Annotated in this window: 48 protein-coding genes, 1 tRNA gene and 1 other RNA gene (2 of these 50 running past the window's edge); 19 read left to right on the top strand and 31 right to left on the bottom strand. The window is 71.6% G+C overall.

Features of this window, described 5'->3' with window-relative positions:
• A protein-coding gene (locus AC3EUV_RS07890) for an FkbM family methyltransferase (RefSeq protein WP_432140330.1) crosses the window boundary here: on the bottom strand, positions 1 to 605 show its 5' portion. 343 nt of this gene lie to the left of the window's left edge; 605 of the gene's 948 nt are visible here — the first part of the coding sequence; its start codon is at positions 603 to 605; the stop codon falls past the left edge of the window.
• A gap of 247 nt (positions 606 to 852) precedes the next feature.
• On the opposite strand from AC3EUV_RS07890, the gene AC3EUV_RS07885 reads away from it, so the two are divergent.
• Positions 853 to 1,383 (top strand): hypothetical protein, encoded by a 531-nt coding sequence (locus AC3EUV_RS07885; protein ID WP_432140331.1) that lies wholly within the window; start codon positions 853 to 855, stop codon positions 1,381 to 1,383.
• Positions 1,384 to 1,492: 109 nt separating this feature from the next.
• Here AC3EUV_RS07885 and AC3EUV_RS07880 read toward each other — a convergent pair whose 3' ends face one another.
• The gene (locus AC3EUV_RS07880; RefSeq protein WP_432140464.1) at positions 1,493 to 2,710 is read right to left on the bottom strand and encodes an amidohydrolase family protein; all 1,218 of its coding nucleotides are present in this window, start codon (positions 2,708 to 2,710) and stop codon (positions 1,493 to 1,495) included.
• Between the two features lie 188 nt (positions 2,711 to 2,898).
• Between AC3EUV_RS07880 and AC3EUV_RS07875 the strand changes: the two genes are divergently transcribed.
• On the top strand, positions 2,899 to 3,348 hold the full coding sequence (locus AC3EUV_RS07875) for a DoxX family membrane protein (RefSeq protein WP_435602508.1): 450 nt from the start codon (positions 2,899 to 2,901) through the stop codon (positions 3,346 to 3,348).
• 97 nt (positions 3,349 to 3,445) lie between these two features.
• Positions 3,446 to 4,012 carry a hypothetical protein gene (locus AC3EUV_RS07870; RefSeq protein ID WP_432140333.1) on the top strand — a complete coding sequence of 189 codons (567 nt, stop codon included), beginning with the start codon at positions 3,446 to 3,448 and terminating at the stop codon, positions 4,010 to 4,012.
• An 89-nt stretch (positions 4,013 to 4,101) separates the two neighbouring features.
• Here the strand turns inward: AC3EUV_RS07870 and AC3EUV_RS07865 are convergent, their stop codons facing one another.
• Together AC3EUV_RS07865 and AC3EUV_RS07860 are read right to left on the bottom strand one after the other, a co-directional pair.
• Complete coding sequence (locus tag AC3EUV_RS07865) at positions 4,102 to 5,391, bottom strand: LCP family protein (RefSeq protein WP_432140334.1); 1,290 nt, start codon at positions 5,389 to 5,391, stop codon at positions 4,102 to 4,104.
• A gap of 225 nt (positions 5,392 to 5,616) precedes the next feature.
• Entirely contained in the window at positions 5,617 to 7,728 is a 2,112-nt protein-coding gene (locus tag AC3EUV_RS07860) for a bifunctional polysaccharide deacetylase/glycosyltransferase family 2 protein (protein ID WP_435602507.1), read from the bottom strand.
• 594 nt (positions 7,729 to 8,322) lie between these two features.
• Between AC3EUV_RS07860 and AC3EUV_RS07855 the strand changes: the two genes are divergently transcribed.
• Together AC3EUV_RS07855 and AC3EUV_RS07850 are read left to right on the top strand one after the other, a co-directional pair.
• Positions 8,323 to 9,084 (top strand): TetR family transcriptional regulator, encoded by a 762-nt coding sequence (locus tag AC3EUV_RS07855; protein WP_435602506.1) that lies wholly within the window; start codon positions 8,323 to 8,325, stop codon positions 9,082 to 9,084.
• 285 nt (positions 9,085 to 9,369) lie between these two features.
• Complete coding sequence (locus tag AC3EUV_RS07850; protein WP_435602505.1) at positions 9,370 to 10,662, top strand: cytochrome P450 family protein; 1,293 nt, start codon at positions 9,370 to 9,372, stop codon at positions 10,660 to 10,662.
• A gap of 174 nt (positions 10,663 to 10,836) precedes the next feature.
• Here the strand turns inward: AC3EUV_RS07850 and AC3EUV_RS07845 are convergent, their stop codons facing one another.
• Both AC3EUV_RS07845 and AC3EUV_RS07840 read right to left on the bottom strand, forming a co-directional pair.
• Positions 10,837 to 11,937: a hypothetical protein gene (locus tag AC3EUV_RS07845; protein WP_435602504.1), complete on the bottom strand. Its 1,101-nt coding sequence runs from the start codon at positions 11,935 to 11,937 to the stop codon at positions 10,837 to 10,839.
• Positions 11,938 to 12,122: 185 nt separating this feature from the next.
• Positions 12,123 to 12,956 (bottom strand): class I SAM-dependent methyltransferase, encoded by an 834-nt coding sequence (locus AC3EUV_RS07840; protein WP_435602503.1) that lies wholly within the window; start codon positions 12,954 to 12,956, stop codon positions 12,123 to 12,125.
• Positions 12,957 to 13,202: 246 nt separating this feature from the next.
• Here AC3EUV_RS07840 and AC3EUV_RS07835 point away from each other — a divergent pair, with 246 nt between their 5' ends.
• Entirely contained in the window at positions 13,203 to 15,062 is a 1,860-nt protein-coding gene (locus AC3EUV_RS07835) for a S9 family peptidase (protein WP_435602588.1), read from the top strand.
• Positions 15,063 to 15,249: 187 nt separating this feature from the next.
• Here AC3EUV_RS07835 and AC3EUV_RS07830 read toward each other — a convergent pair whose 3' ends face one another.
• The 11 genes from AC3EUV_RS07830 to ffs all read right to left on the bottom strand — a co-directional run bounded on the left by AC3EUV_RS07830 (position 15,250) and on the right by ffs (position 27,744).
• Positions 15,250 to 16,377: a cation diffusion facilitator family transporter gene (locus AC3EUV_RS07830; RefSeq protein ID WP_435602502.1), complete on the bottom strand. Its 1,128-nt coding sequence runs from the start codon at positions 16,375 to 16,377 to the stop codon at positions 15,250 to 15,252.
• A gap of 286 nt (positions 16,378 to 16,663) precedes the next feature.
• Positions 16,664 to 17,548 (bottom strand): SURF1 family protein, encoded by an 885-nt coding sequence (locus tag AC3EUV_RS07825; protein WP_435602501.1) that lies wholly within the window; start codon positions 17,546 to 17,548, stop codon positions 16,664 to 16,666.
• A gap of 87 nt (positions 17,549 to 17,635) precedes the next feature.
• On the bottom strand, positions 17,636 to 19,231 hold the full coding sequence (locus AC3EUV_RS07820) for a hypothetical protein (protein ID WP_435602500.1): 1,596 nt from the start codon (positions 19,229 to 19,231) through the stop codon (positions 17,636 to 17,638).
• A complete protein-coding gene (locus AC3EUV_RS07815; RefSeq protein WP_386442509.1) occupies positions 19,228 to 19,890 on the bottom strand; it encodes a SigE family RNA polymerase sigma factor in 663 nt (220 codons plus the stop codon). The genes AC3EUV_RS07820 and AC3EUV_RS07815 overlap by 4 nt, the downstream gene beginning before the upstream one ends.
• Positions 19,891 to 20,379: 489 nt before the next feature.
• Positions 20,380 to 21,495, bottom strand: coding sequence for an aspartate-semialdehyde dehydrogenase (locus tag AC3EUV_RS07810; RefSeq protein WP_432140343.1), 1,116 nt, complete (start codon positions 21,493 to 21,495; stop codon positions 20,380 to 20,382).
• Positions 21,492 to 22,763 carry an aspartate kinase gene (locus tag AC3EUV_RS07805; protein ID WP_085927809.1) on the bottom strand — a complete coding sequence of 424 codons (1,272 nt, stop codon included), beginning with the start codon at positions 22,761 to 22,763 and terminating at the stop codon, positions 21,492 to 21,494. Before AC3EUV_RS07805 ends, AC3EUV_RS07810 begins: the two co-directional genes overlap by 4 nt.
• 343 nt (positions 22,764 to 23,106) lie before the next feature.
• Positions 23,107 to 23,769: a DUF5063 domain-containing protein gene (locus tag AC3EUV_RS07800; protein ID WP_042150613.1), complete on the bottom strand. Its 663-nt coding sequence runs from the start codon at positions 23,767 to 23,769 to the stop codon at positions 23,107 to 23,109.
• On the bottom strand, positions 23,762 to 24,361 hold the full coding sequence (gene recR / locus AC3EUV_RS07795; RefSeq protein ID WP_018089931.1) for a recombination mediator RecR: 600 nt from the start codon (positions 24,359 to 24,361) through the stop codon (positions 23,762 to 23,764). The genes AC3EUV_RS07800 and recR overlap by 8 nt, the downstream gene beginning before the upstream one ends.
• A gap of 51 nt (positions 24,362 to 24,412) precedes the next feature.
• Positions 24,413 to 24,763 (bottom strand): YbaB/EbfC family nucleoid-associated protein, encoded by a 351-nt coding sequence (locus AC3EUV_RS07790; RefSeq protein ID WP_078889642.1) that lies wholly within the window; start codon positions 24,761 to 24,763, stop codon positions 24,413 to 24,415.
• Between the two features lie 166 nt (positions 24,764 to 24,929).
• A complete protein-coding gene (locus AC3EUV_RS07785; RefSeq protein WP_432140344.1) occupies positions 24,930 to 27,599 on the bottom strand; it encodes a DNA polymerase III subunit gamma and tau in 2,670 nt (889 codons plus the stop codon).
• A gap of 46 nt (positions 27,600 to 27,645) precedes the next feature.
• An RNA gene (gene ffs, locus AC3EUV_RS07780) (signal recognition particle sRNA small type) lies at positions 27,646 to 27,744 on the bottom strand.
• A 130-nt stretch (positions 27,745 to 27,874) separates the two neighbouring features.
• Between ffs and AC3EUV_RS07775 the strand changes: the two genes are divergently transcribed.
• Positions 27,875 to 27,962, top strand: a tRNA-Ser gene (locus AC3EUV_RS07775).
• Positions 27,963 to 28,266: 304 nt separating this feature from the next.
• On the opposite strand, the gene AC3EUV_RS07770 is transcribed toward AC3EUV_RS07775, so the two are convergent.
• Positions 28,267 to 29,463, bottom strand: coding sequence for a serine hydrolase domain-containing protein (locus tag AC3EUV_RS07770; protein ID WP_432140371.1), 1,197 nt, complete (start codon positions 29,461 to 29,463; stop codon positions 28,267 to 28,269).
• Between the two features lie 63 nt (positions 29,464 to 29,526).
• Positions 29,527 to 30,726: a serine hydrolase domain-containing protein gene (locus AC3EUV_RS07765; protein ID WP_432140372.1), complete on the bottom strand. Its 1,200-nt coding sequence runs from the start codon at positions 30,724 to 30,726 to the stop codon at positions 29,527 to 29,529.
• Between the two features lie 140 nt (positions 30,727 to 30,866).
• On the opposite strand from AC3EUV_RS07765, the gene AC3EUV_RS07760 reads away from it, so the two are divergent.
• Positions 30,867 to 32,102, top strand: coding sequence for a sensor histidine kinase (locus tag AC3EUV_RS07760; protein WP_435602499.1), 1,236 nt, complete (start codon positions 30,867 to 30,869; stop codon positions 32,100 to 32,102).
• 82 nt (positions 32,103 to 32,184) lie between these two features.
• Positions 32,185 to 32,865 (top strand): response regulator transcription factor, encoded by a 681-nt coding sequence (locus AC3EUV_RS07755; protein ID WP_432140374.1) that lies wholly within the window; start codon positions 32,185 to 32,187, stop codon positions 32,863 to 32,865.
• A gap of 198 nt (positions 32,866 to 33,063) precedes the next feature.
• Here the strand turns inward: AC3EUV_RS07755 and AC3EUV_RS07750 are convergent, their stop codons facing one another.
• Together AC3EUV_RS07750 and AC3EUV_RS07745 are read right to left on the bottom strand one after the other, a co-directional pair.
• Positions 33,064 to 34,374 carry a VanZ family protein gene (locus AC3EUV_RS07750; protein WP_435602498.1) on the bottom strand — a complete coding sequence of 437 codons (1,311 nt, stop codon included), beginning with the start codon at positions 34,372 to 34,374 and terminating at the stop codon, positions 33,064 to 33,066.
• Positions 34,375 to 34,408: 34 nt separating this feature from the next.
• Positions 34,409 to 34,816 carry a hypothetical protein gene (locus tag AC3EUV_RS07745; RefSeq protein ID WP_432140376.1) on the bottom strand — a complete coding sequence of 136 codons (408 nt, stop codon included), beginning with the start codon at positions 34,814 to 34,816 and terminating at the stop codon, positions 34,409 to 34,411.
• Between the two features lie 739 nt (positions 34,817 to 35,555).
• Here AC3EUV_RS07745 and AC3EUV_RS07740 point away from each other — a divergent pair.
• The 3 genes from AC3EUV_RS07740 to AC3EUV_RS07730 all read left to right on the top strand — a co-directional run bounded on the left by AC3EUV_RS07740 (position 35,556) and on the right by AC3EUV_RS07730 (position 37,152).
• Positions 35,556 to 35,879 carry a hypothetical protein gene (locus AC3EUV_RS07740; RefSeq protein ID WP_432140467.1) on the top strand — a complete coding sequence of 108 codons (324 nt, stop codon included), beginning with the start codon at positions 35,556 to 35,558 and terminating at the stop codon, positions 35,877 to 35,879.
• A gap of 112 nt (positions 35,880 to 35,991) precedes the next feature.
• On the top strand, positions 35,992 to 36,414 hold the full coding sequence (locus AC3EUV_RS07735; RefSeq protein WP_435602587.1) for a DUF6153 family protein: 423 nt from the start codon (positions 35,992 to 35,994) through the stop codon (positions 36,412 to 36,414).
• Between the two features lie 93 nt (positions 36,415 to 36,507).
• A complete protein-coding gene (locus AC3EUV_RS07730; protein ID WP_432140377.1) occupies positions 36,508 to 37,152 on the top strand; it encodes a DUF305 domain-containing protein in 645 nt (214 codons plus the stop codon).
• 260 nt (positions 37,153 to 37,412) lie between these two features.
• Here AC3EUV_RS07730 and AC3EUV_RS07725 read toward each other — a convergent pair whose 3' ends face one another.
• The gene (locus AC3EUV_RS07725) at positions 37,413 to 37,739 is read right to left on the bottom strand and encodes an SHOCT domain-containing protein (RefSeq protein WP_435602497.1); all 327 of its coding nucleotides are present in this window, start codon (positions 37,737 to 37,739) and stop codon (positions 37,413 to 37,415) included.
• Between the two features lie 313 nt (positions 37,740 to 38,052).
• On the opposite strand from AC3EUV_RS07725, the gene AC3EUV_RS07720 reads away from it, so the two are divergent.
• On the top strand, positions 38,053 to 40,092 hold the full coding sequence (locus AC3EUV_RS07720; RefSeq protein ID WP_435602496.1) for a TerD family protein: 2,040 nt from the start codon (positions 38,053 to 38,055) through the stop codon (positions 40,090 to 40,092).
• A 34-nt stretch (positions 40,093 to 40,126) separates the two neighbouring features.
• Here the strand turns inward: AC3EUV_RS07720 and AC3EUV_RS07715 are convergent, their stop codons facing one another.
• From AC3EUV_RS07715 to AC3EUV_RS07690, 6 genes are all read right to left on the bottom strand, one after another.
• Positions 40,127 to 41,782 carry an APC family permease gene (locus AC3EUV_RS07715; RefSeq protein ID WP_435602495.1) on the bottom strand — a complete coding sequence of 552 codons (1,656 nt, stop codon included), beginning with the start codon at positions 41,780 to 41,782 and terminating at the stop codon, positions 40,127 to 40,129.
• A gap of 287 nt (positions 41,783 to 42,069) precedes the next feature.
• A complete protein-coding gene (locus AC3EUV_RS07710; RefSeq protein WP_435602494.1) occupies positions 42,070 to 44,001 on the bottom strand; it encodes an ABC transporter ATP-binding protein in 1,932 nt (643 codons plus the stop codon).
• Between the two features lie 600 nt (positions 44,002 to 44,601).
• A complete protein-coding gene (locus AC3EUV_RS07705; RefSeq protein WP_432140382.1) occupies positions 44,602 to 45,798 on the bottom strand; it encodes an ABC transporter permease in 1,197 nt (398 codons plus the stop codon).
• The gene (locus AC3EUV_RS07700) at positions 45,795 to 46,523 is read right to left on the bottom strand and encodes an ABC transporter ATP-binding protein (protein ID WP_432140383.1); all 729 of its coding nucleotides are present in this window, start codon (positions 46,521 to 46,523) and stop codon (positions 45,795 to 45,797) included. The genes AC3EUV_RS07705 and AC3EUV_RS07700 overlap by 4 nt, the downstream gene beginning before the upstream one ends.
• Positions 46,520 to 47,623, bottom strand: coding sequence for a peptidoglycan-binding protein (locus tag AC3EUV_RS07695; protein ID WP_432140384.1), 1,104 nt, complete (start codon positions 47,621 to 47,623; stop codon positions 46,520 to 46,522). Before AC3EUV_RS07695 ends, AC3EUV_RS07700 begins: the two co-directional genes overlap by 4 nt.
• Entirely contained in the window at positions 47,620 to 48,249 is a 630-nt protein-coding gene (locus tag AC3EUV_RS07690; protein ID WP_435602493.1) for a hypothetical protein, read from the bottom strand. Before AC3EUV_RS07690 ends, AC3EUV_RS07695 begins: the two co-directional genes overlap by 4 nt.
• Before the next feature lie 133 nt (positions 48,250 to 48,382).
• Between AC3EUV_RS07690 and AC3EUV_RS07685 the strand changes: the two genes are divergently transcribed.
• From AC3EUV_RS07685 to AC3EUV_RS07675, 3 genes are read left to right on the top strand one after another with little or no spacing between them, the layout of a single operon-like run.
• Positions 48,383 to 49,069 (top strand): winged helix-turn-helix domain-containing protein, encoded by a 687-nt coding sequence (locus tag AC3EUV_RS07685; protein WP_435602492.1) that lies wholly within the window; start codon positions 48,383 to 48,385, stop codon positions 49,067 to 49,069.
• 5 nt (positions 49,070 to 49,074) lie between these two features.
• Positions 49,075 to 50,592, top strand: a complete 1,518-nt coding sequence (locus AC3EUV_RS07680) for an ATP-binding protein (RefSeq protein WP_432140387.1) — start codon at positions 49,075 to 49,077, stop codon at positions 50,590 to 50,592.
• Positions 50,589 to 51,080, top strand: a complete 492-nt coding sequence (locus tag AC3EUV_RS07675; RefSeq protein ID WP_435602491.1) for a GerMN domain-containing protein — start codon at positions 50,589 to 50,591, stop codon at positions 51,078 to 51,080. The genes AC3EUV_RS07680 and AC3EUV_RS07675 overlap by 4 nt, the downstream gene beginning before the upstream one ends.
• Before the next feature lie 50 nt (positions 51,081 to 51,130).
• Here the strand turns inward: AC3EUV_RS07675 and AC3EUV_RS07670 are convergent, their stop codons facing one another.
• Positions 51,131 to 52,264, bottom strand: a complete 1,134-nt coding sequence (locus AC3EUV_RS07670; RefSeq protein ID WP_432140389.1) for a questin oxidase family protein — start codon at positions 52,262 to 52,264, stop codon at positions 51,131 to 51,133.
• Positions 52,265 to 52,326: 62 nt separating this feature from the next.
• Here AC3EUV_RS07670 and AC3EUV_RS07665 point away from each other — a divergent pair, with 62 nt between their 5' ends.
• Positions 52,327 to 52,824, top strand: coding sequence for a MarR family winged helix-turn-helix transcriptional regulator (locus AC3EUV_RS07665; RefSeq protein WP_432140390.1), 498 nt, complete (start codon positions 52,327 to 52,329; stop codon positions 52,822 to 52,824).
• A gap of 83 nt (positions 52,825 to 52,907) precedes the next feature.
• Here the strand turns inward: AC3EUV_RS07665 and AC3EUV_RS07660 are convergent, their stop codons facing one another.
• Positions 52,908 to 53,072, bottom strand: a complete 165-nt coding sequence (locus AC3EUV_RS07660) for a hypothetical protein (protein ID WP_387245404.1) — start codon at positions 53,070 to 53,072, stop codon at positions 52,908 to 52,910.
• 187 nt (positions 53,073 to 53,259) lie between these two features.
• Between AC3EUV_RS07660 and AC3EUV_RS07655 the strand changes: the two genes are divergently transcribed.
• Both AC3EUV_RS07655 and AC3EUV_RS07650 read left to right on the top strand, forming a co-directional pair.
• A complete protein-coding gene (locus AC3EUV_RS07655; RefSeq protein WP_432140391.1) occupies positions 53,260 to 54,441 on the top strand; it encodes a sensor histidine kinase in 1,182 nt (393 codons plus the stop codon).
• Entirely contained in the window at positions 54,429 to 55,073 is a 645-nt protein-coding gene (locus tag AC3EUV_RS07650; protein WP_432140392.1) for a response regulator, read from the top strand. The genes AC3EUV_RS07655 and AC3EUV_RS07650 overlap by 13 nt, the downstream gene beginning before the upstream one ends.
• A gap of 62 nt (positions 55,074 to 55,135) precedes the next feature.
• Here the strand turns inward: AC3EUV_RS07650 and AC3EUV_RS07645 are convergent, their stop codons facing one another.
• Positions 55,136 to 56,322, bottom strand: the end of a protein-coding gene (locus AC3EUV_RS07645) for an ABC transporter permease (protein ID WP_432140393.1). Its footprint extends 1,348 nt past the window's final position; the window shows 1,187 of its 2,535 coding nt (coding positions 1,349-2,535); its start codon lies beyond the right edge, outside the window; it ends in the stop codon at positions 55,136 to 55,138.

Raw genomic sequence — 56,322 nt, 5'->3', positions numbered from 1 at the left:
TCCGGGGCGAGAAGCTCGGGGAGCGGGCGTGCCTCGATCTCGCGGATGTCCTCCGCGGGGCCCCCGTACGGGACGATGCTGGCCGCGCCCATGTTGTGGGAGCTCGCGAGGATGAGGGTCACCGTCTTCCGCTCGTCGGCGACGGCGGTGTTGACGGCGCGGATGTGGTGGCAGTCGTTGAGCTCGGCATGCTGGAGGATCCTGGCGTGAAAGGTCGGCGAGGCTTCGATCGCCACCACCCGGCCCTGCTCCCCGACGAGTTGTGCGGCGAGCAGACTGAAGTAGCCGACGTTGGCGCCGACGTCGACATAGGTGTCCCCGGGGCGGAGCCGGCGCTTCAGCCAGTGCGTCATATGCGGCTCCCAGAGGCCGAACATATACACAAAGCGCTGGATCAGATCCTGGGTGTCCACGGCCATCGCGGCGCCGAAGCGGGTGTGGACGACCCGCCGGCGCGGGTGGTGCCGTAACCACGGATTGAGCCAGTGCGTGGCGAGTGCCGCTTTGCCCAGCGAGCCGGGGGCGTCCCGCAGATATCCGCGCCCGAGAGTGATCAGGGTCTCCCTCAGGGTGGTGCTCAGGGTGTCCCTCGGGGTGGTGCTCATTCATGCGCCTTCCGCCGGCCTGCCGCGGCGCCGTGGCGCGCCGCTGCCTCCATACGGCCCTTATCTCCGCGACAGCGGCGCCTACTCCGCGAACGGGGGAATCGGACACCGCTCTGGCCTGTTGCGGCCCGGCGTGCCACCCTGCGCGACACCCGCGGCGTGGCCCCTGGCACACGCCGTGCCCGGGCCCGGCAAGGGATCCCCGGTCAACGGCAGCACTGTCGCTCTGACAGACAAGGAGACGGCGATGAGCGAGTCCCATGGAGACGCGTCGCAACAGGGCGCCTTGCAGGACCGAGCCTCCGTGAGCCACGGAACAGCGGTGCTGAGCACCGAAGAAGCGCTCAGGAAGCGGCACACCGCGCGTGCGCGCAGCGCCGCCGACCGCACCAGGGCCGCCTGCCGCGCGGCCGGCGTGGAGGCGGACCCGGCGGCCGTGATCGCCGTACCCACGGAGGCGGCAGCGAAGGCCGCCAACGCCCTTCGCCTGTCCGCCGACGCGCTCGCCGCGTTGGCCAAGGGAGCTCCGGACCCCGCGGCCGACGCCCGTCAGGCCCGGAACGCCGCCGCTGCCTCCGTACTCGCCGCCCAGATCGCGCAGTCCCACGGCGCCGGCGCACCCTCCGATGCCGCGTACCACGCCGCCCTCAGGGCCTCGCAGGCCGCCGGTTTGGCCGCGGGGCGGGACGGCATGGGCCGGAGCGAGGCGCTGAACGCCGAGGCGGAGGCGGCCGAGGCCGCCGCCGTCACCGCTGCCGAGGCCGCGGGCTGGCGGTAGCGCGGACTACGCACCAGGCACCACACACCACGCATCACGCGGCCTGTCCGGCACCGCCGGCCACGACAGGGACGGTGCCGGGCAGGGCCAGGGCGCAAGCCGCAGCCGCTCAGCCCCGGTCGAAGGGAAGATCCAGCATCCGGATGGCGTTGCCGCGCAGCAGCTTGTACGTCACCTCGTCGGAGAGGCCCGCCACATGCTCGGCCGCCACCTGCTTGGTGTGCGGCCAGGTCGAGTCGACATGCGGGTAGTCGGTCTCGAAGGTGGCGTTGTCCACGCCCACGGTCTCGATCGAGTCGACGCCGTGCTTGTCGCGGAAGAAGCAGCAGAAGATCTGCCGGTAGTAGTACGTGGACGGCGGCTCGGGGATCAGGTCCTTCACCCCGCCCCAGGCCCGGTGCTCCTCCCAGACGTCGTCGGCGCGCTCCAGGGCGTACGGGATCCACCCCATCTGGCCCTCGCTGTAGGCGAGTTTGAGCCGCGGGAACTTCACGAGCACGCCGCTGAACAGGAAGTCCATCATCGACGCCATCGCGTTGTTGAAGCTCAGGGACGCCTGCACGGCGGGCGGTGCGTCCGGTGACGCCGCGGGCATCTGTGACGACGAGCCGATGTGCATGTTCACGACCGTGCCCGTCTCCTCGCACGCGGCGAAGAACGGGTCCCAGTAGCCGGAGTGGATGGACGGCAGCCCCAGATACGTCGGGATCTCGCTGAAGGTCACCGCCCGGACCCCGCGGGCGGCGTTGCGGTGGATCTCGGCGACCGCCAGGTCGATGTCCCACAGCGGGATGAGGCACAGCGGAATCAGCCGGCCACCGCTGTCCCCGCACCACTCCTCCACCATCCAGTCGTTGTACGCCCGCACGCAGGCCAGCCCGACCTCCTTGTCCTCGGCCTCGGCGAAGGTCTGCCCGCAGAAGCGCGGGAAGGTGGGGAAGCAGAGCGACGCCTCGACGTGGTTGAGGTCCATGTCCGCCAGCCGGGCCTTGGGGTCCCAGCAGCCGCGCCGCATCTGCTCCCGGGTGATCCCGTCCAGCGTCATCTCGTCGCGGGAGAAGCCCACGGCCGCGATGATGCGCTTGTACGGGAAGATCAGCCCCTCGTACTCCCACCAGTCGGTGATCTGGCCCTCGGGGTCGGTCGTGAACCGGTACTTGCCACCGACGTACGCCAGCTCGCCGATGCCGGCGGTGAAGGGCTTCGGGCCCTTGTCCTGGTACTTCTTCGGAAGCCAGGTGCTGAAGAGGTGCGCGGGCTCGATCACGTGATCATCCACGCTGATGACCCTGGGAAGCTCCGCCGTGCCGCTCTGGTTGCTGATCACGCTGTACCCCCAACTGCCTGCCGGATGGTCACGCCGCCGGACCGATATCTGACGACCCATCAGTTCGGAGGTTATGGGCTCGCCCTTCCGACGACAAGGCGAGGCCGGGAACTCCGCCCCTTGCGGTATCGCGCGGCGTCCGCTGAACTGACGCATCGTCAGTTCGGTTCAGGAGTCGAGGGGGCAGCATGCAAACGATCTGGCTCAGCGGTGCCGAGTGGTGCGCCGTCCTCCGCATCGGCCTCGGTCTGTGGTGGCTGGAGAGCTGGCGCCACAAGGACAAGAAGACCTGGTTCACCGGCGGCGGCATCACCTGGGCCGCCGGCATCGCCGCCGACCACCGCTGGCCCGTGGTCCGTACGGGCTTCGACCGCCTGGTGAAGCCCCACCCCCGCCTGATGGCCTACGTCGTCGCCTACGCGGAACTGGCCCTCGGCCTCGGCCTGATCGCCGGCTTCCTGACCCCGATAGCCCTGGCCGCCGGCGCCGTCCTCAACCTGATCTACCTCGTCCTGATGATCCACGACTGGGCGGAACAGGGCCAGAACCTGATGATGCTCCTGATCTCCCTCACCGCTTTCCTCGCCATGAGCTGGCAGACCTGGTCGGTCGACGGTGCCTGGGGGCTGTTTCTGTAGGCGGGGCCCGGAGACGCACCGGCGGCAGGGAGCCAACCGTCCGCCCCCGCTTGTATGATCGCCAGGCTTTTCAGGAGTGCGTGTACCGGGGGGACGCATGGATGCCGGTGAGCAGTGGGTGACGATCGCTGCGGTGTTGCTGGGGTCGATCTCCACGCATCTGACCACCTACGCGATGGAACGGCAGCGCAAGAAGCACGAGTTGGTGACGCGCTGGGACAGCAAGAAGCTCGAGGCGTACGAGGGGTACGTCGACAGTGTGCGGTCGTGCATCTTCCCGGCCGTGCAGCTCTATGAGCACCGGGAGGGGCTGCGGGCCTGCGAGATGAGCGAGCCGGAGATGCTGGCGGAGATGTCGGCGGCGGGCCGGTTACGGGGGCGGGCCTTCGAGCGGATCATGCTGCTCGCCGGGGATGATGTCGTCGAGGCGGCGCACGAGCTCAACGCCCTCGCGCTCAAGGTCGACTGGCAGGCGAACGGCAAGATCGGCGGCACCCTGGAGGAGTGGCGGGAACGGAATCGCGCCGTGTTCCGCGGCATCAACGACTTCCATGAAGCGGCCCGTTCGGACCTGGGCGTCGACGGTGGCGTCACGGGCGAGAAGCACCCCGAGCGCGATCTCCTGCTGCCGCCGGCTCAGCGCGAGGCGGGCGGGGGGTCGTAGGGCGGGGCGCGGGGCCGGGGCCTCGTCGTAGGCCCGGCGTCCCGTGTCGCCCACCCGGGCCGCGGGGGCGCCCGGGTGGGCGGGAGCCGTCAGCCCTTGCCCCCCACCGTCACCGGGCGGTCGCTGTTCAGCTCGGTGAAGAGTTGCCGGGCCTGGCGGGTGTTCCACTGCACGGCGCTGCCCTTGGGGGTCTGGAGGGCGAGGTTCGAGACGGGGACGTTGAGCCGCTTGCCGTCGCCCTCGGTGACCGCCTTCATCGCCTTGAAGAGCGAGGTGAGGTTCGGCAGGCCGGTGTCCTTGTCGACGATGAGGGTGCCCAGGCCCGCGCTCATGGTCGGGTAGACCGTGCCGGGGTCGAGCAGCACGCCGGGGGTGGCGGCCTTGTGGGCGAGGGCGGCCAGGAACTTCTGCTGGTTCTGGCTGCGGCCCAGGTCGCCCTGGGCCTCCTGGTGGCGCTGGCGGACGAAGGCGAGCGCCGTACGGCCGTCGAGCGTGTGGCAGCCCTTCTTCAGGTCCGCGCCCGACTTCTCGTCCTTGATGTCCCGGTCCAGGCACATCGGGACGCCGCCGACCGCGTTCACGATGCCGACGAAGCCGGCGAAGCCGATCTCCGTGTAGTGGTCGATGTGCACGCCGGTGTTGTGCTCGATGGTGCGGACCAGCAGGTCGGGGCCGCCGAACGAGAACGCCGCGTTGAGCTTGTTCTTCGTCGCGCGGTAGTGCTTGCCGGTCTCGGGGCGGATGTGCGACGGGATGGTCACCCAGGAGTCACGCGGCAGGCTCACCATCGTCGTGCCGTGGGCGCCGGTGTGCAGCAGGATCATCGAGTCGGTGCGCCGGCCCGCGTCGGCCGAACCGCCGGTGTGCAGGTCCTTCCTGGCGCGTTCGGAGAGGCCCACCCGGCTGTCGGAGCCCACGATCAGGTAGTTGGTTCCCTCGCCCTGCGCCGGGCGGTCCGCGATCTTGCCGAGGTCGACCTCGCGGTTGAGCTCGGTGTCGGCCCAGACGTAGGTGCCCACGGAGCCGAGGGCCAGCACGGTGGACAGGACGATCAGCGCCCGGGTGATCCGGCGGCGCCGGCGGGGCGGGCCCGCGGCGCGCCGGCCCCGGCCGGTGTTGCCGCCCCCCGGGCCCGTACGGCCGGTGCGGGCGACCGGGCGCCCGTTGCCGGTGCGGTCGTTTAAGCGGGGTGGGGGCACCGGGGCCTGGAGGCCCGTGCCGTATCCGTCGGGGTTCGGTGGCCGTGCCGGGGGTATCTGAGGCGCGTATTCGCCCGGGTGCCATATCTGCCCGGTGCTGAGGTGCTCCGGTGCTTGGCCGTCGGGCCAGTTCCCGTCGCGCCAGTTCCCGTCGTGCGGCCCCACCAGCCAATCATTCATGCGCGGCAGTCTCCATACTCGTCTGTTCTCCACCAAATAGTGTGCGGATCTGCACAAGCGAATGCGGTGAACGCGGTGAATGCGCGGTCCGGCGGCGGCATACGGGGCCACGGCCGGACGCGCGGGCGCGGACACGGCGGCGGGCGGGGAGCGCCCGGCCGTGCCGCGCGGGGTGTCCGTCCGGTCCGTAGCCGGGCGGACACCCTGGGGCCGTACGGCCGACGGTCATCGCGACGGCAAACTCTCGTACGCGACCGGCTGGCCGAGCTCCGGCTGGCCGATGTGCTGCGCGGCGGTGCCGGAGCGGTGCATGCGCTGCCACTTCAGCCGGGTGCCGAGCAGGAAGGCCACCACGGACTGGATGACCACCAGGTACATCAGCTGCCGGTAGACGAAGAGCTGGAGCGGCATCGCCCACAGCTCCCGCACCGGCTCGCCGTCGAGCCGCAGGGCGTAGCCGGCGCAGGCCAGTTGGAGGGCGAGGAAGCCGACCCACACCCCGGCCGAGAGCACCGGACCGCGGAAGAGCGCCCCGTACAGGGCGAAGACATCGACGATCGGTGCGAGCAGCGGCAGGGCGACCTGGAAGAGCGTGAGGTAGCTCAGTCCGCGGCGTCCGAAGCGGCCGGCCGGGCCCACCTCGGTGACGGCACGGCGGTGCTTCCACATGGCCTGGAGCGTGCCGTAGCACCAGCGGTAGCGCTGGCGCCACAACTGGCTGAGCGAGGTGGGCACTTCGGTCCAGGCGATCGCGGTCTCCTCGTAGACCACCCGCCAGCCCGCCTGCCACAGGGCCATGGTCAGGTCGGTGTCCTCGGCGAGGGTGTCCTCGCTGACCCCGCCGACGCCCATCAGCGCGTCCCGGCGGAAGGCGCCGATGGCGCCGGGGACCGTCGGCATGCACTCCAGCACCTCGAACATCCGCCGGTCGAGGTTGAACCCGAAGACGTACTCCAGGTGCTGCCATCTGCCCAGCAGGCGGCGCCGGTTGCCGACCTTGGTGTTGCCGCTGACGGCGCCCACGGCCGGGTGGGCGAGCGGCTGGACGAGCCGGTAGATGGCGTCCGGCTCGAAGACGGTGTCGGCGTCGACCATGACGACGATGTCGCACCGCGCGTGCGCCAGACCGGTGTTGAGGGCGGCCGCCTTGCCCGCGTTGGGCTGGCGGATCACCTCCACCCGGGGGTCGTCGATGGCGGCGGCGATGTCCGCGGTCTCGTCCGTCGACCCGTCGTCGATCACGATGATCTGTAGTTGCGGGTGGTTGGAGCCGAGCAGCGAACGGACGGTGGAGGCGATGCCGGCCGCTTCGTTGTAGGCGGGCACCAGGACCGTCACCGGGTCGGTGATCTCGCGCAGCCAGGGGGAGCCCGGCCGGATGCGTACCAGCCGCCGGACGTGGGCACGGGCGAAGAAGACCAGGGAGGCCAGCCGCAGCACGCCCAGGCCGCCGGCGATGCCCAGCACCCAGGTCATCCCGTGGACGAACGCGTACCCGAGGGCCTTGATCCAGACCAGGGCCGTGCCCAGCCACCGCTCCGGGGCGGGGGCCGGGGTGTCGGCCGCGGGCAGTCCGGCCCCGAAGGTCACCGTGGTGAATTTGTCGATTCTGGGGTTGCTGAGCAGTTTTTCGGTGTCGTGGTAGGCGACATCGTTCTGGCTGAACTGCCGGACCACGCCCTGGGCCGGCTTGCGGAACCACCGGTCGGCGGCCACCAGCGTGTAGCCGTCCGCGGCGGCCTCCTGGGCGGCCTTCCACTCCGGGCCGCACATGGTGTCCACCGCGGTGGTCTGCGGCAGCCGCAGCAGGTCGGTGTGGATGCCCGCGGTGCCCGCCAACGCGCTCTGTGTCAGCGCCAGTTCCAGCCGGGCCCGGAAGGGCGAGGCCGCGCCCATGACCGCGCCGGTGTAGGTGTTCGACCCGATCTCGTGCCCCTCGGCCTGGATGCGGCGCACCAGGTCCGGATGCTGGGCGGCCTTGGCGCCCTGCACGAAGAAGGTGGCGTGCGCATGGTGCTTGCGCAGCAGATCGAGCAGGCGTGGCGTCCATACGGGGTCGGGCCCCCCGTCGTAGGTGAGGGCCACGTTCCGGACGGGCATCCCGGCGGATTTCACCTTGCCGCCGTCGAGGCGCACCACCGGACCGCCCTTGTCCACCGCGCTCGGCACCGGTGTGGTGCAGTCCCGCCGGGTCTTCGCGGCGTCGACCTCGTGGGTGGTCCAGCCCTCGAAGAGCAGGGCGCCGAAGGCGAGCGGGAGGATGAGCATCAACAGCAGCCAGTGCCCCCGGGGATCACGGGACTGCGCGTGCCGGCGACGGTGCGTGCGGCGCCTCACGTCGCTCCCGGGGTGACCTCGGTCGTCGTGGGGGCGGGGTGTCTTCGGACGGGGCCGCCGACGGCTGCCGCCGGAGCGCCCGCGGTGCGGGTGAGGTACATCGGGACGTCGCCGGCGGCCGCGGCGGTCGCCCGGCGGGGGGCGTCTCCGACGGCGGCGACCGACTTCCGCAGCGCGTTTCCGTGCCGGACGGAAGCGTCGGCACATGGCTGGGAAAGACGTATTTTCTGCCGTTTTGCGTTCCGGCTGGCCTCACACATGGTCGGCGAGTGTACTCACCGGAAACATCGCGTAACGGCGTCCGCCCAAGATCCCTTACCGCGGTGACAAGCCGCCGAGCCGGCCGTCCGGCGCTCCGCCCGCGCGACATTTGCCCAGGTCAGAGGGATTTTCCCAGTGGCCTTTGCCCGGTATTGCGACCTCTGCAACGCGGCACCCCGCCCCCTCGGCCTGAGAGTGTTGTAACACCTGACCGCACCGCGGCGCTCCCCCCACCGGTGACTGAAAACACCCTTATCCGCTGCCCCTGCCGGACCTAACTTTGACTGTGTGACCAGATTTGAAAACTGGTCACGGAGCCGGAGGGGGGACGGCATGGAACGAGCGCAGCGCGCTGACCGCATCCTGGGCGCGGCAGGGGAGTTGCTGCTCGCCTGGGGCTACCGGCGGGTGACGATCGATGAAATCGCCCGCCGCGCCAACGTCGGCAAGGGCACGGTCTATCTGCACTGGAAGACCAAGGACTCGCTGCTCCTCGCCGTGATGCTGAAGGCCCAATTCCGGATGCACCACCGGCAGTTGGAGCGCCTTCGGGCGGATGCGCTGGAGATACTGCCGAGCCGGATGATGAGCCGGCTGTTTCTCGAATTCCAGGCCGAACCGGTATTGCGCGCGGCCTACGGCGACGACGGCGATATCCTCGGCCGGCTCAACCAGACCGCGAAGCAGGAGTTCGCGGATCTGATCGTCGCGGGCGACCGGAATCTGCGTCACCATCTCGAAGTGCTCCGCGCGCACGGTCTGGTGCGCCGCGACACCGACGTACAACATCAGCAATACGCGTTGTTGGCGACATGCAGCGGCTTCTTCATGTCCGAGGCCCTGCTCATCGACCGTGCCCCGGACGGCCTGGAAGTACGCGCCGGCATCCTCGCCCACACCATCCGAAGCGCGCTGGAAATGCCGGCCGAGGCCGGCCCGCATTCCGGCTCCGACCTGGGCTCCGGCTCCGGTCCGGACGCCGCTCCGGCCCAACTGCGTGCCGCCGCGACCGCGGCCGCTCCCGAGATCATCGACCTCTACGAGCGTTTCACCGAACTCTGCGCACAGGAGATGCGCCGCCAGATACGTGACTGAGACCGCGGCGGATTCTCCGTGGCGGGGGATTCGCACGGCGGATTCGCACAAGCATTCCCACCCATCGGATTCGGGCCGGCCTCCCCACGAGGGACGGCACACGGCCCGCCGCCTGCCACCGACTCCACGGTACGGAATCCATCCGGCTGACTCCGCCCGACGGAATATCCGGCCTCCCACCGCGCCAGCACGCTCCGCAAAGGAAAAGAGCCACGTCCAAGCCCTGGCCCGGCCGGGCCCCACCCGGGCCCGCGGGCCGACTCCCAACCCGGAGGAGATCGAAAGATGTCGGCATTATCCAGCTCCCCGTTCGCCGCACATGTCGGGAAACACCCTGGCGAGCCGAATGTGATGGACCCGGCGCTGATCAGCGACCCGTTCGGCGGCTACGGCGCGCTGCGTGAGCAAGGCCCGGTCGTACGGGGCCGGTTCATGGACGACTCGCCCGTCTGGCTCGTGACGCGCTTCGACGAGGTCCGCCAAGTCCTGCGCGATCAGCGGTTCGTGAACAATCCGGCCGCACCGTCCCTGGGGCGCTCGATCGACGAGAGCCCCGCGGTCCGGCTGCTGGAGATGCTGGGGTTGCCCGACCATTTCCGGCCGTATCTGCAGGGTTCGATTCTCAATTACGACGCTCCCGACCACACCCGGCTGCGCCGACTGGTCTCGCGCGCCTTCACGGCACGCAAGATCACCGACCTGCGGCCGCGGGTCGAGCAGATCACCGACGAGCTGCTGGCCCGGCTTCCCGAGCACGCCGAGGACGGTGTCGTCGACCTCATCCAGCACTTCGCCTACCCCCTGCCGATCACCGTGATCTGCGAACTGGTCGGCATCGCCGAAGCGGACCGTCCGCAGTGGCGGAAGTGGGGTGCCGACCTCGTCACGCTGGAGCCCGGTCGGCTGAGCACCGCGTTCCCGGCGATGATCGAGCACATCCATGAGCTGATCCGCGAGCGGCGCGGCGCACTTACCGACGATCTGCTCAGCGAGCTGATCCGTACCCATGACGACGACGGCGGCCGGCTCAGCGACATCGAGATGGTCACCATGATCCTCACGATCGTCCTGGCAGGCCACGAAACCACCGCGCACCTCATAGGCAACGGCACGGCGGCGCTGCTCACCCACCCCGGCCAGCTGCGCCTGCTCAAGGACGACCCGGCGCTGCTTCCGCGCGCCGTCCACGAGCTGATGCGCTGGTGCGGGCCGGTGCACATGACCCAGCTGCGGTTCGCCTCCGAGGATGTCGAGGTCGCCGGGACGCCGATCCGCAAGGGCGACGCCGTACAACTGATCCTGGTATCGGCGAACTTCGACCCCCGCCACTACACCGACCCCGACCGTCTCGACCTGACCCGTCACCCCGCCGGCCACGCCGAGAACCATGTCGGGTTCGGCCACGGGATGCACTACTGCCTGGGCGCCACCCTCGCCAAACAGGAGGGCGAGGTCGCGTTCTCCCGGCTCTTCACCCACTATCCGGACCTGTCGCTGGGCGTCGCCGCGGAACAGCTGACGCGGACGCAGGTGCCGGGCAGCTGGCGGCTGGACTCCCTGCCGCTGCGGCTGGGGTGACCGGCCCGTAGGGACAGGGGCGTCGCCGCGCAGTCCCGTCGTTCGCCCGGAGGCGGGGCTCGCGGCGGTGTCGCCGGACGGGCCGGCACAACGAGGGCCCCGTGCGGGCGAGTTCTCCGCACGGGGCCCTCTCTGCCGCCGCTATTCCCTGTCGCCGCTGCCTCCCTGCCGCCGCTACTTCCCGTTGTCCATCGACGCCCGCCAGACGAGCTGCTCCGAGCCCTCCCCCGCACCGTCGAAGACGACGGCGGCCGGGGCATCGCCCTTGGGCAGCAGATGGATGGAGCACTCGGTGACGGTGCCGCCCGGCTTGACCATCTGGTGCGGGACGGCGTCGGGGCACCGGCCGACCCCCGGGCCGCCGATGTCGATCAGCGTCAGCTTCTGCACGGTCTGGCCGCCCGTGGTCCGCAGCGTCACCCCGTCGCTCATGCTGGGCAGCAGGTCGTATGTGCCGCTGTTCCGGTACTGCATCGTCACGTAGTACGGGATCAGCTTCTTGTCGTCCGCATCCAGGTCGAAGCGGCTCAGGTCGGCGAGGGAGCCGGTGCGCACGCCCTTCGGTGTGATGCGCAGCGGGACGGGGCGGCTTCGGGCGTCCTCCGTGCTGCCGTCGGCGGGCTTGCCCGCGGGCAGCAGTCCGGCGGACGCACCGCCCTTGCCGCCGCCGACCTGCCAGATGAGGGTGTCGCCGCCGTCGTCCTTGTACGAGACGGTCGCCGGCCGCTGCTCCTTGGGCAGCATGAAGATCTGGCAGATCGCCGCGGTGGCGCCGGCCGCCAGTTCTGCCGCACCGCTCTCGCGGCACTCCGGGGGCTCGCCGGAGCCGGTGGCCATCGGATTGCTCCCGAACAGCGAGACCTGCTCGGCCGCCTGGCCGTCCGCCCCGTTGACGGAGAAGTTCCGCGCCGGGTCCACCTCGCGCACCGTCTTCTTGCCGGTGTTGGTGTAGGAGAAGGTGAGGTAGTACGGCACCATCCCCTTGAGGTCGTCGTCCAGTTGGATGTGCACCAGGTCGGAGTCCGAGCCGCGGGCCAGCCGGGTGGGCGTGATGCGCAGCCGGTGCGCCGTATCGTCGGAGTCGGTCCAGGTGGCCGGGCGGGGTGTGGCCTTCATCGGCAGCGGCTTGGCGGGTGTGACGGCTTCCGGCGCCCCCGGCTGGGCCTTGCCGGCTCCGGGACCGCCGGCGCACCCCGCGGTCAGCAGCATGAGCGCGCTGACACCGACGGCGCCGGCGATACGGATGGGCCTGGGTATGGGCCGGGATATGGGCATGGGCGTGGGCATACGCACGGTGGATCCCCCGTTGAGATGTGCCGCGTGGTGTCCGGCCACACGTCCGTTGTGTGGTGCCGCATCACACGACGTTGTCACGTCACTCGACGCCCGAACTTAGCCGCCCGGGGGCGGTGGGTGGGCGGCGGGCCCTGGCGGTCGTCACTCTGGCTGTCCGGCCGTCCTCAACTCGGGCGGCCGGCCCGCAGCGAGTACATGAGGGGGATGCGGGGGCGGTCGGCGGGGAACCGGTGGTAGCCGTCGTCGTGGCGGCTCAGTGCGGTGAAGCGCTGGAACATCGTCTTGTCGTGCTCGTGCAGGAAGTCGATGCGCAGGCCGGTGGCGGCCAGGGCGGAGACGACATCGCCGAGCGGATGCTGCCATTCGACGCTGCGGTTGTTGACCGTCGGTGCGCCGAAGTCCGTGTAGGTGCCGGGGACTTCATCCACCCAGGCGTCGCGGCTGAAGTAGTCGTGGACGATGCGTGAGCCGGTCTCGTCGTCCAGGACGTCGCAGAGCGGATGGAATTCGGCGAGGTAGAGGAAGCCGCCGGGGGCGACGAGGGAGGCGGCCGTGTCGGCCCAGCGTTCCAGGTCCGGGAGCCAGTTCAGGGCGCCGATGCCGGTGTAGACGATGTCGTACGCGGCGTCGGGGACGGCTTCGGCGGCGTCATAGACATCGGCGGCGACGAACGCCGCGCGGTCGGGGCCGTAGCCGAGCTCGGCGGCGAGGGCGCGGGCGGTGTCGATGGCCGGTTCGGAGAAGTCCAGGCCGACGACGCGGGCCGCGCCGCGATGGGCCCAGGAGAGGGTGTCCTGGCCGAAGTGACACTGGAGGTGGAGAAGCGACCGGCCGGTGACGTCGCCGACCTCTGCCACCTCGAAGTCACGGAGCACGTCCCGTGCCCTGCGGAACCCGTCCTGGTCGTAATAATCACTCGCGGTGTGGATGGCGACGCGCTCGTCCCACCTCGCACGATTCGCCTCCCGCCAGTCCTCGGCACCCGTAATTCTGCGCATTCGGCGAAGTTATCCACAGCCTTGCGGCCCTCGCCAACGGATTTCCCTCCCCGGGCGCAGAATGGGCCCATGACTGACGAGACGACCCCAGCCCCAGCTCCCGACGCCACCGCTCCGCACCCTTCGACCACCGACGCCCGGCCCACCGCCGGAGCGAGGACGGGCTCGGCCCGCCCGATAACAGGGGCGGACGGCTCGGCGACGGGCGCGACAGGCGCGGCGGCCCCCGGCGGCGCGGACGCCTCGATGCCTGACTGGGAGAGGCGCTTCCGCGCACCGCGGATCGGGCTGCCGGACTGGGCCGAGGACGCCCCGCACCGTTCCCTGTTCGTCTCGAACGCCACCGGCACCTTCGAGCTCTACGCCTGGGACCGGGCCACCGGCAAGCAGCGGCAGGCCACGGACCGGCCGAACGGCACGACGGACGGCACGCTGTCGCCGGACGGCCGGTCGATCTGGTGGTTCTCGGACACCGACGGGGACGAGTTCGGTGTCTGGATGCGGCAGCCCTTCGAGGGCGGCCCGGATGAGCCGGCGACCCCGGGTCTCGCCCCCTCGTATCCGGGAGGGCTGGCGATCGGCCGGGACGGGACGGCGGTCGTCGGGTGCTCGACGGACGAGGAGGGCTCGACGGTCCATGTCGTGCGGCCGGGCCAGCCGCCGGTGGAGATCTACCGGCACCGCGAGTCCGCGGGCGTCGGCGATCTCTCGCACGACGGCTCGCTGATCGCGCTCGAACACACCGAGCACGGCGATGCGATGCACTCCGCGATCCGCGTCGTACGGCCCGACGGCTCCACCGTCGCGGAGCTGGACGACACCAAGGGCGGGACCGAGGAGCTGGGCCTGTCGGTGATGGGCTTCGCGCCTGTGGACGGGGACGCCCGGCTGCTGGTCGGACACCAGCGGCGGGGCCGCTGGGAGCCGATGATCTGGGACCCGCTGACCGGGGTGGAGACCGCCCTGGACATCGACCTCCCCGGAGACGTCGGCGCCGACTGGTATCCCGACGGGTCGGCGCTGCTGGTGGAGCACGAGTACCAGGCCCGGAGCGAACTGTGGCGCTACGAACTGGGCACACCGGGCGACCACGTCGCCCCGGGCGAAGCAGGTGCCGGTGATGCGGCCGCTGGGGCCGCTGGGGCTGCTGGGGCCGCCGGTCCGCTGACCCGTGTCGAGACCCCGGCCGGCACGGTCTCGGGAGCCGCGGCGCGACCGGACGGCACGGTGGAGTTCCTGTGGTCGTCGGCGGCGCAGCCCCCGGAGGTGCGGTCGACGAGCGGCGAGGTCGTGCTGGACCCGCCCGGTATGAAGGCGCCCGGGTCGGTGCCGGTGCGGGACGTCTGGGTGGACGGCCCCGGTGGCCGTATCCACGCCCTGGTGCAGCAGCCGGCGGGCGAGGGCCCCTTCCCGACGGTCTTCGACATCCACGGCGGTCCGACCTGGCACGACAGCGACGCGTTCGCCTCGTCCCCCGCGGCCTGGGTGGACCACGGCTTCGCGGTCGTACGCGTCAACTACCGCGGCTCGACCGGCTACGGCCGCGCCTGGACCGATGCCCTCAAGCATCGCGTCGGGCTCATCGAGCTGGAGGACATCGCCGCGGTGCGCGCATGGGCGGTCTCGTCCGGGCTGGCCGACCCGGACCGGCTGGTGCTGTCGGGCGGCTCATGGGGCGGCTATCTGACACTGCTGGGGCTCGGCACCCAGCCGGACGCCTGGGCCGTGGGCCTGGCGGCGGTTCCGGTCGCGGACTATGTCACGGCCTACAACGACGAGATGGAAGCCCTCAAGGCGATGGACCGGACCCTGCTCGGCGGCACGCCCGAGGAGGTCCCGGAGCGCTTCGAGGCGTCCTCACCGCTGACGTATGTGGACGCGGTGCGGGCCCCGGTCTATATCTCCGCAGGCGTCAACGACCCCCGCTGCCCCATCCAGCAGGTGGAGAACTATGTCCAGCGCCTGGCGGGCCGCTGCCATCCGCACGAGGTCTACCGCTACGACGCCGGCCACGGCTCCCTCGTGGTGGAGGAACGCATCAAGCAGGTCCGCCTGGAACTCGACTTCGCCCAGCGGCATGTGAACGGGGGAAGCGAGAGGAGCTGAGGGAGCCTTCTGCGGGGAGCGGCGGGAGGGCGGGGCGGTCTTCGTCCGTCGTGCGGCTGCAGCTGCGGGGGCGCGGCGTGAACGCGGCTGCGGGGGCGCGGCCGCAGGCACGGTGTTGAGCTGTGGTGGGTGGTGGGGAGGGGAGGGTGGGGCGGGGGGAGGGGCCCCGGGGGAAGGGGCCAGGAGGTCAGGGGGTCGTGTGGTGGGTGAGGGCTGCGTGGGGGTTGCGGCCCTGGGGGGTGTTGTCAGGGGTGTGGTCCGTGTGGACGGTTGCGGCGGTGAGGCGGGGGACGGCGTGGATGAGGGCGTGCTCGGCGGCTACGGCAAGGGCATGGGCCTGCACCACGGTCAGGCGGGAGTCGACGACGATGTCCGCCTCGGCCCGCAGGGTATGGCCGATCCAGCGCATACGGACCTGCCCGACACCGTGGACACCGTCCACCTCGCGTAGTGCGGTCTCGGCGGCGTCGATGAGTGCGGGGTCGACGGAGTCCATCAGCCGCCGGTAGACCTCCCGGGCGGCGTCGCGCAGCACCATGAGGATGGCGGCGGTGATCAACAGGCCGATGAGCGGGTCGGCCTGCTGCCAGCCGAGCGCCGCGCCGCCCGCGCCGAGCAGGACGGCGAGGGAGGTGAAGCCGTCGGTACGGGCATGCAGGCCGTCCGCGACGAGCGCGGCCGAGCCGATCCTGCGGCCGGTGCGGATGCGGTAGCGGGCGACCCATTCGTTGCCGAGGAACCCGATCATGGCGGCCACGGCCACGGCCCACAGGTGGGTGACATCGCGGGGGTGCAGCAGCCGGTCCACGGACTCGTACGCGGCCCATACCGACGAGGCGGCGATCGTCAGCACGATGGCGATGCCCGCGAGGTCCTCGGCGCGGCCGTAGCCGTAGGTGAAACGGCGGTTCGCGGCCCGGCGTCCGAGGAGGAAGGCGACGCCCAGCGGCACGGCGGTCAGTGCGTCGGCGCCGTTGTGGATCGTGTCGCCGAGCAGTGCCACCGAGCCGGACAGGGCGACGATCACCAGCTGAATCAGGCTGGTCAGGCCGAGGATGCCGAGCGAGATCCACAGCGTGCGCAAGCCCTCGCGGGAGGTCTCCAGCGCGGCGTCGACCTTGTCCGTGGCCGTATGGCTGTGCGGTGTGAGCAGGTGGGCGAGCCGGTGCCGCATCCGCGCCCAACGGCCGGTGTCGTGTGGGGGGTGCGGTGGGTGCGGGGGCTCGGAGGCATGGCCTTGTGTGGGGCCGTAACCTCGCACGACACCGTGGCCCTGCGCGTGCTCACGGCCCTGGGCACCATCGTGACCCTCCACGTGCTCACGCCCCTGCGCGGCACCGTGCCCCGGCCCGCGGCCGTACCCCTGCCCGCAGCCGTGGCCATCACCCTGCACGTGGCCGCCACCCCCCTGCCCCTGCCCAGGCAGCTGATCATTGCCCCGCGGCTGAGTGCCCTTGCCTGCCATAGGCCCTACCGTGGCACGCCGATCCGATTGCGGCTACCAGCGTGATACGCCCGCTGACCAGGTGCGACCTCGTTGCAGAAGCAGGTCCGGTGCGGGTCCGATACGGGCCCCGTACGCGCCCCAGCCGACCCGGGACTCACACCCGCCCGGCCCCCGCCGCCTCACCGCGACCTTCGACGCCGCCCTCATCCGGGCTGCCCTCACCCCGGCCGCCCTCACCCCCGCTTCCCTCAACCACCCCAATCCCCAAAGCCGCATCCCTAACCGCCTCAGACTCCCGGCGGAAAAGACGGAACCACATGAAGACGACGAAGCCGGCGAAGACGAACCACTCGCCGGTGTAGCCGAGGTTCTGGAAGGCCTTGAGGTCCAGTCCGCTGCCCTCGGCCGCGGCCGGGGGGACGGCGCGCAGTGGTGCCTGGGTGTCGGTGAGCGTGATCCAGGCGTCGTACACGTCGTACGGCACGATGTTGACCAGCGACGCCGCGCTGATCATGGTGAGCCGACCCGGCGCCGGCCCGCCGCCGCCTGGTACGCCGTCGGTGCCCTGGGTCTCGGAGGCCTGGAGTGCGCCGGTGACCGTCACCTCGCCCTTGGGCGGCGCGGGCACCTTGGCGGTGTCGGTCTTGTCGCCGGCGTCGCCGGGCAGCCAGCCCCGGACGACAGGCAGGGCCTTGCCGCCGTCCGTACGGAGCAGCGTGAGGACGTAGAAGCCCTGCCGCTCGCCGTGTTTGTCCTTCAACGTGCGGCCCGGTACGAGCAGTTGGTGTCCGGTGTCGTAGTGGCCGCGGGCGCCGGCCTGGCGGCCGGAGGTCACCTGGTCGACGGGGAGCAGCCGCTCCAGGGGGCGGGCGGCCGCGGTCTTGGCCCGGGCGGAGCGGTCCTCCTGCTGCCGGTGGCTGTCGACGCGGTCCTCGAAGCGGCTCAGCTGCCAGCTGCCCATGAAGATGCAGACGGGGATCGCCAGTACGGCGAAGACGTTGATTCCCCACCACCGCGGGGTCAGCAGGAACCGGTACACGCCCTCAACGGTACGGGGCCCGGCCCGCGGGACCGCACCGACCCCTCCACGCTCCGGCCCCGATGGCCGGGACCTGGGCCGTCGGTGTCACTGCGTCGCGAGCGCCTCGGTGCGGTAGACGGTCCCCGCGCAGGCGTCCGTGACCTTGGCATCGGCCGCGGCGGGTTCGCCGGCCTCCGGTGTGTGGCTGAGCACGATGCCGCCGGGCGCGGTGCCGCCGTCGCCGGTGCCCTCGTTGCCGCCCCCCTCGCCGCCGCCTTCGCCGGGCGGGGTCGCGGCGTCCGGGGACTGCCCCGGGTCCTTGGATGCCTCGGGCGTCGGCGTCGGGCCGGGATTGACGCACCCGGTGGCACCGCCGCCCGACTCCGGGATCCAGGCGAACTTGACCTCGTACGCCTCCCCCGGCTTGAGAACCAGCTGGTCAGGGGTGGTGGCCGGGTCGGGCAGTCCGGTGGCCTCGTCGCCCGAGGTGTGGTCGACGACATGGATGCGGTCGGCGCTGGTGGAGCCCTGGGCGACCAGGCCGAGGGAGCCGCCGCCCTCGACGGAGCATGCGCTGCCGGAGGTGTTGACCACCCGGAACGCGCCGTAGACGCGGCCCGTGGAGTCGGCCGTGCCGACCGTGCTGGTGCCCTGGCCGAGCTGTTCCCGCCCGCAGACCGGCGAGGTGACGTCCATGGTCTCGTCCGGTGCGGGGGTGCCGGCGCCCGCGCCGTGGCCCGTGCCGGGCTTCCCGGCGTTCCTGGCCTTGTCCGCGGGCTTGTCCTCGCCGCGCTTCTCGCCGTTCTTGCCGGCCGGCTGCGGACCGGCCTGCTCGGTGCCTTCGCCGTGCGCCCCTTCGGCGCCGCCCTGAGGATGCGGGCGGCCGGCCGCGTTGGCGGGCCGCTCGTCGGAGCTGCCTGCGAGGTGGGCCACGTGGACCATGGCGGGGATGGAGGTGCCGCCGAGCAGCAGCGCGGCCGCGGCGCCCACGACGGCGTGCCGGCGGCGCTGGCGGCGGGCGGGCACCGCGCGGCGCAGCTGCTCCAGCGCGTCCGGCGCGGGTTCGAGGTCGCCGACGCGGGAGTGCAGCAGCCGCCGCAGGTCGTCCTCGCCGCCGAAGTCGCCGCCGGTGGGGTGGCTTCGGCCGGGGCCGTCGCCGGGGCCGTCGCCGCCGCCGTTGCCGGTACCGCCGCCGAAGCCGGAGCCGGTGGGCCCGTCGCTGCCGTACGCATGGCTCTCGGGTTCGTCACCGGCGTCCGGGGCACCCTCCGTGGCGTCGGGCGCACGGTCCGTGACAGCGATGTCATCGCCGTTGCCGGATACTTGGCCGGTTTTGGCACCCTGCCCGCACGGGTCGTCGGGCTGACGGCCGCCCTCCGGCTCACCGCCGGGGCGCCCTTGTGGCGCACGCGCCGCAGGGAGCTCACGCGTCGCATCGGCGGGCCGTGCGCGCAGGCCGGCCGGGTCGTCCGCGTCGCGCCGTGCCGCGGTGCCGGGAGCGCCCCGTACGCCGGGTGCTTCGTGGAGCCGGCCGTACGGGGTGCCGGGGCGGGCGGAGTTGAGCGGGCCGGGCCCGGGGGTGCTGCTGTGGTTCATGGGGTCGATCGAGGTGCTGGGGGAATACGGGGTGCTCGGGTGGAGCGTGTCGTACGAGCCGCAGGCGTCGTACGGGTGGTGCCGGCCATACGTCGTGCCACTCATGCCGGAGCCTCCATCGCGACGCGGAGCGCCGCGATGCCCCGCGACCCGTAGGCCTTCACGGAACCGAGCGATATGCCCAGCGTCTCGGCGACCTGCGCCTCGGTCATATCAGCGAAGTAGCGCAGTACCAGCACTTCGCGCTGCCGGCGCTGGAGTCCCCGCATCGCCTTGATCAGCTGGTCCCGCTCCAGCAGGTCGTACGCGCCTTCCTCGGCGCTCGCCATGTCGGGCATCGGCTTGGAGAGCAGCTTGAGCCCGAGGATGCGCCGACGCAGCGCGGAGCGCGAGAGGTTGACGACGGTCTGCCGGAGATAGGCGAGGGTCTTCTCGGGTTCGCGCACCCGTCCGCGCGCGGAGTGCACGCGGATGAAGGCCTCTTGGACCACGTCCTCGCAGGAGGCGGTGTCGTCAAGGAGCAGCGCGGCGAGACCGAGCAGCGAGCGGTAGTGCGCGCGGTAGGTCTCGGTGAGGTGGTCGACTGTGGTGCCCGCTGCCATCGCGTCGTCAGTGTCCCCACGCTGAGGGGGAATCTGGGCGGGACGCGTGGTGGGCCAGGGAGCGATCACCGGCATGCCCCCGGACACACGGGGGCGCGGTGGGTGCACTGCCGCGCCGGCTGCGCCCGCTGGGGCGATGGTGAATCCGAGTACCTCTGCCACGCCTGTTGGACACGCTTCCCCCTATAAGGGTTGTACGCGCAAGGCACCGCTTTTGACGATGCATCAAATGCCCTCATGCGTACCAGCTCTTCCTGAATGCCCTGATATGCCCCTACGTGAAGACCCCGCTGCCCGAGGGCGCACCCCGTGACCGCAGGGCACCCCTGAGGCCACCCCTGAGGGCGGCCACAAAGACGCTCCCCACCCAACTGCCGGTTGCAGTGTGGCGGGGAGCGAATCGTCGAACGGATCGTCAGCCCAGATCAAGAGGCCGGGACCGGCAATTCGCTCACAGAATCTTCACACGCTCCACAAAGTATCTCTCAGGCGGACGATGCGCGACGGCCGATCCCGCCAACTCGCCCACCACGGCGCCCGCCACGACGGAACGCGCGGCAGCAGGACGCGGGGAGACCAGGAAAAAACGGGACCGGCGGAGCACCGGCCAGCAAGACAGTAAGGCACCGGGAAACCGGTCCGGGACCGTGCCTACCCCTGGAGCTCGGCCGCCACCAGCTCGCCGATCTGCGCGGTGTTGAGAGCCGCCCCCTTGCGCAGATTGTCCCCGCACACGAACAGCTCCAGCGCCCGCGGATCGTCCAGCGAACGCCGCACCCGCCCGACCCAGGTCGGATCCGTCCCGACGACATCGGCCGGGGTGGGGTACTCGTCCTCGGCCGGGTCGTCACTGAGGACGACACCGGGGGCCGCGGCCAGGATCTCGTGCGCGCCGCCGACCGTGACCTCGTTCTCGAACCGGGCGTGCACGGTCAGCGAGTGGGTCGTGATGACCGGCACCCGCACACAGGTCGCGGTGACCGGCAGCTCCGGCAGCCCCAGGATCTTGCGGGACTCGTCACGGATCCTGAGCTCCTCGGAGGACCAGCCGTCCTCCCGGAGCGAGCCGGCCCAGGGCACCACGTTGAGGGCGATCGGCGCCGGAAACGGCCCCAGGGTGTCCCCGACGGCCCGCCGCACATCGCCGGGCGTGTTCCCCAGCTCCGTACCGGAGACCGCGGACAGCTGCGCCCGCAGGGTGTCGACGCCTGCTTTGCCCACCCCGGACACGGCCTGGTACGAGGAGACGATCAGCTCGCTCAGCCCGTACTCGGCATGCAGCGCACCCAGCGCGACGATCATCGAGAGCGTGGTGCAGTTCGGGTTGGCGATGATGCCGCGCGGGCGGACCCGGGCGGCATGCGCATTGACCTCGGGCACGACGAGGGGCACGTCCGGGTCCAGCCGGAACGTGCCCGCGTTGTCGATGACCACCGCGCCCTTGGAGACCGCGACCGGCACCCACCGCGCGGAGACCTCGTCGGGGACGTCGAACATCGCGACGTCGATCCCGTCGAAGGCCTCCTCGCTCAGCGCGACGACCTCGACCTCCGCGCCCCGCACGGTCAGCTTGCGGCCGGCCGAGCGGGGGGAGGCGATCAGCCGGATCTCGCCCCAGATGTCGGCCCGCTCGGACAGGATGCCCAGCAGGACCGAGCCGACGGCGCCGGTGGCACCGACGACGGCGAGCTGCGGCTTGGCGGCCGTGCGGGCGTCCGTCCCCAGCGTGTCAGCGAGGGACGGACGGCCCGCCTCGGCCGGAATCATCGACCGGTGCCGCCATAGACCACGGCCTCGTCACTGTCGGTGTCGAGACCGAAGGCGGTGTGCACGGCGCACACGGCCTCGTTGACGTCATCGGCACGGGTGACGACCGAGATGCGGATCTCGGAGGTCGAGATGAGCTCGATGTTCACGCCGGCGTTCGACAGCGCCTCGAAGAACGTCGCGGTGACGCCCGGGTTGGTCTTCATCCCCGCGCCGACCAGCGAGATCTTGGCGATCTGGTCGTCGTAGCGCAGCGAGTCGAAGCCGACCGCGGCCCGGGTCTTCTCCAGGGCGGCGACGGCCTTGCGGCCCTCGGTCTTGGGCAGCGTGAAGGAGATGTCGGTCAGACCGGTCGACGCGGCGGACACGTTCTGCACGACCATGTCGATGTTGACCTCGGAGTCCGCGATCGCACGGAAGATGCGCGCGGCCTCGCCCGGCTTGTCCGGGACTCCGACGACCGTGACCTTCGCCTCGGAGGTGTCGTGTGCGACGCCCGAGATGATTGCCTGCTCCATCGGCTGGTCCCCTTGCGGTTCGTTGCTGACCCAGGTGCCCTTCAGTCCCGAGAAGGACGAGCGGACATGGATCGGGATGTTGTAACGGCGTGCGTATTCGACGCAACGGTGCAGCAGCACCTTGGAGCCGGAGCTGGCCAGCTCCAGCATGTCCTCGAAGGAGATCCAGTCGATCTTCCGGGCCTTCTTCACGACCCGCGGGTCGGCGGTGAAGACACCGTCCACATCGGTGTAGATCTCACAGACATCGGCGTCCAGGGCGGCCGCCAGCGCGACGGCGGTCGTGTCCGACCCACCGCGCCCCAGCGTCGTGATGTCCTTCTTGTCCTGGGACACACCCTGGAACCCGGCGACGATGGCGATATTGCCCTCGTCGACCGAGGTCTTGATCCGGCCCGGCGTGACATCGATGATCCGTGCCTTGTTGTGCACGGAATCGGTGATCACACCGGCCTGGCTGCCCGTGAAGGACTGCGCCTCATGGCCGAGGTTTTTGATTGCCATCGCCAGCAGGGCCATGGAGATCCGCTCTCCGGCGGTCAGCAGCATGTCGAACTCGCGCCCCGACGGGATCGGGGACACTTCCTGCGCGAGATCGATCAGCTCGTCCGTCGTGTCGCCCATCGCCGAAACCACCACGACAACCTGGTTGCCGTTCTTCTTGGCCTCGACGACTCGCTTGGCAACGCGCTTGATGCCCTCGGCATCCGCAACGGATGAGCCGCCGTACTTCTGCACGACAAGGCCCACGTGCGCTCCTCGCAACTGTCTCTTCGGGAGTTTCCTCCCGGACCCCCGGAAATGGGGGTACTGCGGTCGGCTCAGTCTATCGAGCAGGCGGCGTCCGCCCTGCTGATACCACATCGTGAGACATGGGACTCACCCATTGATCACGGCAACCTCACCGTGTTCACCTGGCTCGTGCGTTCCACGTCCCGCGGCGGCTCCACAAGGCGCACCGTTGCGCCCGCTCGGCGAGCACATGCCCGCTCCAGGCCGGTACACACGGAAACGTAACCCAGGTCACAGGGTCCGGCTACGGCGAGGACGTCCATGGAGCCGGAGAATCCCGCCCCGGCGGCCGCCCCCGGGCTCACATCCCCCGCAGTCCCAGCGGCCCGGCGATCTCCGCCGCCATGACCTTCCCGGCCTCCTCGGCCAGCTGCTCCTCGTCGCCGCTGACGCCGCTGTCGGTGTCCAGGCCGTCCAGCTCGTCCAGCGGCTGGTCGAGGCGTACGTGGGCGACCAGCGACTGGAGCGCCCGCAGGGCGGCGGAGGCGGTCGGGCCCCAGTTGGAGAGGTAGGAGAACTGCCACCACCACAGGGCCTCGCTGACCCGGCCCGCGCGGTAGTGCGCGAGACCGTGCCGCAGATCGGTGATGATGTCGGCCAGGTCGTCGGAGATCCGGCTGGCGACCGGCTCGCTGCGCGGCACATACGGGTCGAAGACCTCGGAGTACACGTCCACCGGGTCGAGCAGGTTCGCGAAGCGCTCGCGCAGCTCGTCGACATCCGGCTCCGGGCCGATGTCCGGCTCGTACCGCTCGTCCGGGACGAAGTCCTCATGAGCGCCCAGACGGCCGCCGGTGAGCAGCAGCTGGGAGATCTCCAGCAGCAGGAAGGGCACCGCGCTGTCCGGCTCGTCACCCTTGGCGACTTCCGTCACGGCGACGATGAAGCTCTCGATCGAATCGGAGATCGATACCGCGAAGTCGTCCGGGTCCTGTGTCGCGTTGTGCAGCGTGGCATCAGACATCGAGAAGTCTCCTCCCTTCGAAGGCCCGCCCCAGCGTGACCTCGTCCGCGTACTCCAGATCGCCGCCGACCGGCAGACCGCTCGCCAGTCGCGTCACCCTCAGGCCCATGGGTTTGATCATGCGGGCCAGATACGTGGCCGTGGCCTCGCCCTCCAGATTCGGGTCGGTGGCCAGGATCAGCTCGGTGACGGTGCCGTCCGCGAGCCTGGCCAGCAGTTCCCTGATCCGCAGGTCGTCGGGGCCGACGCCCTCGATCGGGCTGATCGCCCCACCGAGGACGTGGTAGCGACCGCGGAACTCGCGGGTCCGCTCGATCGCCACGACGTCCTTGGGCTCCTCCACGACGCAGATGACCGCCGGATCGCGCCTCGGGTCCAGGCAGACCCGGCACTGCTCCTCCTGCGCCACATTGCCGCAGGTACCGCAGAACCGGACCTTCGCCTTGACCTCCATCAGCGCGTTCGCGAGCCGGCGGACATCGGTCGGCTCGGCCTGAAGAATGTGGAAGGCGATCCGCTGCGCGCTCTTGGGACCGACGCCGGGCAGCCTGCCCAACTCGTCGATCAGGTCCTGGACCACGCCTTCATACACGGAACGTCTTCTCTCTCTTCTGCCGTGGTGCGTACGCTAGTTGGCTACTCCTCAGAAGGGGAGACCGGGGATTCCGCCACCGCCCAGACCCTGGGCGAGCGGACCGAGCTTCTGCTGCTGAAGCTGCTGGGCGCTGGCGTTGGCGTCCCGGACCGCCGCCAGCACGAGGTCGGCGATCGTCTCGGCCGTCTCCTCCGCGGAGTCGGTGTCGACCGCCTTGGGGTCGATGACCAGGCCCTGGAGCTCTCCGGAGCCGGTCACCGTCGCCTTGACCAGACCACCGCCCGCGGAACCCTCGACGGGTGTCTCCGCCAGTTCCTGCTGGGCTGCCGCGAGGTCCTGCTGCATCTTCTGGGCCTGCTGAAGCAGCTGCTGCATATTGGGCTGACCACCGGGGATCACGACGTGACTCCTGCCATACGACAACGATTGGTGCGGTAGCCCGAGCCTACGTGTTTCACGGGCCCCGCGCCCTACGCCGTAGGGAGGAGCACGGATGTACGCCGGGCGTACGCCCGGTTACCCGCTTTCGCCCCACCCACCCCGCCTACGCGGTGGCCGTCGGCGCCTACTCGTTGTTGAACTCCTCCAGCACCGTCGCGCCCAGTTCGCGCACGATCAGGTCGTGTCCGCTGAGCGCGGAGTCGACGAGATCGGCGTCGTCCTCGGCCGGCATGTCGTACTCGATCGAGGTCGGCGGGGGCTCCGGCGCACGGTACGAGGACTCCGCCGCGGGCGTGCTCTGGCCGCCGCCCCCGGACGACGGGGCGGAGACGGCCTCCCGGGCCATCCGCGCACCCTGGCTTCCGCCACCGCCGCCATTGCCGCCGCTGCCACCGTCCTGCCCGTACTGGCCGCCGGACGACGTGGGCGCCGACGGGCCGCCCTGCTGGGGCGGGGGCTGCGGCGCGCTCTGCTGCGGCGCGGCGGGCGCACCGCCACCGAAGCCGCCGCCCCCGCCGCCGCGGGGGCCACCACCGGCCGCGGGACCGGCGCCGCCCGACGGGTCGACGATCGCCTCGACCCGCCACTGCACCTGGAACCGCTCGGCCAGCACGTCCTTGAGGACGTCCTCGCTGCCGCCGTTGGCGAAGCTGTCGCGGGCACCGGCGTTGGGGAAGCCGATCTGGAGGGTGGTGCCGTCGAAGCCGGAGACCTGGGCGTTCTGGCTCAGCAGGATCCAGGTGAAACGGCGGCGGTCCTTCACCGCTTCCAGGATGTCCGGCCACATCTGCCGCACCTGGGCGGCACCCTGCGCCGCCCCCGGGGCCGCGGCGGCCGGCGGCGGCTGCTGGGCCGCGGGCGCGGGCGCCCCGGCCGGCGGCCCGGACGCGGCCGGCGGCGCGGGAGCCGCGCCCTGCGGCGCCTGACCGCCCTGCCCCGGCGCCACGGCCGTGGGCCAGCCACCGGGCTGGCGTCCGGCAGCACCGCCATTGTTGGCTGCGGGGCCGGTGGGTGTGGCGTTGCCCGCGCTGCCGGGCCAGGCGCCGGGTCGGGGGGTCGCTGTCTCACTGCTCTGGGCGCCTTGGCCGCCTTGGCTGCCGTGACCGCCCTGGTTGCCCTGGCCGCCCTGGGGAGCGTCCGCCGGGGCGCCGCCGGGGCCCCGGCCCGCGCTGCCGGGCCAGGCGCCGGGCCGAGGGGCCACTGCCTCACCGGCCTGGCCACCCTGGCCGCCCTGGCCGCCCTGGCCGCCGTGCGGAGCGTCCGCCGGGCCGCCTTGGGGCGCGCCCGCGCCACCGCTGTCGCTTTGCTGCTGCCCGCCACCCTGCGCCGCCACCGGCCCGCCGGATGCCCCGGCTCCGGCTCCGGCCCCGGCTCCGGCCGTCGGCGCCGACGGGGCGGCGGCCGGAGCCCCTGCCCCACCGGACGGGCCGCCACTCACCGCGCCCCGCACCGCGGCCCGCGCGGCGGCCGGCCCGGACGGTCCCGCCGGCATCGGCGGATGGGCCTCCGGCCCCGGCACATAACCGGCCGCGGGTCCGCCACCGGACGCCACCACGGGCGGCGCCCCGAGCCCGGGGCCTCCCCCGGCGCCCGCACCGCCGCCCATACCGCCGGCCCCGCCCAGCAGCGCCGCGCCCGCACCGCGCTCCAGACGGTCGAGCCGCGCCTGCACCGACCGCTCGTCGTCGTACGCCGCGGGCAGCAGCACCCGGGCAGAGATCAGCTCCAGCTGGAGCCGCGGCGAGGTCGCCCCGCGCATCTCCGTCAGCCCCGCATTGACCAGGTCGGCGGCCCGGCTCAGCTCGGCCGCCCCGAAGACGGACGCCTGCGCCGTCATCCGTTCCACGACATCCACGGGGGCGTCGATCAGCCCCTTCTCCCCCGCGTCCGGCACGGCCGCCAGGATCACCAGATCCCGCAGCCGCTCCAGCAGATCGGCGACGAACCTCCGAGGGTCATTCCCGCCCTCGATGACCCGTTCCACGACCTCGAAGGCCGCCGCGCCGTCCCCCGCGGCGAACGCCTCCACGATCGAATCCAGCAGCGACCCGTCGGTGTACCCGAGCAGCGCCGTCGCCATGGCATAAGTCACACCGTCCGCACCGGCACCGGCGAGCAGCTGGTCCATCACGGACATCGAGTCCCGCACCGAACCGGCCCCGGCCCGCACCACCAGCGGCAGCACCCCGTCCTCGACCGGGCTGTCCTCGCGCCCGCACACCTCGGCGAGGTACTCCCGCAGGGTCCCCGGCGGCACCAGCCGGAACGGATAGTGATGCGTACGCGACCGGATCGTCCCGATGACCTTCTCGGGCTCGGTCGTCGCGAAGATGAACTTCAGATGCTCCGGCGGCTCCTCGACGACCTTCAGCAGGGCGTTGAAGCCCGCGGAGGTCACCATGTGCGCCTCATCGATGATGTAGATCTTGTAGCGGCTGCTGGCCGGCCCGAAGAACGCCTTCTCCCGCAGCTCACGGGCGTCGTCCACACCACCGTGCGAGGCCGCGTCGATCTCGATCACATCGATGGAGCCCCGGCCGTTCCTGGCCAGGTCCACACACGACTGGCATTTTCCACAGGGTGTGGGGGTGGGACCTTCCTCACAGTTGAGGCAGCGCGCCAGGATCCGCGCACTCGTCGTCTTGCCGCAGCCACGCGGGCCACTGAACAAATAGGCGTGGTTGACCCGGTTGTTCCGCAGAGCCTGCTGGAGCGGATCGGTCACGTGCTCTTGCCCGATGACCTCGGCGAAGGTCTCGGGCCGGTAGCGGCGGTACAGCGCAAGGGACGACACGCATACGACGATATCGGGCCGCACTGACAACCGGCGGGGCCCCGCAAACGCAAGCGCCCCCCACGCACCCGCCAGAGCCAACCTACCCTTGCTGCCTTCCGGCCCTGGGGGAGTTCAGTCAGATAGCGCCACGTGAGGGGCTGCGCACCAGAGTAGCGGATCCCCCACCCAAGAAACGAACCCGGCCCCACCTCCGATCCACTCCCCACCCCCCGCCATCCCCTCCCGAGGATCATGGTCGCGAGCACTCCCCAACGTCTTGTATTGTTTGCGGCGGAGGATTCGCCTAGTGGCCTAGGGCGCACGCTTGGAAAGCGTGTTGGGGGCAACCCCTCACGAGTTCGAATCTCGTATCCTCCGCCAGTGCTCTCACCGGGCACGATGTCGAAGGGCCCCACCGCTTGCGGTGGGGCCCTTCGACGTTGTCTCAGCCCTCGTTGTCCTGGCCTTTGTCCACAAGAGCAGGCCATCGCTGATCAGGTGATCCAGGCTCCAGCGATCAAGGAGTTCCCTCACGAGGTGGGCGACCGGGCGGCCCTCCAGATCGGCCGGGCCGACGTCGTGGGCGGTGACGATGTGGCGGCTGTGCGCACACATGAGACCGATGGGCCCGACCCCATGTCGGGCCCATCGGTCGTTTTGCTTCACGGAACGCCCTCGGCGAGGTTCAGCGGCACAGGGCGGTGTCCACGGCGCGTTCGAGATTCCTCCGGCCCGCCTCGTCGGTGAGCTGCAGGGTGACCGCGACGTTGGTGGCGCGGCCGTCGTCGGTGGCGCCGCCTCGGGTCTCGTACCCCGGGAAGCTGCCGCCGTGGCCCCAGGAGAGGCCGCCGCACGGCAGCGGCCTGCTGACGAGTCCAAGTCCGTAGCGGGCGCCGGGGCCGAAGGTCGCTTCGGCGGGGACGGTGGAGCGCATCTGGGCGAGCTGGGCCGAGGGCAGGAGGCGGCCGGCCAGGAGTGCGGTGAAGAAGCGGTTGAGGTCGGAGCCGGTGGAGACCATCTGGCCTGCCGCCCAGCCCCAGGAGGGGTCGATCTCCGTGATGTCGCGCAGCGGCGCGTCCGCCGATTCCCGGTAGTAGCCGTGGGGGTGGGGCTCCCGAATGCTCGCGTCACCGGGGGCGGGGAAGTAGGTGTGGCGCAGCCCGGCGCGTCGGATGACGCGCCAGTCGATCTCCTCGGCCAGGGGGCGGCCGGTGACCTTCTGGACGATCAGGCCGGCGAGCAGGTAATTGGTGTTGCTGTACTTCCAACTCGTCCCGGGGGCGACGTCGGCCGGGTGCTGGAGGGCTGTGGCGAGCAGTTCGCGGGGTGTGTAGTACCGGACGTCGTCCCCGAGGTGGTCGCTGTAGTTGGGGAGTCCGCTGGTCTGCTGGAGGAGCTGGCGGACGGTGATGTGCCGTCCGTCGATCCCCTTTCCGCGGACGAGGCCGGGCAGGTAGGTGTCGACGGAGGCGTCCAGGTCCACCCTCCGTTCCGCGACGAGTTGGAGGACGACGACCGCGACGAAGGTCTTGGTGTTGCTGCCGATCCGTACCTGGCCGTCCCTGGGCACCTTCGAGCCGGTGGTCAGGTCGCCCACTCCTGCGGTGTAGGTGCGGATGCGGCCGTCACGGTCCTGGACGCTCGCCAGCGCGGCAGGCATCCCGTCATCGCGCACCAGCGTGTTCAGGGCCTGCTGGACGGCGTCCGGCCTGGCGGCGGCAGCAGCGGAGGCCGCGGAATCGGAGGCGGAGGCGGCGGGCGGGGCGAGGGCGCCCAGCGTCATGACGCCGATGGCCACCGCGGCCGCGGCAGGCAGGGCCCGTCGCCGCGTGCCCGGCTGCCGGCATGGCGAGCGAAGCCCTTGCCGTGTCTGTCCACGCATGAGTCAACTCCTGAGGAATCGTTGGAGCGTTGTTCGGGTTTGCCGGGTTGCCGGGTGCGTGATTCAGCCGCACAGGGCCCTGTCCACGGCGTCCTTCACGTGCTGCGTGGCTGCCTTGTCCGTCGGGATGTTGGTGACCGCGACGTTGGCGGCGCGGCCGTCGTCGGTGACACCGCCCCGGGTCTCGTACCCCGCGATGTCGCCGCCGTGGCCCCAGTAGACGCCGCCGCACGACAGCGGCCTGCTCGTGAGCCCCAGCCCGTAGCGGAGGCCGGAGGTCCCGGCGGGGACGGTCGTGCGCATCTCGGCGAGCTGAGCCGCCGGGAGGAGGCGGCCGGCGAGGAGCGCGGTGAAGAAGCGGTTGAGGTCGGAGTTGGTGGAGATCAACTGGCCTGCGGCCCAGCCTGCGGAGGGGTCCATCTCCGTGAAGTCGCGCAGCGGTGTGTTCGCCGGGTTGCGGTGGTAACCGTGGGGGTGCGGCTCTCGGATGGTCATCTCGCCGGGGGTGGGGAAGTAGGTGTGGCGCAGCCCGATGCGCTTGAAGATGCGCCGGTCCATCTCCTCGGCGAGGGGGCGGCCGGTGACCTTCTGGACGATCAGGCCGGCCAGGACGTAGTTGGTGTTGCTGTACCCCCACGTCGTCCCCGGAGCCGCGTCGGCCTTGTACCGGAGGGCGATGTCGAGCAGCTCGCGGGGCTCGAAGTACCGGTTCCTGATCTCGTCGTCGTCGACGTGGATGCCGTACTCGGGGAGTCCGCTGGTGTGCTGGAGGAGCTGGCGGACGGTGATGCGGCGCCCGTCGATCCCTTTTCCGCGGACGAGGCCGGGCAGGTAGGTGTCGACGGTGGCGTCGAGGCCGATCTTCCCTTCGCCGACCAGCTGCAGGACCACCACCGCCGTGAACGCCTTGGTGTTGCTGCCGATCCGTACCTGGCCGTCCCTGGGCACCTTCGAGCCGGTGGTCAGGTCGCCCACTCCTGCGGTGTAGGTGCGGATGCGGCCGTCACGGTCCTGGACGCTCGCCAGCGCGGCAGGCATCCCGTCATCGCGCACCAGCGTGTTCAGGGCCTGCTGGACGGCGTCCGGCCTGGCGGCGGCAGCAGCGGAGGCCGCGGAATCGGAGGCGGAGGCGGCGGGCGGGGCGAGGGCGCCCAGCGTCATGACGCCGATGGCCACCGCGGCCGCGGCCGACACGGCTCGTCGCCGTCTGCCGCCCTGCTGCCGGGTCGAGGAACGAAGGCCCTGCCGGGTCTGAGCACGCATAAGTCAACTCCTGGGGAATCGTTTGGTCGAGGCACGATCCTGGTTTCCAGGGCCCGCTGACCGCATCGCGGGAAGGCGGGAGAAATCGCTCCCCCGATCGGGGGAGGCTGCCGGGGGGCTGCCCGGCGATACTGGCGCCCATGACCAGGGGAATTCGGCCGCTGCTGCGCGGCTCCACGTATGCGGGTGTGCTGTTCGCCTATTGCGGCGCGCTGGCGAGCCTTCCGCTGCTGCCTTTCGCCCTGTTGCCGGCGCTGTCGTGGCGATCCGCTTCCGAGAGCGTACAGATCGTCCTGGTCCTGCTGGTCTGGGCGGTACTGGTCGGCGTGGTCGGCCTGGCGCGCCCCGTACGACGGGCGCTGGTCGTGTCGGCCCGCCGGCTGCTGCGGGTGCCGCTGCCGAATCCGGTGGCCGGTCGCCGGCCCTCCGGTTCACTCGGCCTCGACCGCTGGCGGACCCCGCTCTGGCTGGTGCTGCACGTGGCCATCGGTTGGACGGGGGCGCTGGCGAGCGGGGTGCTGTTCATCATGGGCCTCTCACTGCCGGGGAACTGGCTCGGCGCCGAGGCGCGGGCGAGTCTGTTCGGCACGTCGGTCCGGGTGTCGGGCGGGTGGAGCTGGGTGGTGGCGGCCGTGTGCATCCTGCTGGCGGTAGCCATCTGCGTACTGGTGACGAAGGCCCTGCGGTGGGCGGCGCCACGGCTGCTGGGGCCGTCGGCGGCCGAACGGCTCGCGCTGGCCGCCGAGCGGGAACAGCTGCTGGCCGAACGCAACCGGATTGCCCACGAGTTGCACGACTCGATCGGGCACACGCTGACGGCGGCCACCATCCAGGCGGCGGTGGCGGGCGAGGCGCTCTCCGCCGACCCGGCGACGGCGCGGGCCGCCATGCGCAGCATCGAGGAGTCGACGCGGGCCGCGCTGGAGGACCTGGACTACGTGCTCGGAGTGCTGCGCGAGGAACAGTCGGGGACGGCGCCGACCCGGACCCTGGCCGACCTCCCCGAGCTGCTGGACCGCCTGCGGCACGCGGGCGCGGTGGTGGAACCGGAGCTGTCGGGCGACCTGGCGCAGGTGCAAGGGACGCTGTCCCGGGCGGCGTACCGGATCCTCCAGGAGGGGCTGACGAACGCGCTGCGCCACGGGGCGGGCGGCCCGATCGTGGCCCGGGTGGCGGCCGGGCCGGGCGGACTGGATCTCACGGTGGTCAACCGGACCGGGGTACGGACGGGCCCGGGGGCCTTCCCGACCTCCGGCCACGGTCTGCCCGGACTGGCCGAGCGCGTCCGGCTGCTGCACGGTGAGTTCCAGGCCGGCCCGGACGGGACGCAGCACTGGCGGCTGGCCGTCCGGCTGCCGGCACGGGCGTCGGCGTGAGTGGATCCCACGCGGGCGAAGGTATGGCCCTCCGGCTGCCGGTACGGGTGTCGGCGTGAGTGGATCCGACGCGGGCGAAGGCATGCCCCTTCCCCCCGTCACCAGCCCCGCCGTCACCCTCCTGATCGCGGACGACGAGGAGGTGACCCGCAGCGGCCTGCGCATGCTGCTCGCCGCACAGCCGGGCATCACGGTGGTCGGCGAGGCCGCCGACGGCGTCGAGGCGGTCGAGCGGGCGCGGAGCCTGCGGCCGGACGTGGTCCTGATGGACGTACGGATGCCGCGTCGCAACGGGATCGAGGCCACCCGCCAACTGCTGGCCGAAGCGGCCGACCCGCCGAAGGTCGTGGTGATCACCACCTTCGAGAACGACGGCTACGTCACCGCCGCCCTCAGCGCGGGCGCCAGCGGCTTCGTCCTCAAGCGCCTCCCGGTCCGTCAGATCGCCGAGGCGGTCCGGGTGGTGGCGGCGGGCGAAGCGGTCCTCTTCCCGGCCGCACTGGGCCGCATGGTCGCCGCCCGCCCGCTGGGCTCCGCCAAGGCCCTGCCGCACGCCGCCCTGACCGGCCGGGAGGAGGAGGTGCTGCGCCTGATGGCCACCGGGCTCTCCAATCCGGAGATCGCGGAGTCCCTCACGGTGAGCCTGGAGACGGTCAAGACCCACGTCGGAAACGTGCTGACCAAGCTCGGCGCGCAGAACCGGACCCATGCGGTGGTGATCGCGTACGAGTCCGGCCTGGTGGTCCCGGGCTTCGCCGGCTGACCGGCTTCCGCCCCTCTGCGCGGTCGCCCGCAGGTTGCTCAGCACCGGCCGCGACGTAACTCCACAGCTACTCGTATCCTCCGCCAGTGCTCTCACCGGGCACAACGTCGAAGGGCCCCACCGCTTGCAGTGGGGCCCTTCGCGGTTCTCGGTCTCGATTCCCGTGGGGCGGCGGCGCTCGCGTTCCGGGCCTTGAGGTCAGTTCTGGGCGTTGCCGGCTTCGACGGGTTCCGGTGTGACCTGATCGCCGGTGACGGCATCGATGAAGACCGTGGACTCGGCCCTCTGTTGTGGTCCCGGCGCGAGGGCGACCATCCATACCGGACGCCAGGCGTGGTCGACGCGCTGCGCGAGCAGCTTCACCGGGTTCGCCACCGAGCTGCCGGCTCCACGTTCGGCCTGTTTCTTCGCGGCGGCCTTCGTGACGGTGGCCTCCGGGAGCTTGGGATCCTGCGTACTTCGCGCGGCCATACTCAGGACGCGGCCGGCGGACGAAACGCTCAAATCCAGCCGCATCGGCATCATTACTCCCTTCATATAGCGGCGGTAAGTCAGTACGAAGGGGCCGTGCTTACCGTGAAGGGCGGTAGCGGTGGCCTTGGCGCCCGCTACCTCGCGGGGGAACCACTTTTTGGCGAACCGCTCCCCGGCTGCGCGCCGCTCGGCCACGGAGAGAGATCCGGTGCCGCTTTCTCCCGACTTCGGCCTGAGGAATTCGAGTTTTCTGTCCGGCCACCGAGCGACGACGGTCCCCCGTGAGGTTTCCACCGTCAGGCGCCAATGCCCGTCTTTCAGCTTTTCGCTGGAGCTCCGCGTGGCCCGTGCTTCCTTGCCGTACAGCTCGGCCACCGTTCGTTCCATCCAGGCGTCCTGCTCCAGCATGTCAGCAGCCCTCGCACGCAAGCGCTGGGTTTCCTCTTCCCCGTGCACCGGTTTCACCGCGATGGCGAAGGACGCGGTGAGCAGCAGAGCCCCTAGCGCGCCCGCACCGGCACCCCACACGAGATCTTTGCGGGAGAACGGCGGGCGGCGCTTGTGGACCCACAAGCCTGCGATTCCGAGAGCGACACCGAGGATGCCTCCCAGGCTGTTCGCCTTGATGTCGTCATAGCTGCATGCACGGCCCATATCTGTCCATGACTGCACCCATTCGATACCGCACGTGAGCGCCAAAGTGCCGGCGAGGGTCATGACCGGGCGCCGGAAGAGCAGTACGGCGAAACAACTCACGGGGACAAACAGCAGGACGTTGAGGCGCGCCGATTCGGAAGTCAGGAAAGCCCCATAGGGCAGGCCGACATCGCAGATGCCGGCCTGCCCGGAGCCTCCGCCTCCTGGCATGAGTGTCACGGTGAGCACGCCGGCCAGGGCCACTGCGAACAGGAGCGCGAGGCTGACGGATTGTTCCCTGGCCTTCGCCACCATGGCCGACGGAACGCCCAGCAGTACCGCGGTCACCAGGACTGCCGAGATCAGGCCGGGGAGTGCACCGATGGATGCTTCAATCACCAGGTCTATCTTTCAGGAGGACGGAAGGGGAGACCTAGCAAAGGTGATGAACCCACGGGGTTTCGTACCAGCTGCCATTCGCAATCATGACCCCGACGGCTTTGCAGTCCGGTGCGTCACTTACCGGACTGGACCAGCCGGCCTTGATCGACTGCCCCTTCTTGACCGTGCGCACCTTGCCCTTCAGGACAATGTCGTCCGTGTGGAGTTGCAGCTGCGCGGTCGCAGCGCCACCGCCGGTCTTGGTGTACTTGATGCCCGTGAAGAACTTCGAGGACGACTGGCCGATATCCCGCCCGTTATGAGCCTCGAAGTACAGTCGGCCATTGTCCAGCTTGGTGCTCGTGGAGCCACCGGCGTACGCCGCAGTGGCCCCCATGGCGGCAATCAGCGCTCCGCCGACAGCAATGCCTCGAACCGTTTTCCGCGAGAAGAAACTCACGCGTAAATCCCCCTTGTCCCCCCGGGTATCTCGATGGTCAAACCGAGATACCAAATTCCCTGAATTCGGCAAGCGTCATAGCGGCGCTTAACCATGAGACGATCCTATGCGGGACCAGCCGCCCGGGCAAGCACTTTTCGGGCGGCGGGCAGTGGCCTGAATTGCCGTTACCGAACTGGTCAAAGTTTGGCCGGCTACGGTGGCTACGGAGAGTCGGGTTGCCATGCGTTCGCCGACCGTGCGATTCAGACGCACCTATGTCCCGAATTCCTGTCCGGGACTGCGAGGGATTTTCGAGCTCGGGGGAATTGCCCGGCGGCGCTTATCCCGTAGCCGAGGCCGGCCGGAAGGTGTGGAGGCCGGCGGCGCGTGGTGCAGTCGTGACATTACCGATTTGCGGCAAGGGTGCGCTCGGCAGCGCGGCGGAAGCTCGACCGGGGCCGCCGGCGCGGTGGCGGGTGTCGGGTGGCCGCCGCGTACGGGAGGAGCCGTGATCTTGGCGGTGGGGGAAGCCCAGCGCACCCGGGACCGCGCCAACTCCCCTTTCGGGTGGGGAAATCGGTGTAACGGCGGACCAGCTTCTCGGGGGAATGGGAAGACGTCGAAATGCGGCGCAGTGGGGCGCGGGAAAGCGGGTGGTCGCTGATGTTGCCGAGTGGTTATCGAATCGCAGGCATAGGGGTGGTTTCGCTTAGTCGGGCGCGGCAAACACCAAGACATGAACAACACCCACGAACCCATGCCCGCAAACCACTCCCATGACGGCTATGGACACAACCGGTCCGGTCTCGGCGCAAATCGGGCTGCGCTGGTCATCCACACGATCGGGGATGTGGCCGCCGGCTTCCTGGGCCTGTGGATACTGCTGTACCTGCTCGAAGCAAACCAGGGAAATGTCTTCGTCGAATTCGTCCACGGCGTGGCTGACGCGCTCGCTTGGTGGTCGCAGGACATCTTCACCATGGACGGCGAAGGGGTGCGGGTATTCCTCAATTACGGTCTGCCCGCGGCGCTTTACCTGCTGCTGGGGCATGGGATCGCCGCTCGGGTTCGTCGCCTCTGACCGGTCCGTCACCAGGTGGGCTTGAGGGGTCCGTGATCGAACCGAGCGGCTGCCTTCCCTTGGGGGAGCCGCTCGTTCGCGTCTTGCGGCTGCTGCCTAGCATGAAGGCGTGATGTCCAGCCGCCCGTTCGTTCCGCCACGGGCCGCCGCACGGCGGTGGCCCGTGTGGTGTGTGCTCGGGCTGCTCGCGGGGCTGCTGGGTATGCACGGGCTCGGCCCTGCCGTTGCCGCCCCCTCGTCCGCGCACGAGCACGAGCGCGAGCGCGAGCACCGAATGACCATGGCGACCGTGGTGACCACGGTCGCCGCGCACTGCCCCGGGGACGGTGACTGTGGTGACACCGGACATGTCCATCACGCGGACTCGACCTGTGCGTCCGCTGCGCTGCACGGGCCGCCCGCGCCACCGGCGCTGACTCCCTCGCTCGGCTGCCCCGTTCAGCCCGCCGACGCGGTGGGCGTGGGCGCACCGAGCAAACGGGACGGCGGGCGGGCGCCGCCCGATCTGGCCGAACTCCAACTCCTGCGGATCTAGGAACACCCCGACGGCACAGACGCCCCGCTCAAGGGCGCGGTGCCGTCGTTCGGCATGTCCATACCGCTGCCTTTTCCAGGAGTTCAGCCAGTCATGAGTAGGTCCGAGACCAACCGTTCGTTCACGCGTCGCCTCGCAGTCGTGGCGGCCACCGCCGCCTCCGCGGTGGTACTGGCCGCCTGTGGCGGCAATGACAGTGGCGGCACGTCCGCCCACCACTCCCCGTCGAAGTCCGGCTCCGCGCCCAGCGCTTCGGCCGGCGCGCACAATGCCGCCGATGTGGCCTTCGCGAAGGGGATGATTCCGCACCACCGGCAGGCCGTGGAGATGGCCGACCTGGCCGCCGGCCGCGCCTCGTCGAGCCAGGTGAAGGAACTCGCCGCCAAGATCAAGCAAGCCCAGGACCCGGAGATCAAGACCATGTCCGGGTGGCTGACGGCCTGGGGCGAGCAGGTGCCGGAGGAGATGCCCGGCATGGATCACTCCGGGCACTCCGGCATGCCCGGAATGATGAGCGCCAAGGAGATGGCCGCGCTGAAGAAGAAGTCCGGCAAGGACTTCGACACGGCCTTCATGGAGATGATGGTCGGGCATCACCGGGGCGCGGTGCAGATGGCGGGCACCGAGAAGGAGAAGGGTGCCTACGGCCCGGCGAAGACGCTGGCCGACGCCGTCATCAAGGCCCAGGAGGCGGAGATCGCGCGGATGAACGGGCTGTTGGGGAAGGGGAAGGGGTGAGCCGCTCGCCACTTTCGGTGCGGCAGCCGGTGGCCGATAGCCACCAGTGCGGCCGCCGGTAGCTACCGGCGGCAGGGCGTAGCTGTCGGTGGTGACGGCCGCCCGCACCGGGCATCCGCCGTAACCACCGGCAGGCCGTACGCCGCCTGACCGTTGTCGTCGGTCCGTCGGCCCTCCGTCCAAACGGCGGGCCGGTGGGCCGACCGGCGCCAGTCAGACATCGGCGCCGGACTGCGAAGTGCGCGGAGTACAGAGTCACCTCAAGGCGCCGCCCCACCCGGTGGCGCCCCACCCGGTGGCGCCCCACCCGGCGGCGGCCCACCCGGCGGTGCCCCCCGAAGCGTGGCCAGCCGACGGCGGTACTCCTCCTCGTCGATCTCACCGCGGGCGTACCGCTCCGCCAGGATCTGTTCGGCGGCCGGTCCGCCGCGGGTCACCGGGGGCTCGGTGCGGGCGGGGGCCGAGTGGCCCAGGGCGCGGACGATCAGCAGAGCGATGACGAAGAGCAGCGCCAGGAACAGGAAGATGCTGATCGACATCGCGAGCCAGGCCCACCCGCCGCCATGGCGTCCGTACCAACACAACATCGCCCTCCACCTCCCGCGTGACACGGGGTGCGGGCCCGGTGCCCGCAGGGGACCTCGGCTCCATGCCCTTCCATGGTCTCTCGATCGGGGGCGGGGAGCCATGGGTGCGGCGCGCGCCCCGGGGCGCCGGGAATTCCGTCGGCCAGGGCGGGCGTCGTTCCTCGTCAGGCCCCTTTCTTCACATCATCTCGGCGTCCGCCCGCCGTGGGCGCTACGGTGCAATCCGTGCGCAGCGAGTACACGTTGCGTCACGGATCGACATGTCGTGGCTGCCTGGGCATGCCCGAGTGCCGCCGCGCGTCTGGGGGACTGCATGCACGAGATGACCAAAGGCGCCAACGTCGGCCTGGCAGCCCTGAGCGACGACACCGGCTCCGTGATCGTGAGTCTGAGCTGGAGCAGCGCGGCGGGGGCGGGGGACGCCGATGTGTCCGTACTGCTGCTGGGCGGCAACGGCAAGGTGCGCAGTGATGCCGACTTCTTCTTCTACAACAACCCCGCCTCCCCTGACGGCAGTGTGCAGTTGCTGGGCAAGACACCTACCGGCAGTGGCAGCGAGGACCGCATCAGCCTCGATCTGACCGCGATGCCGCCCGAGGTGGACCGCGCGGTGCTGGCGGCCAGTCAGTACGGCGACGCCCGCTTCGGGGAGCTGGACGATCTGCGGCTGACGCTCGCCGATCGTGCGGGTGAGGCCCTGTTGGGCTACACCATCGCCGGGGCCACCACGGAGAGCGCGTTCCTGTTCGGTGAGCTCTACCGGCGGGGCGAGGAGTGGAAGTTCCGGGCCATCGGCCAGGGTTACGAGACCGGGCTGGCGGGGCTGGCCACGGACTTCGGCATCGACGTGGACGAGGGGAACGAGGAGGGCGGCGAGAGCGGCGAGGTGTCCGCGGAGGGGGGCGCGGGGGAGGTGGGGTCCGGGGGCAAGGTGCCGCCGGCGCCGGCGGCCGCGCCGGGGGTGGCGCTGCCCGCGCAGGCGCCTCGCGCGACGGCGCCGGACGGGGTCGCGGCTGCCCGCCCCCGGCGTCCGCGTACCGCCAAGAAGAAGGTCACGCTGCCCAGGGCGGAGAAGAAGTCGCTGGCCGAGAACGACAGTTGGCGGGCCGCACGGCTCTTCCCCGCGGGCTCGCTGAAGAGCGACCGGGAGCGGGAGGGCCGGGCCACTTCCGTGCTGCTGTCGGTCATGGCGGAGGTTCCGGAGTTCGGCCGTCGGCTCACCGCCGCGTTCGGTGCGCCGGCCGGCCGGATGCAGACGTTCACCGAGGTCGCGCTGCCGCACGGGGACAGCCCCAGGCGCCCGGACGGGGTGATCCGGGTGGAGCGGGCGGGCAAGTTGTGGACTGCGCTGGTGGAGACGAAGACGAACGGGAACCCGCTGCGGTCCGAGCAGGTTCAGGACTATCTGGACATCGCGGCCCGTCGTGGCTACGAGGCCGTGATCACGCTCTCCAACGACGTGGCCCTGGAAGGCCGTCCGCTGGTGCAGGTCAAGACGGACGGGCGGCGTAAGCACAAGGTCGCGCTGTGGCATCTGTCGTGGGCCGAGGTCACCTACCAGGCGCAGACGCTGATCCGGCACGAGGGCGTCGGCAATGCCGCCCACGCCTGGCTCCTTCAGGAGCTCCTGCACTATCTCCAGCACGAGAACTCCGGCTGCCACGGCTTTCAGAACATGGGCCCGGCCTGGGTGCCGGTGCGGAACGGCATCGATACGGAGACCCTGTGCCGGGGGGACGCCCGCGCGGTGGAGGTCGTGGAGAGCTGGGAGCGGCTCATCCGGCAGGTCTGCCTCCGGCTGGGCGGGGAACTCGGCCAGAAGGCGCTGCCGGTACAGCGCGGCAGGCGCGGCACCGATCCGCAGGACCGGCGGGCCGTGCTCGCCGACCGGCTGTGTGACGAGGGGCGTCTGTCCGCCGAACTGCGCGTCGACGGTGCGCCCGGGGTGCTCGCCCTCACCGCCGATCTGCGCACCGGCAAGCTCCGCACCTCCATCGACGTCCCGGCCCCTGACGGCAGTTATCCGCTCACCTCCGCCAAGCGGATGATCCGGCTCCTGGCCAAGGCGCCCGCGGACCTCCACGTCGAGACCCTCGTCGAAGGGAACAACGGCCCACGCGGCACCCTGGAACGGCTGCGTCCCGAACCGGCCGACATGCTGCCCAAGGGCGGGGACGTGATCACCGGCTTCCGGCTGTCGTTGTTCAAGGGCATGGGCGCCACACGGGGCAGCGCCGCCTCCGGATTCATCCGTAGCGTCGATGAGGCCCTGGACCAGTTCTACGCGAGCGTGGTCGCTCATCTGCCGCCGCCCGAACGGCGGCCCGCGCGTGCTTCGGACGGGGTGGGCTGACCTCCGTACGGTTCCCCGGCCGCGGATCCGGCCGTTAGCGGGCCGAGCCCGGCGCCGGAGGCACCGACTCCCCCTCCTCCTCGTGCTCCACGGCCGCGTTCACTGCCTCGGCGGGCATGGCCAGTCGTACCGCGGTGTAGTGGATGGCCAGGCTGAAGACGATCACGATGACCAGGTCCCACCAGTCGGGGAGGGCGTTGGTGCCGCCGTAGCGGCCGAAGCGGGCGATGAGGATCATGCCGCACAGCCAGGGCCACACCCAGAGGGCGGAGCGGGCGCGGAGGACGCTGCGTTCGGCGGCCGGGATGCCGCGGCGGGTGAGGACGAGGAAGACGAAGCCGAGGAGGGCGGCGATGCCGAGTTTCCAGTCGGCCTCGTACCCGGACCAGTAGAAGATCAGGTTGGCGAAGACGAAGCCCAGGGGGGCCATTACCGGGCCGGCGGGCAGCCGGTAGGGGCGGTTGCGGTCGCCGTCCCGGATGCGGAGGGCGTGCAGCGACACCGGGGCGAAGGCGTACATGATCGCCGCTGCCGAGGTGACCAGGCCCACCAGGGCCTGCCAGCTGGGGAAGGGCAGGAAGGCGAGCTCGCCGACCACGAAGGCGAGGAGGGTCGAGATGACCGGGACCCGGCTGCGGCCGACCTGGGTGAGGGGCTGGGGCAGCACCCGCTCGCGTCCCATGGCGTAGGAGAGGCGCGCGGCGCCCGCCATGTAGACGAGGCCGGTGCCGGCCGGGGAGATGACGGCGTCGACGTAGAGGATGGTCGCCAGCCAGCCGGCGCCGACGGCGGTGGCCAGGGTGGCGTAGGGGCCGAAGTTGCCCGCACCGACGGGGTTGTCCCAGCTGCGGGTGAGGGCGCCGGGGTCCAGGGCGGCGATGAAGGCGATCTGGAGGAGGAGGTAGAGGGCGGTGCCGACGGCCATGGCGACGACCACCGCCCGGGAGATGTCGCGCTGGGGATTGCGGGCCTCACCGGCCAGCTGGATGGCCTGCTCGAAGCCGAGCAGCGCGAACACCACTCCGGCGGGCAGGGCCGCGAAGACACCGTGCGCGCCGTGTGGGGCGAAGCCGCCGCCGGCGGTGAAGTTCGCGCTGTGGAACGACAGCGTCATCAGGACGATGACGGTCAGCAGGGGTACGGCCGTCTTGAACACGGCGGTGACCGAGTTGATCCCGGCCATCAGCCGGACCCCGAGGACGTTGATCAAGGTGAAGATCATCATGAAGACGGTGCCGATGATCAGGCCCGGGGTGGTGAGGGTGCCGTTGGGGTGCAGCATCTGCACCCGGTCGTGGATCCAGCCGATGCGGTCCAGGTAGGAGAGCGTGGCCTCGACCTCGATGGGGGAGATCAGCACCGACCGCAGCCAGGACATCCAGCCCGCGGTGAAGCCGGTCAGCGGGCCGAAGGCGAAGAACGGGAAACGGGCGGTGCCGCCCGCGATCGGGTAGGTGGCGCCCAGTTCCGCGTGGGCCAGCGCGAGCACGGCGAGCATCGTGGAGGCGAGCACCCAAGAGATCAGCGAGGCCGGGCCGGCGATGACGGCGGTGGTGAGGGCGCCCAGCAGCCACCCGGAGCCGATGATCGACCCCAGGGAGAGGAACATCAGCCCCCAGAATCCGACCGCCCGGCGCAGATGACGGCCACCGCCCGCGCTCTCGCTCCCCGCTACGGCTGCCTTGCTCACGCGCGCTCCTGGTTCACCGGGCCGGCTTCGTCCTGGGACGCGGGCCCGCGCTGCCGGCGCGCGGCGCGTCGCCCGTGTACGGAGAGTAAACGCGTAGCGGCGCGTCAGGTTCCGGTTTGGGCGGGGAGTTCCCTCGTCGGGCCGTGTGGGCCGGTGCCGGGCGGGTGGGCCGGTGACGGGCGGGCGGGCGCTTGTGGGGTGGTTGTGGGGCCGTGCGGGCGCTCGTCCGGTGGGGATCGCGGGGCGTGCGCAGACCTCGGGAGGTGCGGGTGCGGCGCCGTTTTCCGTTACCGCCAGTGACTGGTTGACGGGTGGGCGAGGGGCTGTGGGGAGCCGTTGTGGGGCGGCGGATGGGCGTGGAACAGGGTGGCGTACAGGCCGTGGCGGGCGAGGAGTTGGGCGTGGGTGCCGGACTCCACCAGGCGTCCCTCGTCCAGGACCAGGATGCGGTCGGCGTCCGCGGCGAGGTCGAGGTCATGCGTGATCACGATGGTGGTGCGGCCCTCGGCGAGGCGCCGCAGGGGCCCGAGGATGCGCTGGGTGGCGAGGGTGTCCAGGCCGGTGGTGGGCTCGTCGAGGACGAGTACGGGGGCGTCGCGCAGCATGGCCCGCGCGATGGCGACGCGCTGGAGCTGGCCGCCGGAGAGCCGGGAGGTGCCGGGCGCGATGACGGTCTGATAGCCGTCGGGGAGGGCGGCGATGAACACCTCGGCGTCGGCGGCGCGGGCGGCGCGGACGACATCGCCGTGGGTCACGTCGTCGCGTCCGCAGGCGATGTTCTCCTCCACGGTGTCGTGCAGGACGAGGGTCTCCTGGGGCAGCAGGGTGATGTTGCGGCGGAGCCGGTCGAGCGGCATCCGGTTCACGGGGACACCGTCGAGCCGGATGCTGCCGGCGTCCGGGTCGTAGAACCGCAGCAGCAGGGCGGCGAGTGTCGACTTGCCCGCACCGCTGGGCCCGGTGATCACCACCAGTTCCCCGGGCACCGCGCTGAACGAGAAGTCCTGGAGGACCTCCGTTTCGCCGCCGGGGTAGTGGAAGTGCACCCGGCAGGCTTCCACCGCTCCGACCGCGCGGTTCGGCGCCGGGACGACGGTGGCGGGGTCCGGGTCGGTGACGGCGGGGCGGGCGTCGAGGATCTCCAGCAGCCGCTCGGATCCGGCGGTCGCCTCGGTGACCGTCAGCCCCAGCTGGCCGAGGTCGCGGATCGGCGGGTAGAGGTAGCCGACGAAGGCGGCGAAGGCCAGCAGCTCGCCGAGCGTCATCCGCCCCGCGGAGATCTCCCACGCGCCGAGGCCGATGATCGCCAGGACGCAGAGCGTTTCCAGGACCTCGACGATCTGCTCGTACAGCTCGTTGAGGCGGGCGCTGGTCACCGACGCCCGCAGCCAGCGGCGGGCCTCGCGGCGGAGGCGTTCCTGCTCGTCGTGCTGCCGGTTGTAGGCCTGGGTCAGGACGACGTTGACCAGCCCTTCCTCGACCACCGAGGTGATGGCGCCGTCGGCCGCGCGCTCCCGGCGGGAGACCTCCTTGACCCGGCCGGTGAAACGGCGGGTGGCGATCCAGAAGAGCGGGGCCAGGGCGAAGGTGACCAGGGCCATGTCCCAGCGCAGCCAGAACGCGGCGCCGGCGTAGAAGATGACGCCGAATACGGCCGTGGCCGCCTGCACCAGCCCGGTGACCACCAGCTGCTCGATGGCGTCCACATCGCCCGTCATCCGCTCGACCAGGTCACCGCGGCGGTTGCGCTGGAAGAAGTGCGGCGGCAGCTTCTGGAGGTGGGCGAAGACCCGGGCCCGCAGCCGCATCACGAAGCGCTCGGCCGTCCATGCGGCGAGCGAGTTGCCCAGATACCCCACCACCCCGCCGGTGACGGCCACGCCCAGCCACAGACCGGCCGGTGCCCAGAAGGCGCTGACCGAGCCCTTCTGAAGGGCGTTGTCGGTGAGGTTGGCGAAGACCAGGATGGCCACGGTCTCCGCGAACGCGGCCAGGATGGCGCTCAGACAGACGAGGAGGATCCAGCGCCGGTCGCCCCGGGTCAGCGGCCAGAAGCGCCGCACCGATTCCTTGAACCCCACCCGCCTGGTGCGGATCGGGGCATCCGCCACGAGGCCGCTGCCCAGGACCCGGTCCGCACCGGGCTCCAGGGGCGGTCGCGCGGCGGCCCGCGGTCCGGCCGCGGAGAGGACTGCGGCGTCACCGTCCTGCTTCGACACGGACGCCCCCCGTCCCACAGGCGGGGGCTCCGTGCTGTGTTGAGGCGACGCTTCACGGCGCTCCGGGCGCCGGCGTGAGCTGCGAAGGTGCATGGTCGCTACGTCATATCGTCGCTGCTCGGGCGGTTGACCGGGACCGGAAGGGGCCCCGCACACCAACGAGGCGGACCCGCGCGGTACGCGAGCCTGCCTCGGACTCAGGTTTTTGAGTCAGTGGTGACGACGCCTGCGCAGATACCTGCGTCCACGCCTCCTGCGGCGCCGACGGCGGCCGTGGTCGTGGTCGTAATCGTCGTCGTGCCTACGCCTTCTCGGGAAGACATTCCGGAAGCTCATTCTCGCCTCCTAGGATTTTGTTCCTTGTTATCGAACCGTTACCAGTTCGACAACTCCCAAGCTACGACGCTCACCTGTCTCCAACAAGCCGATTTGCGTGAAAATTCAGATATAGCCCAAGATTCTTGGTGAACATGGCAAAGCGTGCCGAATCGTCACTCTCCGGATACCGTGGAAGGAGAGCGCGACAGGCCGGTCCGGGCACCCGCAGCAGGCCCCGCAAGAGCCCGCCCGAGCACCGCTGACCAGCACCGTCGCCCCAGGTCAGGTCGCGCTGAGCGCCACCGTCGGATGCAGCCGGGAGGCCCGTACCGCCGGATAGAGGCCGGCGATGACCCCGATCACGAGAGTGGCACCCAGACCGCCGGCCAGGGACCAGGGCGGTACGACGGTGGTCCACCCCTGCGCCCGGGCGAAGCCGAAGGTGGCGGCGGCGCCGAGGGCCGCGCCCGCCAGCCCGCCGAGCGCCGACAACAACAGCGACTCGGTGAGGAATTGGATCCGGATCGAGCCGCGCGTCGCGCCCAGGGCACGGCGCAGCCCGATCTCCTGGCGGCGTTCCAGCACCGAGATCACCATGGTGTTGGCCACGCCCACCCCGCCGACGAGCAGCGCCACCGCGCCCAGGCCCAGCATCAGCGAGGTCAGCCCCTTGTCGGTGGCGGCCTTGGCGGCGAGGGCGTCGGAGGGCCGGGAGACCTTCACCGAATCCTCGTCGCTCGGGTTGACCGTACGGGCCAGGACCCCCTGGACCGCCTCCACCGAGGCGTCCGGCGAACGCTCGAAGATGACGCTCGGGTGGCCGCCGAAGCCCAAGTAGCGTTCGGCGGAGGGGTATCCGACCAGCGCCGTACGGTCCAGGGTCGGCACCAGCTCGATCGGCGCCAGGATTCCGGTGACGACGTACCAGCGGTCGTCCAGCAGGATCTTGCCGCCGGGCGCGCTGATCCCGAGGCGGTCGGCGGCCACCGAGCCCAGCACGACGGTGGGCAGTCGTTCACTGGCGCGGTTCAGCCAGCTGCCCTGATCGATACGGGCGTTGAGGCTGTCGAGCAGATCGGTACGGGCCGCCTGCACCGTGACACCCGCCGCCATCTCCTCCGGCACGGCATCGCTGCGTCGCACCCGGGCGTCGACGGTGCCGACGGAGGTGGCGTGCTGGACCGGGCCGATCCGCTCGACCATCGCCTCCGCGTTCTTGGGGAGTTTGGCGTCCTGGCCCATGGCGTCCTTGCCCGCCTCGGCGGTGAGCAGATTGGTGCCGAGCCGGTCCAGCCGGTTCATGAGGTCGGCTCGGCTGGAGGTGGACAGCCCGATGACCGCGACCATCGTCGCGATGCCGATCGCGATGCCGAGGGCGGACAGCACGACGCGGGTGCGGCGGCTGCGCAGGCCCTCGGCGCCGACCCGCAGCGCATCGGCCGGGGAGAGCCGGGCCGCCCGGAGTGCGGGGCCGCTCATCGGGTCACCTCCTCGGTGGGCTCCGGGAAGGAGCCGGGGGCGGCCGGAACCGCACCGGAGTCGTCGACGATCTCGCCGTCGCGGAAGCGGATCCGGCGGGGCAGCGAGTCGGCGATGTCGTTGTCGTGGGTGATGACACAGACGGTCGTCCCCGTTGCATGCAGTTCGCGGATGAGGTTCATGACCAGCTCGCCGGAGGCGGTGTCCAGCGCACCGGTCGGCTCGTCCGCGAGCAGCAGGTCGGGGCCGCCGACCAGCGCACGGGCAATGGCGACCCGCTGCTTCTCGCCGCCGGAGAGCTGGTGGGCGAGGTGGCCGGTGCGGTGCCCGAGCCCCACCTCTTCCAGGGCCGTACGGGCCCGGGCACGGCGCTCGCGCAGGCCCGTCCCGCCGTAGAGCAGGCCGTCGGCGACGTTGTCCTGGGCGCTGCGGCCGGGGGCGAGGTGGAAGTGCTGGAAGACGAAGCCGATGTGCCGGGCGCGCAGCGCGGAGAGCTGGGCGTCGGACAGCGTGCTGACGTCGTACCCGGCCACCCGGACCTCGCCCGAGGTAGCCCGGTCGAGGGTGCCGAGCAAGTTGAGCAGGGTGGATTTGCCGGAGCCGGACGGGCCGACGATGGCGGTCAGTTCGCCGCGCGCCACCCGGAGGTCCACGCCCCGCAGGGCGTGCACCCCGCCCGGGTACGACTTGGTGGCGCCCCGCAGTTCGATCACGGGTGGGGTCATTGCTCGGCCGCTCCGACCTTCATGCCCTCGGCCAGGCCGGTCCCGCTGACCTCGATCCGGCCGTCGGCCGTCAGCCCCGTCTCGACCGCCACCATGCGGGTCCTGGCCCCCTGGACCAGCTCCAGACCGTAGCCCCCCTCGCGCAGCGCGACGATCGCCTCGACCGGAACCGTCAGCACGTCCTTGCGGCTCTCACTGACGAACTTCACGCGGAGGGTGCCCTGCCGGTCCTTCTCGTGGACCTTGGTGCCGTCGTCGAGCGTGATCTCCACCTTGAGGGCGTCCCCGGACGAGCCACCGGAGTCGGCGGCCCCGGCCTCGCCGGACTCGGCTTCCTCGGGGGTCACCACGCCGCTGACCTTGCCGCGCTGGGTGGCTCCGCCGGGCATGGCGATCTCCACCTTGGTGCCCTTGGCGGCCAGCGCCCCGTCGGCCGCGTCGAGCTCGGCGCGGACGACCGGCTTGGTGGAGGCGATCGTCAGGACCTTGCTGTCCGGGCCGATGCGGTCGGCGAGGGCGGCGTCGGCGGACACCACCCGCACGGGGCCGCGCTGGAAGACGACGTCCCCCTGACCGATCTCACCGTCGGAGGTCACGTCGAGGGCCTTCTGCCACTGCTTGACGGCGGCCTTGGTCGCCTCGTCGAAGCGGACGTCCACATACAGCCCCGCCCCGAAGCCCAGGTCGCGGAGGTTGCGCTCCAGTTGGAGGACGTCCGGGCCGCGGGCGCCGGCCTTCATCGTGCGGAACATCGGTGTCGAGCCGTAGAGGAGGGTCACCGGCCGGGCGTCTCGCTCGTACAGGCGCTGCCCGAGCGAGACGGTCTTCCCCGACGTGGCGGCCTTGGTGACCGTGCCCTCCACGGGGGACTTCACCACCCGGCGCTGCGCGTAGTCCAGCCGCCCGTCGACGGTCTTGCTCTGGACCAGATCGGTGCGGGTGATCTCGGTGGTGGTGGGCGGCCCCTTCGGTCCCCGGCCGTCGGCCGAGGCGTCCTTGCCGGTGCCGGTCAGGAGCATGACCCCGGCGGTCGCCGCGGTCGCGGTCACCGCCGCCGCCAGGGCCACGAGCCCCCGGCGGCGCTTCGGTGCGGGGCTCACTGCATGCCGTCCAGGCCGTCGAGGAGCTTGTCCTTGCATGCCTGGCTGGCCTGCTTGTAGGTGGAGGAATCCGGCGAGACCTCGGGCGAGGTGGGGTTCGGGTCCCCGCCGGGGATGACATTGCCGTCCTGCAGCTGCGGGTTGGTGAACTTCGTGACGCCGTGGGCGCGCATGCACTTGGCGTGCGCGAGCATCGACTCATAGTCCTTCTGGGTGTCGCGGGACGGCTCCAGACTCATGGCCTTCCGCATCTCGGGCGCACAAGCGCCGCCCCGGCCGCCCTTGGCGACGTCGTCGTTGCCCGTCGCCTCCTGGAGTGCGTCGATCTTCGTCCAGTCGAGATAGCCGCTCAGCTTGGGATCGGGGTAGTCCTTGTTGATCTTCTTGCGCATGCACTGGACGAACTTCATCTGTGCGTCGTAGAACGCGCTCTTGCCCTTGGGCGCACCGCCCTGGGGCGAGTCGCCGCCCTTGGTCTGCTCGGTGGAGGGCGCCTTGCCGACGGAGGCGACCCCGTCGTCGGACGGCTCGGTGCCACCGCAGGCGGTGGTCAGGGCGAGTACGGGGACGGCGAGCAGCAGCGCGAGGCGTGCGGCACGGGGGCGGGGACGGGTCTTCTGCGTCATGCGGTCAATTTCCGGGCCGGAGTTGGTGGCTGCTCCATCGCCGCATGATGGGAACGTAACAATGCCGCCGGACCGCACTTCCGCCCTGTGGATAACTCCTGAGCTGCACAAGCCCTCGCCCATAATCGGCGTTATGCCGCACGTGCTGCTGATCGAGGACGACACCTCCGTACGCGACGGAATGGAGCTGGTGCTGCGCCGGCACGGCCATGCGGTCGATGCCGTCGGCACCGGCGAGGCGGGCCTGGAGCTGCTGTCCCGCCCGCGGGCCGGGGGCATCGAGATCGCGGTGGTCGACTTGATGCTGCCCGGCATCGACGGCTTCGAGGTCTGCCGCCGCATCCGCGGCCGGGGCCAGTTGCCGATCATCATGCTCACCTCCCGCGGCGACGATCTGGACGTGGTCAGCGGGCTGGAGGCGGGTGCCGACGACTATGTGGTCAAGCCGATCACCGGCCGGGTGCTGGAGGCCCGTATCCGGGCGGCGCTGCGCCGGGCCGGCCCGGCGGCCCGCACGGACACCGACGACTTCGCCGGGCTCGTCATCGACCGGTCCGGCCTGAGCGTCACCAAGCACGGCACCCCGGTCCCCCTTCCGCCCACGGAACTGCGGCTGCTGCTGGAGCTGTCGGCCTCCCCCGGCCGGGTCTTCAGCCGGGAGCAGCTCCTGACATCCGTCTGGGAGCACGACTTCCTGGGCGACTCCCGGCTGGTGGACGCGGCGGTCGGACGGCTGCGCGCCAAGCTGGAGGACCTCCCCGCCAAGCCGCGCTACATCCAGACGGTGCGCGGTTTCGGCTATCGCTTCGGGCCGGTGTGAGCGCGATGCGGACGAGGACGAGGAGCCGGGGGAAGCCGGCCGCGACGGCGGACGAGGGGTCCACCGCGCGCGTCCGTTCGCGGCTTCCGCGGCTCGACGGGCTCCGCGGCCGGCTCGTCATCACCGTCGTCGTGGTCGCCCTGATCAGCGCGGTGACGGCCACCGGGCTGGCGTACCGGGAATCGCGTGACGCGGTCCTCAAGCGGGCGCAGAGCGCCGCCGTCGAGGATTTCCGCAACCGCGTCGACCTGCTCGCGGCGGAGCTCGATGTCCCCACCGACCCCCGCACCATGGCCCGGTTCGCCACCGATGTCTCGTCCGGCCTGCGCGGTGCGCTGGTCGTCGCCCAGTACCGCGACTACACCGCCTCCTCCGACCCGTCCGCCGACCGCACCCGGATCACCCCCGAGCTGCGCACGGCCGTGCGCACCCAGTCCCGGATCTCGCTCCAGCGGGTGGAGCGCGGCGGGCAGCCCTGGCTGGTGCTCGGCGCCCCGGTCGGCCTGGACTCCGCGGGCCGGCACGGCAGCTCCGGCCGGCTGTCCGGGGTCGAGATATTCGCGGTGGTCTCCCTGGCGGAGGAGGCACGCGACACCGCCGATCTGGTGCGCAGTGTCCAACACGGCCTGCTGCCCGTGATGCTGCTGGCCGCCGTCCTGGCGCTGCTCGCGGCGCGTACGGTACTGCGGCCGGTGCGCAAACTGGCGCGGGCCACCCGCAGGCTGGCCGCCGGCGAGCTGAGCATCCGGGTCGAGGAGAAGGGCCGCGACGAACTGGCCGAGCTCGCCCACACCTTCAACGAAACGGCCGGTGCGCTGGAGCACTCCGTGGGCGAACTGCGCGCGCAGGAGGCCCTGGCCCGCCGTTTCGTCGCCGATGTCTCCCATGAGCTGCGCACCCCGCTGGCGGCCATGACCATGGTCTCCAGCGTCCTGGAGGAGGACGCCGACCAGCTCACCCCCGACACCGCGCACGCCGCCCGCACGGTCAGCGCGGAGACCGCCCGGCTGGCCCGGCTGGTCGACGACCTCATCGAGATATCCCGCTTCGACGCCCGCGCCGTGGCGCTCACGGTGCACGGGGTGGATGTGGCTGAGGCGGTGCGCGGCACGCTCGCGGCCCGCGGCTGGACCGACCGGGTCGAGGCCGATCTCCCGCCGGGCATCCGGGCCCGGCTCGACCGCCGCCGGCTCGATGTCATCATCGCCAACCTCGTCGGCAACGCCCTGCGGCACGGTGCCCCGCCGGTGTCCGTCACCGTACGGGCGGCGGGCGGCCATCTCACCCTCGCGGTCGCGGACCACGGCCCGGGGCTGGCCCCCGAGGTCGCCCCGCATGTCTTCGACCGCTTCTACAAGGCCGACAGCGCCCGTACCCGCTCCGAGGGCAGCGGGCTGGGGATGGCCATCGCCCTGGAGAACGCCCGGCTGCACGGCGGCACGATCGAGCTCATGCCCCCGGCGCCGGGCGTCGGCGCCGTCTTCGTCCTCCGCCTCCCCCACCGTATGGAATCCGCCTCATGACGCCTGCGCGCGCCGCCCGCATCTGCTGTCTGCTCGCCCTTGCCGCCACGGGCTGCGGCATCCGTCCCACCGGCGTCACGGACGGCGGCACCGCCCCTTCGGGGATCTCGCAGGGCATGCGGATCTACTTCGCCTCCGACCGCGGTCCGCGCGGGGTGCCCCGGCCCGAAGTGACGGTCGATCAACTCGACGATGTCTTCAAGCTGTTGGCCGGCGGACCGTCGCCGGCCGAGCGGGACGAGGGGCTGAGCAGCGTCCTCCCGGACGGCGAGTACCACGCCACCGCCCACCGGGGCCATGTCACCGTCACCGCCCCGCGCCTCGCCGTCACCTCCCCCCAGGACCAGGGCACCGGCCAGTTGGTCTGCACCCTCGCCCGGGCCGAGGTCCTCCTCCACGGCACCCGTCCGGACAAGGTCCAGGTGAGCATCGTCGGCGAGCAGGGCCGCGCCGGGCCGTACCAGTGCCAGCAGTTCCTGGGGCACTGAGCCCCGCCGAGCCAGGGGGTGTCTCTCCGGTCTCCGTGGGCACCTACCGCCTACGGCGTATCGGCCCGCACACCGCCGACGCCGCCGCCGGCGTCCAGGCGCGGGATGCGCCGCTGGGCGGCGAACGCGGCGGCGGGATAGCGGGGATCGGGCCGCAGGGCGTATTCGCGCAGACAGGCCTCGGTGAATTTGATGACGTGCTCGTCGCCGTGGTCGGCGGCGCGGGCGCCGAGTTCGCCCAGCGGTGGCAGCTCACCGAGCGACGACCGCCAGGCCGCCGTGCCCTCGTCGCGCCGGTCGGTGGTGAAGGCCAGCAGGAACGCCGTCTGTATTTGCCACAGCCGGTCCAGCGTCGGCTCGTACAGCTCGGGCGGCAGATGCGGGAGGACCAGGCGGACTGCGGCGGGCGCGGTGACGCCGTGGATCAGCGGGACCGGGTACACCTCCGGGTGGCCCAGGTAGACATCGGCGAACTGGGTCGTCATCTCGGACAGCATCCGGGCCGCCGGTTCCTGGGCGGGCCACTCCAGCGCGTCCTGGTAGCCGGGCAGTTCGGCGAGGGTGTCCAGACGGTGCCGGGCGGTGCCGGGTCCGAGCCCGCCGCCCTGCGGCACCCGGGGCAGCGCGGCGACGGCGGCCGGCAGGTCGTAGCGGCCGCGCAGCCGGGGCCGGCCGGGCAGCGCGGTGTAGCGGGCGGCCCAGTACGCCAGCCCGCGCGCGAGTTCGTTCAGCTGGAGCCGGGTGGGCTCGCCGCCGGCGGCGTACAGGCCCCGTACCGCGTGGGCGGTGCGGATCAGGCCGTGGGTCAGTCCGGCGAACAGGCCCGGGAGCAGGCGCGGCCACCACCGGACGAGGACCTCGCGCCAGTGCGCCCCGGCCAGTTCGCGGACGAAGAGCAGCTCCCAGTCCCCGGCGCGGGGGAAGTCCCCGAGGGCGGGGCGCCAGGAGGTCTCGTCCGCGGGGTCCAGGGCGAAGCGGGCGGCGGGCGGCTCATGGTGCTCCATGGCCCTTCGGTAGCGCCGGACCCAGGAGGCGACCGCGTCCGCCTGCCCCAGCAGGGCGAGCGCCTCGGCGGCCATCGGGCCGTGGTTGGCGAGATCGACTCCCTGTCCGCGCTCGTATCCGAGGTCGTCCATGCGCTCCAGCGCGTCATTGAGCGCCTCGTGGTAGCTGATCGACGGCATAAGGGCTCTACCTTTCGGATATCCCAACAGTTTGGAAACCCAAACCATCTAGGATGCGCAGTATGCCGCACACGCACGAGGCCGGGAAGGCGCCCCGGGTACCGACCCCCGACGAGGTCGAAATCGTCGGCCTGGTACCGCTGTTGGAGCCGTTCTTCCGTGGCGGGGTGGTGCGGGACCTGATGCCGGCGCCGCTGCGCGAGGCGATGGAGACGCACGGGCTGACCCCGCGCCACGGCGCCGTGCTCCCGCAGCTGCTGGCCGGGCAGCCGCTGACCGTCAGCGAGATCGCCCGGCGGCTCCATGTGTCGCTGCCCACCGCCAGTGAGCTGGTCGGCGGCCTGAGCCGGGCCGGAATCGTGGAGCGCGCCGAGGACCCGGCCAACCGCCGCCGGGTCCTGGTGTCCCTGGCCGCGGACTTCCGCCCGCCGCTGGAAACCTTCGTCGCCCGCCGGACCGAGCCGCTGCTGCGCGCCCTGGACGGGCTGTCGCCGGACGAACGGGCCGGGTTCCTGGCCGGCCTGACGGGCTGGGTCCGCGAGGTCCAGGGCGAGCGGTAGGCGTACGGGGCGAGCACGGGCGAGTCCGGCCGCCCTAGGAGGTGTCCGCCTGGCTCGTGCGCCCCCAGGCCCGCTCGTCCGGCTCAGGACCGCTTGGTCCGCATCAGGAACAGGCCCACCCCCGAGCCGATCACCACGACCCCGCTGCCGACGCTGACCAGCACCTGCTGGACCCCGTCGAAGGCGAAGCTGGTGGCGACGTTGAAGAGGAGGGCGAGCACGAGCACGCACCAGAGCAGGGCCTTCATGGGAGTTCTTCCTTCCGGAGGTCGCCCGCCGCAACGGGCCGCGGCGGTATCGCTACGCCCCAGACTGCTCGCCGCCGGCCGCCGGTTCGAGGGAGCCTCCTCCCGAATGCGGGGTGTAGCGCGCTACACCCCGGCCGGGGAGCGCACCCGCCCGCGCCCCGGGTGACGGTCCCTTAGCCTGAGCCCCATGGGGGAGACGATGCGGCGGGCGGGGCGGGCCACGGCTCAGCTGATGACGGCGGGCGGGCTGGCGCTGCTGTCGTATCTCTTCCTCGGGCTGGTGTTGTTCACCGCCGTGGTGACGGTCATCGTGGTCGGCGCGGGCGTGCTGCCCGAGACGGTGCTGCTGCTGCGCAGGATGGCCGGGTTCAAGCGGCGGCGGGTGGCGGCCTGGTCGGGTGTGCCGGTGCCGGAGGCGTATCTGCCGATCGACGGGCAGCTGTCCGTACGGGTGCGTACCGCGCTCGCGGACCCGGGCACCTACCGGGATCTGCGCTGGCTCGCCGCCCACTTCGGCTACGGCTGGCTGCTGGCGTATCTCGCGCTGCCGCTGTGGGCCGTCGGGCTGCTCGTCGACGGGGTGTGGTGCGGGCTGCTGGGGCGCCGGGCCGTCGTCCTGCCGCTGATCGGGCGCCTCGCCGACCTCGACGCGGCCTGGTCGCATGCGCTGCTGCGGCCGTCGCCGGACAGCGGGAACCGGGCCCGGCTCGCCGAGCGGGTCGAGGAGCTGACCGTGACCCGGGCCGGCGCCGTCGCCGCGCACGGCGCCGAACTGCGGCGTATCGAACGGGATCTGCACGACGGCACCCAGGCCCGGCTGGTGGCGCTCTCCATGCGGGTGGGGCTGGCCCGGCGGGCCTACGACAAGGACCCCGAGGCAGCCCGCACGCTGCTCGACGACGCGCAGAACCAGGCCGAGGAGGCCCTCACCGAGCTGCGTCAGGTGGTCCGCGGCATCCATCCGCCGATCCTCACCGACCGGGGCCTGGTGGGGGCGGTGCGGGCGCTCGCGGCGAGCAGCGGCCTGGAGGTGGCGGTGTGCGAGGACGGGCTGGCGGAGGGCCCGCGCGCACCGGCGGCGGTCGAGGCGGCCGCGTACTTCGTCGTCGCCGAGGCTCTGACCAACGCCGCCAAACACAGCGGCTCGGACCGGGCCCGGGTGGAACTCGCTCGCGGGCCCGGCCGGTTGACGCTGTCGGTACGTGACGAGGGGCGCGGCGGCGCGGAGACCGCCTCCCCGGGGGCCGCGGGCGGCAGTGGGCTGCTCGGCATCCGGCGCCGGGTCGCGGCGCTCGACGGGACCGTGAAGGTGACCAGCCCCGCCGGGGGCCCGACCGTGATCGATGTGGAGCTGCCGTGCGTGTGGTGATCGCCGAGGACAACGCCCTGCTCAGGGAGGGGCTGGTGCTGCTGCTGACCTCCGCAGGACATGAGGTGGCGGCAGTGGCGTCCAGTGGGCCCGAGGTGCTGCCCGCGCTTCTCGAACACCGTCCGGACGCCGCTGTGTTGGACGTCCGGATGCCGCCCGGCTTCCGCGACGAGGGGCTGCGGGCAGCGCTGGCGGCCCGCCGGGAGATCCCCGGGCTGCCGGTCCTCGTGCTGTCGCAGTACGTGGAGGAGGCGTACGCCGCGGAGCTGCTGGGCGGCGGCGCGAGCGGGGTCGGCTATCTGCTGAAGGACCGGGTGGGCCGGGTCGACGAGTTCCTGGACGCGCTGGAACGCGTCGCGGCGGGCGGCACCGCGCTGGACCCGGAAGTCGTCACGGAGCTGCTGACCCGGCGCCGGGACGATCCGCTCGACACGCTGACACCGCGCGAGCGCGAGGTGCTGCACCTGATGGCGGAGGGCCGGGACAACACCACGATCGCCCGGCTGCTGGTGGTGTCGGACCGGGCGGTCAGCAAACACATCGGCAATGTCTTCGCGAAGCTGGGCCTGCCGGCCGGCGACAGCGGCCATCGGCGGGTGCTGGCGGTGCTGGCGTATTTGAACGGGGGGTAGGGCGGGGGCGGGGCGGGCCGCGAAGATCCGTCCGGCCCGCGCACCGGCGTCCGGCCGCCCCCTCACCCGCCCGTAGCCCCGCTTCCCGGATACCGCCCCCGCAGCACCGCCCGCGCCGGCAGCAGTGTCCCCGCGCCGGTCGTCGCGGCCACCACGGCGACGAGCGCGACGGCCGGTGCGGGCGGCAGGTACGGCACCGTACGGGCCACCCCCAGGCCGAACGCCAGCAGCGGCACGACGGCCACCGCGGCTCCCACGGCCAGCCCGGTCAGTGCCAGGGCCGCCGCCTCCAGCCGCAGCATCCGCCGCAGGGTGCGCCGCCCCGCCCCCGCCAGCCGCAGCTCGGGGCGCCGGCCGAACGCGATCAGCGACAGGGTGCTGAGCACCGCGATCACCGTGAAGCCCCCGATCGCCGACACCGCGGCCACCGTGACCACTTCGGTGAGCGCTTGGTCCTCCGCCGCGACCCGTACCGGTGCGGGTGCGCTCTCCACCCGCGCGCCCGGCACCGCCGCCGCCAGCGCCGCCGCGACCGCCGTGCGGTCACCGCCCGGTGCGACCGTGACCAGCACCCGTGCGCCGGCCGGCCGCGACCGGTGCCGCAGCAGCTCGTCCCGGGAGAAGAGGAAGTCCCCCAGGGCCAGCGACCGTTCGTAGAGGGCGACGACCCGGAGCCGGGCCGGTGCCCCGTCGCCGAAGCGCAGTGTCACCGTCGCGCCGGGCCGCAGATCGAGCGAGCGCGCCCGGTCGGCACCGACCGCGACCGTGCCGGGCCGTAGTTCCCGTACGGTCCCCTCGCGCACCCCCGGGTCGAGGGTCCGCGTCAGCGCTTGCGGTGTGACGCCGAGGACCGGCAGCCGGTCGAGCCGGGGCTCGCCGGCCTCGCGCCGGGCCAGTACCACCGTGCCGGGCACCACGTCAGTCGCCGCCCGCACCCCCCGTATCCCGCGGATCCGTTCCAGGGCACCGGCAGGCAGCCCGCCGTCCGCCCGCACCGCGAGACCGGCCCGCAGCGCCTCGCGGGCCTGCGCCGCCCCCGCGTGGGTGAGGGTCGCCGCCGCCGAGAGCTGGACGCCGATGAACGCGGTGACCAGCACGACGGGTGTCAGCGCGGCTCCCGAACGGCGGGCCGCCGCACGGCAGTTGGCGGCGGCGAGATAACCGGCCGGACCGCAGTACCGCCGCAGCGGCGCCCCCAGCACCCGCATCGCCCCGTCCGCGATCCACGGCCCGAGCAGGGCACAGGCGC

The organism is Streptomyces sp. bgisy130, from assembly GCF_057708345.1.
Note: the sequence above shows the minus strand (reverse complement) of the source record. Positions and strands in the feature narration are given on the sequence as shown.

What these genes read in the sequence shown, in the direction of transcription:
- AC3EUV_RS07885 (WP_432140331.1), top strand. Translation starts at nt 853, where the DNA reads ATGAGCGAGTCCCATGGAGACGCGTCGCAACAGGGCGCCTTGCAGGAC.
- AC3EUV_RS07875 (WP_435602508.1), top strand. Translation starts at nt 2,899, where the DNA reads ATGCAAACGATCTGGCTCAGCGGTGCCGAGTGGTGCGCCGTCCTCCGC.
- AC3EUV_RS07870 (WP_432140333.1), top strand. Translation starts at nt 3,446, where the DNA reads ATGGATGCCGGTGAGCAGTGGGTGACGATCGCTGCGGTGTTGCTGGGG.
- AC3EUV_RS07865 (WP_432140334.1), bottom strand. Translation starts at nt 5,391, where the DNA reads ATGAATGATTGGCTGGTGGGGCCGCACGACGGGAACTGGCGCGACGGG.
- AC3EUV_RS07855 (WP_435602506.1), top strand. Translation starts at nt 8,323, where the DNA reads ATGGAACGAGCGCAGCGCGCTGACCGCATCCTGGGCGCGGCAGGGGAG.
- AC3EUV_RS07850 (WP_435602505.1), top strand. Translation starts at nt 9,370, where the DNA reads ATGTCGGCATTATCCAGCTCCCCGTTCGCCGCACATGTCGGGAAACAC.
- AC3EUV_RS07845 (WP_435602504.1), bottom strand. Translation starts at nt 11,937, where the DNA reads ATGCCCATATCCCGGCCCATACCCAGGCCCATCCGTATCGCCGGCGCC.
- AC3EUV_RS07840 (WP_435602503.1), bottom strand. Translation starts at nt 12,956, where the DNA reads ATGCGCAGAATTACGGGTGCCGAGGACTGGCGGGAGGCGAATCGTGCG.
- AC3EUV_RS07835 (WP_435602588.1), top strand. Translation starts at nt 13,203, where the DNA reads ATGCCTGACTGGGAGAGGCGCTTCCGCGCACCGCGGATCGGGCTGCCG.
- AC3EUV_RS07820 (WP_435602500.1), bottom strand. Translation starts at nt 19,231, where the DNA reads ATGAGTGGCACGACGTATGGCCGGCACCACCCGTACGACGCCTGCGGC.
- AC3EUV_RS07810 (WP_432140343.1), bottom strand. Translation starts at nt 21,495, where the DNA reads ATGATTCCGGCCGAGGCGGGCCGTCCGTCCCTCGCTGACACGCTGGGG.
- AC3EUV_RS07800 (WP_042150613.1), bottom strand. Translation starts at nt 23,769, where the DNA reads ATGTCTGATGCCACGCTGCACAACGCGACACAGGACCCGGACGACTTC.
- AC3EUV_RS07770 (WP_432140371.1), bottom strand. Translation starts at nt 29,463, where the DNA reads ATGCGTGGACAGACACGGCAAGGGCTTCGCTCGCCATGCCGGCAGCCG.
- AC3EUV_RS07765 (WP_432140372.1), bottom strand. Translation starts at nt 30,726, where the DNA reads ATGCGTGCTCAGACCCGGCAGGGCCTTCGTTCCTCGACCCGGCAGCAG.
- AC3EUV_RS07760 (WP_435602499.1), top strand. Translation starts at nt 30,867, where the DNA reads ATGACCAGGGGAATTCGGCCGCTGCTGCGCGGCTCCACGTATGCGGGT.
- AC3EUV_RS07755 (WP_432140374.1), top strand. Translation starts at nt 32,185, where the DNA reads ATGCCCCTTCCCCCCGTCACCAGCCCCGCCGTCACCCTCCTGATCGCG.
- AC3EUV_RS07740 (WP_432140467.1), top strand. Translation starts at nt 35,556, where the DNA reads ATGCCCGCAAACCACTCCCATGACGGCTATGGACACAACCGGTCCGGT.
- AC3EUV_RS07735 (WP_435602587.1), top strand. Translation starts at nt 35,992, where the DNA reads ATGTCCAGCCGCCCGTTCGTTCCGCCACGGGCCGCCGCACGGCGGTGG.
- AC3EUV_RS07730 (WP_432140377.1), top strand. Translation starts at nt 36,508, where the DNA reads ATGAGTAGGTCCGAGACCAACCGTTCGTTCACGCGTCGCCTCGCAGTC.
- AC3EUV_RS07725 (WP_435602497.1), bottom strand. Translation starts at nt 37,739, where the DNA reads ATGTTGTGTTGGTACGGACGCCATGGCGGCGGGTGGGCCTGGCTCGCG.
- AC3EUV_RS07720 (WP_435602496.1), top strand. Translation starts at nt 38,053, where the DNA reads ATGCACGAGATGACCAAAGGCGCCAACGTCGGCCTGGCAGCCCTGAGC.
- AC3EUV_RS07705 (WP_432140382.1), bottom strand. Translation starts at nt 45,798, where the DNA reads ATGAGCGGCCCCGCACTCCGGGCGGCCCGGCTCTCCCCGGCCGATGCG.
- AC3EUV_RS07700 (WP_432140383.1), bottom strand. Translation starts at nt 46,523, where the DNA reads ATGACCCCACCCGTGATCGAACTGCGGGGCGCCACCAAGTCGTACCCG.
- AC3EUV_RS07690 (WP_435602493.1), bottom strand. Translation starts at nt 48,249, where the DNA reads ATGACGCAGAAGACCCGTCCCCGCCCCCGTGCCGCACGCCTCGCGCTG.
- AC3EUV_RS07685 (WP_435602492.1), top strand. Translation starts at nt 48,383, where the DNA reads ATGCCGCACGTGCTGCTGATCGAGGACGACACCTCCGTACGCGACGGA.
- AC3EUV_RS07680 (WP_432140387.1), top strand. Translation starts at nt 49,075, where the DNA reads ATGCGGACGAGGACGAGGAGCCGGGGGAAGCCGGCCGCGACGGCGGAC.
- AC3EUV_RS07675 (WP_435602491.1), top strand. Translation starts at nt 50,589, where the DNA reads ATGACGCCTGCGCGCGCCGCCCGCATCTGCTGTCTGCTCGCCCTTGCC.
- AC3EUV_RS07670 (WP_432140389.1), bottom strand. Translation starts at nt 52,264, where the DNA reads ATGCCGTCGATCAGCTACCACGAGGCGCTCAATGACGCGCTGGAGCGC.
- AC3EUV_RS07665 (WP_432140390.1), top strand. Translation starts at nt 52,327, where the DNA reads ATGCCGCACACGCACGAGGCCGGGAAGGCGCCCCGGGTACCGACCCCC.
- AC3EUV_RS07660 (WP_387245404.1), bottom strand. Translation starts at nt 53,072, where the DNA reads ATGAAGGCCCTGCTCTGGTGCGTGCTCGTGCTCGCCCTCCTCTTCAAC.
- AC3EUV_RS07655 (WP_432140391.1), top strand. Translation starts at nt 53,260, where the DNA reads ATGGGGGAGACGATGCGGCGGGCGGGGCGGGCCACGGCTCAGCTGATG.